Annotated in this window: 55 protein-coding genes and 1 pseudogene; 39 read left to right on the forward strand and 17 right to left on the reverse strand. The window is 73.1% G+C overall.

Going from position 1 to position 53,676, the window contains the following annotated elements; translation table 11 throughout:
* From ACFFJG_RS11040 to ACFFJG_RS11115, 16 genes are all read left to right on the forward strand, one after another.
* Window positions 1-1,086: flagellar hook-length control protein FliK (locus ACFFJG_RS11040; protein WP_378518762.1), on the forward strand; the 1,086-nt coding region annotated here is incomplete at its 5' end.
* Between the two features lie 9 nt (window positions 1,087-1,095).
* On the forward strand, window positions 1,096-1,593 hold the full coding sequence (locus ACFFJG_RS11045; RefSeq protein ID WP_378518764.1) for a flagellar hook assembly protein FlgD: 498 nt from the start codon (window positions 1,096-1,098) through the stop codon (window positions 1,591-1,593).
* 23 nt (window positions 1,594-1,616) lie between these two features.
* Window positions 1,617-2,456: a flagellar hook protein FlgE gene (locus tag ACFFJG_RS11050; protein ID WP_378518766.1), complete on the forward strand. Its 840-nt coding sequence runs from the start codon at window positions 1,617-1,619 to the stop codon at window positions 2,454-2,456.
* Window positions 2,457-2,602: 146 nt separating this feature from the next.
* A complete protein-coding gene (locus tag ACFFJG_RS11055; RefSeq protein WP_378518767.1) occupies window positions 2,603-2,884 on the forward strand; it encodes a flagellar FlbD family protein in 282 nt (93 codons plus the stop codon).
* Entirely contained in the window at window positions 2,884-3,657 is a 774-nt protein-coding gene (locus ACFFJG_RS11060) for a motility protein A (protein ID WP_378518769.1), read from the forward strand. The genes ACFFJG_RS11055 and ACFFJG_RS11060 overlap by 1 nt, the downstream gene beginning before the upstream one ends.
* A 1-nt stretch (window position 3,658) precedes the next feature.
* The gene (locus ACFFJG_RS11065; RefSeq protein ID WP_378518770.1) at window positions 3,659-4,588 is read left to right on the forward strand and encodes a flagellar motor protein MotB; all 930 of its coding nucleotides are present in this window, start codon (window positions 3,659-3,661) and stop codon (window positions 4,586-4,588) included.
* Window positions 4,585-5,022, forward strand: coding sequence for a flagellar basal body-associated FliL family protein (locus ACFFJG_RS11070; protein ID WP_378518771.1), 438 nt, complete (start codon window positions 4,585-4,587; stop codon window positions 5,020-5,022). The genes ACFFJG_RS11065 and ACFFJG_RS11070 overlap by 4 nt, the downstream gene beginning before the upstream one ends.
* 92 nt (window positions 5,023-5,114) lie before the next feature.
* On the forward strand, window positions 5,115-6,071 hold the full coding sequence (locus ACFFJG_RS11075) for a flagellar motor switch protein FliM (protein ID WP_378518773.1): 957 nt from the start codon (window positions 5,115-5,117) through the stop codon (window positions 6,069-6,071).
* The gene (gene fliN, locus ACFFJG_RS11080) at window positions 6,068-6,832 is read left to right on the forward strand and encodes a flagellar motor switch protein FliN (protein WP_378518774.1); all 765 of its coding nucleotides are present in this window, start codon (window positions 6,068-6,070) and stop codon (window positions 6,830-6,832) included. Before ACFFJG_RS11075 ends, fliN begins: the two co-directional genes overlap by 4 nt.
* A gap of 1 nt (window position 6,833) precedes the next feature.
* Window positions 6,834-7,418, forward strand: coding sequence for a FliO/MopB family protein (locus tag ACFFJG_RS11085; RefSeq protein WP_378518775.1), 585 nt, complete (start codon window positions 6,834-6,836; stop codon window positions 7,416-7,418).
* Entirely contained in the window at window positions 7,415-8,332 is a 918-nt protein-coding gene (gene fliP / locus ACFFJG_RS11090) for a flagellar type III secretion system pore protein FliP (protein WP_378518776.1), read from the forward strand. The genes ACFFJG_RS11085 and fliP overlap by 4 nt, the downstream gene beginning before the upstream one ends.
* A gap of 17 nt (window positions 8,333-8,349) precedes the next feature.
* Window positions 8,350-8,619 carry a flagellar biosynthesis protein FliQ gene (gene fliQ, locus ACFFJG_RS11095; RefSeq protein WP_378518778.1) on the forward strand — a complete coding sequence of 90 codons (270 nt, stop codon included), beginning with the start codon at window positions 8,350-8,352 and terminating at the stop codon, window positions 8,617-8,619.
* Between the two features lie 13 nt (window positions 8,620-8,632).
* On the forward strand, window positions 8,633-9,400 hold the full coding sequence (locus tag ACFFJG_RS11100) for a flagellar biosynthetic protein FliR (protein WP_378518780.1): 768 nt from the start codon (window positions 8,633-8,635) through the stop codon (window positions 9,398-9,400).
* A gap of 6 nt (window positions 9,401-9,406) precedes the next feature.
* A complete protein-coding gene (locus ACFFJG_RS11105) occupies window positions 9,407-10,609 on the forward strand; it encodes an EscU/YscU/HrcU family type III secretion system export apparatus switch protein (protein WP_378518781.1) in 1,203 nt (400 codons plus the stop codon).
* An 87-nt stretch (window positions 10,610-10,696) separates the two neighbouring features.
* Window positions 10,697-12,745 (forward strand): flagellar biosynthesis protein FlhA, encoded by a 2,049-nt coding sequence (locus ACFFJG_RS11110; protein ID WP_378518782.1) that lies wholly within the window; start codon window positions 10,697-10,699, stop codon window positions 12,743-12,745.
* A complete protein-coding gene (locus ACFFJG_RS11115; protein WP_378518784.1) occupies window positions 12,742-12,993 on the forward strand; it encodes a hypothetical protein in 252 nt (83 codons plus the stop codon). The genes ACFFJG_RS11110 and ACFFJG_RS11115 overlap by 4 nt, the downstream gene beginning before the upstream one ends.
* Here the strand turns inward: ACFFJG_RS11115 and ACFFJG_RS11120 are convergent.
* The 7 genes from ACFFJG_RS11120 to ACFFJG_RS11150 all read right to left on the reverse strand — a co-directional run bounded on the left by ACFFJG_RS11120 (window position 12,933) and on the right by ACFFJG_RS11150 (window position 24,493).
* Entirely contained in the window at window positions 12,933-14,546 is a 1,614-nt protein-coding gene (locus ACFFJG_RS11120; protein ID WP_378518785.1) for a sensor histidine kinase, read from the reverse strand. The two genes, ACFFJG_RS11115 and ACFFJG_RS11120, sit on opposite strands and share 61 nt — an antisense overlap.
* Window positions 14,547-14,873: 327 nt before the next feature.
* Window positions 14,874-15,479, reverse strand: a complete 606-nt coding sequence (locus tag ACFFJG_RS11125; RefSeq protein WP_378518787.1) for an ACT domain-containing protein — start codon at window positions 15,477-15,479, stop codon at window positions 14,874-14,876.
* Between the two features lie 64 nt (window positions 15,480-15,543).
* On the reverse strand, window positions 15,544-17,301 hold the full coding sequence (gene recD, locus ACFFJG_RS11130; RefSeq protein ID WP_378518789.1) for an exodeoxyribonuclease V subunit alpha: 1,758 nt from the start codon (window positions 17,299-17,301) through the stop codon (window positions 15,544-15,546).
* Window positions 17,298-20,645 (reverse strand): UvrD-helicase domain-containing protein, encoded by a 3,348-nt coding sequence (locus tag ACFFJG_RS11135; RefSeq protein WP_378518790.1) that lies wholly within the window; start codon window positions 20,643-20,645, stop codon window positions 17,298-17,300. The genes recD and ACFFJG_RS11135 overlap by 4 nt, the downstream gene beginning before the upstream one ends.
* A gap of 10 nt (window positions 20,646-20,655) precedes the next feature.
* The gene (gene recC / locus ACFFJG_RS11140; protein ID WP_378518791.1) at window positions 20,656-24,015 is read right to left on the reverse strand and encodes an exodeoxyribonuclease V subunit gamma; all 3,360 of its coding nucleotides are present in this window, start codon (window positions 24,013-24,015) and stop codon (window positions 20,656-20,658) included.
* A gap of 44 nt (window positions 24,016-24,059) precedes the next feature.
* Window positions 24,060-24,191, reverse strand: coding sequence for a hypothetical protein (locus ACFFJG_RS11145; RefSeq protein ID WP_378518793.1), 132 nt, complete (start codon window positions 24,189-24,191; stop codon window positions 24,060-24,062).
* Between the two features lie 113 nt (window positions 24,192-24,304).
* Window positions 24,305-24,493, reverse strand: coding sequence for a hypothetical protein (locus ACFFJG_RS11150; RefSeq protein WP_378518794.1), 189 nt, complete (start codon window positions 24,491-24,493; stop codon window positions 24,305-24,307).
* 99 nt (window positions 24,494-24,592) lie between these two features.
* Between ACFFJG_RS11150 and ACFFJG_RS11155 the strand changes: the two genes are divergently transcribed.
* Complete coding sequence (locus ACFFJG_RS11155) at window positions 24,593-25,444, forward strand: DICT sensory domain-containing protein (protein WP_378518795.1); 852 nt, start codon at window positions 24,593-24,595, stop codon at window positions 25,442-25,444.
* A gap of 111 nt (window positions 25,445-25,555) precedes the next feature.
* Here the strand turns inward: ACFFJG_RS11155 and ACFFJG_RS11160 are convergent, their stop codons facing one another.
* Complete coding sequence (locus ACFFJG_RS11160) at window positions 25,556-25,729, reverse strand: CsbD family protein (protein WP_378518796.1); 174 nt, start codon at window positions 25,727-25,729, stop codon at window positions 25,556-25,558.
* Window positions 25,730-25,776: 47 nt separating this feature from the next.
* The gene (locus ACFFJG_RS11165; protein WP_378518798.1) at window positions 25,777-26,052 is read right to left on the reverse strand and encodes a DUF7218 family protein; all 276 of its coding nucleotides are present in this window, start codon (window positions 26,050-26,052) and stop codon (window positions 25,777-25,779) included.
* A gap of 83 nt (window positions 26,053-26,135) precedes the next feature.
* On the opposite strand from ACFFJG_RS11165, the gene ACFFJG_RS11170 reads away from it, so the two are divergent.
* From ACFFJG_RS11170 to ACFFJG_RS11195, 6 genes are all read left to right on the forward strand, one after another.
* Window positions 26,136-26,651 carry a DUF6328 family protein gene (locus ACFFJG_RS11170; RefSeq protein WP_378518800.1) on the forward strand — a complete coding sequence of 172 codons (516 nt, stop codon included), beginning with the start codon at window positions 26,136-26,138 and terminating at the stop codon, window positions 26,649-26,651.
* A gap of 71 nt (window positions 26,652-26,722) precedes the next feature.
* Window positions 26,723-27,325 carry a Dps family protein gene (locus ACFFJG_RS11175; protein WP_378518801.1) on the forward strand — a complete coding sequence of 201 codons (603 nt, stop codon included), beginning with the start codon at window positions 26,723-26,725 and terminating at the stop codon, window positions 27,323-27,325.
* A gap of 372 nt (window positions 27,326-27,697) precedes the next feature.
* Window positions 27,698-28,744 carry a sugar ABC transporter substrate-binding protein gene (locus ACFFJG_RS11180; RefSeq protein WP_378518802.1) on the forward strand — a complete coding sequence of 349 codons (1,047 nt, stop codon included), beginning with the start codon at window positions 27,698-27,700 and terminating at the stop codon, window positions 28,742-28,744.
* 117 nt (window positions 28,745-28,861) lie between these two features.
* The gene (locus ACFFJG_RS11185; protein ID WP_378518804.1) at window positions 28,862-29,638 is read left to right on the forward strand and encodes an ATP-binding cassette domain-containing protein; all 777 of its coding nucleotides are present in this window, start codon (window positions 28,862-28,864) and stop codon (window positions 29,636-29,638) included.
* Between the two features lie 20 nt (window positions 29,639-29,658).
* Window positions 29,659-30,930 (forward strand): sugar ABC transporter permease, encoded by a 1,272-nt coding sequence (locus ACFFJG_RS11190; RefSeq protein WP_378518805.1) that lies wholly within the window; start codon window positions 29,659-29,661, stop codon window positions 30,928-30,930.
* Window positions 30,931-30,939: 9 nt separating this feature from the next.
* Window positions 30,940-32,172 carry an ROK family protein gene (locus ACFFJG_RS11195; RefSeq protein ID WP_378518807.1) on the forward strand — a complete coding sequence of 411 codons (1,233 nt, stop codon included), beginning with the start codon at window positions 30,940-30,942 and terminating at the stop codon, window positions 32,170-32,172.
* A gap of 29 nt (window positions 32,173-32,201) precedes the next feature.
* On the opposite strand, the gene ACFFJG_RS11200 is transcribed toward ACFFJG_RS11195, so the two are convergent.
* The 3 genes from ACFFJG_RS11200 to ACFFJG_RS11210 are packed head-to-tail and all read right to left on the reverse strand — an operon-like array spanning window position 32,202 to window position 35,994.
* Window positions 32,202-33,383, reverse strand: coding sequence for an ROK family protein (locus ACFFJG_RS11200; RefSeq protein ID WP_378519483.1), 1,182 nt, complete (start codon window positions 33,381-33,383; stop codon window positions 32,202-32,204).
* Complete coding sequence (gene xylA / locus ACFFJG_RS11205) at window positions 33,380-34,546, reverse strand: xylose isomerase (RefSeq protein WP_378518809.1); 1,167 nt, start codon at window positions 34,544-34,546, stop codon at window positions 33,380-33,382. The genes ACFFJG_RS11200 and xylA overlap by 4 nt, the downstream gene beginning before the upstream one ends.
* Before the next feature lie 47 nt (window positions 34,547-34,593).
* On the reverse strand, window positions 34,594-35,994 hold the full coding sequence (locus ACFFJG_RS11210) for an FGGY family carbohydrate kinase (protein WP_378518810.1): 1,401 nt from the start codon (window positions 35,992-35,994) through the stop codon (window positions 34,594-34,596).
* Window positions 35,995-36,164: 170 nt separating this feature from the next.
* Between ACFFJG_RS11210 and ACFFJG_RS11215 the strand changes: the two genes are divergently transcribed.
* The 5 genes from ACFFJG_RS11215 (at window position 36,165) to ACFFJG_RS11235 (ending at window position 40,900) form a co-directional block, all read left to right on the forward strand.
* Entirely contained in the window at window positions 36,165-36,740 is a 576-nt protein-coding gene (locus ACFFJG_RS11215; protein WP_378518811.1) for a TetR/AcrR family transcriptional regulator, read from the forward strand.
* Window positions 36,737-37,879, forward strand: coding sequence for an SGNH/GDSL hydrolase family protein (locus ACFFJG_RS11220; RefSeq protein WP_378518813.1), 1,143 nt, complete (start codon window positions 36,737-36,739; stop codon window positions 37,877-37,879). Before ACFFJG_RS11215 ends, ACFFJG_RS11220 begins: the two co-directional genes overlap by 4 nt.
* 16 nt (window positions 37,880-37,895) lie before the next feature.
* Window positions 37,896-39,605 (forward strand): amylo-alpha-1,6-glucosidase, encoded by a 1,710-nt coding sequence (locus ACFFJG_RS11225; protein WP_378518814.1) that lies wholly within the window; start codon window positions 37,896-37,898, stop codon window positions 39,603-39,605.
* Between the two features lie 87 nt (window positions 39,606-39,692).
* Entirely contained in the window at window positions 39,693-40,304 is a 612-nt protein-coding gene (locus ACFFJG_RS11230) for a ClpP family protease (protein ID WP_378518816.1), read from the forward strand.
* Window positions 40,301-40,900, forward strand: coding sequence for a ClpP family protease (locus ACFFJG_RS11235; RefSeq protein WP_378518818.1), 600 nt, complete (start codon window positions 40,301-40,303; stop codon window positions 40,898-40,900). The genes ACFFJG_RS11230 and ACFFJG_RS11235 overlap by 4 nt, the downstream gene beginning before the upstream one ends.
* A 12-nt stretch (window positions 40,901-40,912) precedes the next feature.
* Here the strand turns inward: ACFFJG_RS11235 and ACFFJG_RS11240 are convergent, their stop codons facing one another.
* The 3 genes from ACFFJG_RS11240 to ACFFJG_RS11250 form a co-directional block, all read right to left on the reverse strand.
* On the reverse strand, window positions 40,913-41,215 hold the full coding sequence (locus tag ACFFJG_RS11240; RefSeq protein ID WP_378518819.1) for a helix-turn-helix domain-containing protein: 303 nt from the start codon (window positions 41,213-41,215) through the stop codon (window positions 40,913-40,915).
* 77 nt (window positions 41,216-41,292) lie between these two features.
* A complete protein-coding gene (locus ACFFJG_RS11245; protein WP_378518820.1) occupies window positions 41,293-41,832 on the reverse strand; it encodes a hemerythrin domain-containing protein in 540 nt (179 codons plus the stop codon).
* 697 nt (window positions 41,833-42,529) lie between these two features.
* The gene (locus ACFFJG_RS11250; protein WP_378518821.1) at window positions 42,530-43,552 is read right to left on the reverse strand and encodes a helix-turn-helix transcriptional regulator; all 1,023 of its coding nucleotides are present in this window, start codon (window positions 43,550-43,552) and stop codon (window positions 42,530-42,532) included.
* A 346-nt stretch (window positions 43,553-43,898) separates the two neighbouring features.
* Between ACFFJG_RS11250 and ACFFJG_RS11255 the strand changes: the two genes are divergently transcribed.
* The 7 genes from ACFFJG_RS11255 (at window position 43,899) to ACFFJG_RS11285 (ending at window position 49,679) form a co-directional block, all read left to right on the forward strand.
* Window positions 43,899-44,999: a glutathione-independent formaldehyde dehydrogenase gene (locus tag ACFFJG_RS11255; protein ID WP_378518822.1), complete on the forward strand. Its 1,101-nt coding sequence runs from the start codon at window positions 43,899-43,901 to the stop codon at window positions 44,997-44,999.
* A gap of 1 nt (window position 45,000) precedes the next feature.
* Window positions 45,001-45,576 carry a type 1 glutamine amidotransferase domain-containing protein gene (locus tag ACFFJG_RS11260; RefSeq protein WP_378518823.1) on the forward strand — a complete coding sequence of 192 codons (576 nt, stop codon included), beginning with the start codon at window positions 45,001-45,003 and terminating at the stop codon, window positions 45,574-45,576.
* Window positions 45,573-46,052, forward strand: a complete 480-nt coding sequence (locus ACFFJG_RS11265; RefSeq protein ID WP_378518824.1) for a hypothetical protein — start codon at window positions 45,573-45,575, stop codon at window positions 46,050-46,052. Before ACFFJG_RS11260 ends, ACFFJG_RS11265 begins: the two co-directional genes overlap by 4 nt.
* On the forward strand, window positions 46,049-47,224 hold the full coding sequence (locus ACFFJG_RS11270) for a zinc-dependent alcohol dehydrogenase (RefSeq protein WP_378518825.1): 1,176 nt from the start codon (window positions 46,049-46,051) through the stop codon (window positions 47,222-47,224). Before ACFFJG_RS11265 ends, ACFFJG_RS11270 begins: the two co-directional genes overlap by 4 nt.
* A 187-nt stretch (window positions 47,225-47,411) precedes the next feature.
* Complete coding sequence (locus tag ACFFJG_RS11275) at window positions 47,412-48,416, forward strand: zinc-binding dehydrogenase (protein WP_378518826.1); 1,005 nt, start codon at window positions 47,412-47,414, stop codon at window positions 48,414-48,416.
* A gap of 16 nt (window positions 48,417-48,432) precedes the next feature.
* On the forward strand, window positions 48,433-49,005 hold the full coding sequence (locus ACFFJG_RS11280) for a hypothetical protein (protein WP_378518827.1): 573 nt from the start codon (window positions 48,433-48,435) through the stop codon (window positions 49,003-49,005).
* Window positions 49,002-49,679: a DUF1345 domain-containing protein gene (locus ACFFJG_RS11285; RefSeq protein ID WP_378518828.1), complete on the forward strand. Its 678-nt coding sequence runs from the start codon at window positions 49,002-49,004 to the stop codon at window positions 49,677-49,679. Before ACFFJG_RS11280 ends, ACFFJG_RS11285 begins: the two co-directional genes overlap by 4 nt.
* Here ACFFJG_RS11285 and ACFFJG_RS11290 read toward each other — a convergent pair.
* A complete protein-coding gene (locus ACFFJG_RS11290) occupies window positions 49,673-50,680 on the reverse strand; it encodes a hypothetical protein (protein ID WP_378518829.1) in 1,008 nt (335 codons plus the stop codon). The two genes, ACFFJG_RS11285 and ACFFJG_RS11290, sit on opposite strands and share 7 nt — an antisense overlap.
* Window positions 50,681-50,832: 152 nt before the next feature.
* Between ACFFJG_RS11290 and ACFFJG_RS11295 the strand changes: the two genes are divergently transcribed.
* Together ACFFJG_RS11295 and ACFFJG_RS11300 are read left to right on the forward strand one after the other, a co-directional pair.
* Complete coding sequence (locus ACFFJG_RS11295) at window positions 50,833-51,099, forward strand: hypothetical protein (protein ID WP_378518830.1); 267 nt, start codon at window positions 50,833-50,835, stop codon at window positions 51,097-51,099.
* A gap of 166 nt (window positions 51,100-51,265) precedes the next feature.
* Window positions 51,266-51,454 (forward strand): annotated as a pseudogene (locus tag ACFFJG_RS11300) (hypothetical protein); the annotation flags it as partial.
* 539 nt (window positions 51,455-51,993) lie between these two features.
* On the opposite strand, the gene ACFFJG_RS11305 reads toward ACFFJG_RS11300, so the two are convergent.
* The gene (locus ACFFJG_RS11305; protein WP_378518831.1) at window positions 51,994-52,713 is read right to left on the reverse strand and encodes a FadR/GntR family transcriptional regulator; all 720 of its coding nucleotides are present in this window, start codon (window positions 52,711-52,713) and stop codon (window positions 51,994-51,996) included.
* Window positions 52,714-52,801: 88 nt separating this feature from the next.
* On the opposite strand from ACFFJG_RS11305, the gene ACFFJG_RS11310 reads away from it, so the two are divergent.
* Both ACFFJG_RS11310 and ACFFJG_RS11315 read left to right on the forward strand, forming a co-directional pair.
* Entirely contained in the window at window positions 52,802-53,362 is a 561-nt protein-coding gene (locus ACFFJG_RS11310; protein ID WP_378518832.1) for a gluconokinase, read from the forward strand.
* A partial coding sequence (locus tag ACFFJG_RS11315; RefSeq protein WP_446686224.1) for a GntT/GntP/DsdX family permease occupies window positions 53,362-53,676 on the forward strand: 315 nt, incomplete at its 3' end. The genes ACFFJG_RS11310 and ACFFJG_RS11315, both read left to right, overlap by 1 nt.

Raw genomic sequence — 53,676 nt, forward strand, 5'->3', positions numbered from 1 at the left:
GACGTCGCCGACGGCACCGCGCCCGCCGCCGCTTCCGCTCCGGCCACCACGACGGCCGCCCCGGCCGCCCCGGTCGGCCCGGCGCCGTCCGCGGACGGTGCCGCAGCGTCCGCCCCGGCCGCCACGACGGCCCCCGCCGACGCGGCCCCGGGCGCCGGCACCGCTGCCGTCGCGTCGGGCACCGCGTCGCGGGCCTCCGCCCCCGCCGTCGCCGCAGGGGGCCGCCACGGTGCGGGTCCGGCGCGCACCGCTGCCGAGCCCGCTCCCGCCCCGACGGACGCCCCCGGCACCACGACCACCACGAGCACGACGACCGCGACGACCGCGCCGGACGCCGGGACGACGGCCACCGGCCCCGACACGTCCGGGAGCAGCACCGGCGACGCACCCCGCGACGGCTCGTCGCAGCCGGGCGCCCCGGCCGGTCCGGTCGCGACGCCCGCGCCCGACACCTCCGCCACGGCCCCGGCCCCGGCCCCGACCGGCGTCGGCCCACCCGCCGCGGCCGCACCGACCGCGCCCACCGCGCCCGTGCCCGTCGCCACGCCCGTCGCCCGCCCGGCGATGGCGCAGGTCGTGCCCGAGGTGACCCGCCTGGTCTCGCGCGGCGACGGCGTGCACCGCCTCACCATGAAGCTCCAGCCCGAGGCCCTCGGCGAGGTCCGGGTCACGCTCACGATGCGCGACGGCGCCGTCCAGGTGCAGCTCACCGGCGGCGAGCACGCCGCCCGCGCGCTCGCCGAGGGCGCGCCGGAGCTGCGACGGGTGCTCGAGCTCGTCGGTGCCGCCGACGCCCGGGTGGTCGTGCGCGACCTCGCCGGCCAGTCGACCGCGACCGCCGGGCACCAGCCCGGCCAGCACGGCGGCCACCACCCGGGTCAGCAGCCCGGCACCACCGACCAGCCGTACGGCGCCCAGGGCGCCGGCGGTGATGCCTCCGCCCCCGGACGGGACGGCGGCCAGCAGGACCAGCACGCACGGACGCGTGGTGGAGCAACAGCCAGGGACGGCCTCACCGACGGAGCGAGCACGCTCCGTCCCGACCCGGTCCGGGGCGCCCCACGGGGCGTCGACCTGACCATGTGAGGAGTGACCGTGACGATCCCCGCGACCGAAGCGGTGACCAGCACGCCTGCCTTCCCCACCGGGGCGACGACGACCCAGTCGACCTCGGAGGACAAGCAGATGTTCATGGAGCTGATGGTGGCCCAGCTGCGCTACCAGGACCCGCTCAACCCGGCCGACTCCGGGGAGTTCCTCGCTCAGTCGGCGCAGTTCACCGCGCTGGAGAAGATGCAGGACGTCTCCGACCGCGTCGGTGCGCTGCTGGGTTCCCAGATGGCCTTCGGAGCCGGCGCCATGGTCGGCCAGAAGGTCTCCTGGGTCGACCTCGACGGCACGACGACCCACAACGGCACGATCTCGGGCGTCACCTTCGGCGCCCAGGGCCCGGTCTTCGAGATCGACGGCACCCAGGTGCCGCTCGCGCAGCTCCTGTCGGTCGGCACCACCACGCCGCCGGCCACTCCCACCGACTCCACCGACACCACCGACCCGACTGCCCCGCAGGCCTCTCCGCGCACCGCGGTCTGACGCCGTCCCCGAAAGGAACCACCATGCTCCGCTCGCTCTTCTCCGGCATCAGCGGCCTCCGCGCCAACCAGACGATGCTCGACGTCACCGGCAACAACATCGCCAACGCCAACACCGTCGGCTTCAAGTCCTCGACCACCGTCTTCCAGGACACCCTCAGCCAGGTCATGCGGGGCGCCGGCGCCGCCACCGGCACCACCGGCGGCACCAACCCGCTCCAGGTGGGCCTCGGCGTGCAGGTCGCCGCCACCCGCGGCAACTTCAACCAGGGCTCGGCCCAGAGCACCGGCGGTGCCACCGACCTGATGATCCAGGGCGACGGCATGTTCGTCCTCGGCTCGGGGTCCGAGCGCACCTACACCCGCGCCGGCGCCTTCACCTGGGACGAGGGCGGCAACCTGGTCTCGCCCAGCGGCAAGAAGGTGCAGGGCTACGCCCCCGGCGACGCCGGCGGCACCCTCATCGACATCAACCTCAACTCGCTGTCGGCCTCGCTGCCCGCGGGCGTGGAGATGACGTCCTACAGCATCGGCGCCGACGGCGTCCTGCGCGGCACCTTCTCCGACGACGTCCAGCGCGACGTCGCCGTCGTCGCGGTCGCCAACTTCACCAACCCGGCCGGCCTCGAGCGGGTCGGCGAGACCGGCTTCCGCGCCTCGGCGAACTCCGGTGCCGCCGACCTGGGCGTCGCCGGCCAGGGCAGCCGCGGCCAGCTGATGGTGGGCACCCTGGAGATGTCCAACGTGGACCTCTCCGCCGAGTTCACCAACCTGATCCTCGCCCAGCGTGGCTTCCAGGCCAGCTCGCGGGTCATCACGACCTCCGACCAGGTGCTCGAGGAGCTCGTCAACATCAAGCGCTGATGCGCCCACGTCATGGCGGGCGGTCGCCCGCGCGGCCGCCCGCCATGACCTCGGTGGTTCCCCTCAGGTGGGGGCCCCACCAGCCGAACACAAGGGGGAGGCCCACGGACGGGCCTCGTGGACACGCACAGGGATGGTGCACCGACATGATTCTGCTGACCCGACTCTCGGGCTCCGCGTTCGTCCTGAACGCCGACCTGATCGAGCGACTCGACAGCACGCCGGACACGGTGGTCACGCTGGTCGACGGCAAGAAGTACGTCGTCGCCGAGGGCCTCGTGGAGGTCGTGGACCAGGTGCGCGCCTGGCGCGGCAGCATCATCGCCGCCGGCTCCGCGCCGATCACGGGCGTCGACCCGCACGCCACGCACCAGCGGGTGCACCTGGCGGCCGTGTCCTCCCACCCGACGCTGGAGGGTGAGGCCTGATGGACCCGGCAACCCTGATCGGCGTCATCGTCGGTCTCATCATCATCGTCGCCGCCAACGTGATGGAGGGCGGCAACCCGATGAGCCTCCTCCTGGTGGCTCCCATGCTCCTGGTCTTCGGCACCACGATGTGCGTGACCCTCGCCGGCGGCACGATCCCCGACGCCAAGCACGCGTTCGGCGCGCTGAAGAACGCGTTCACCGCGAAGGTGCGCCCCGCCGCCGACGTCGTCCCGATGGTCGTGGCGCTCGCCGAGCGGGCCCGTCGCGAGGGCCTGCTGGCGCTGGAGGACGAGCTGAAGAAGGTCGACGACCCGTTCCTGGTCAAGGGCGTCACGCTCGCCATCGACGGCACCGACCCCGAGGAGGTGCGCGACATCCTCGAGGCCGAGGTGCACGCGATGAAGGCGCAGGGCAAGCACTCCGCGAAGTTCTTCGCCGACGCCGGCGCCTACGCCCCGACGATCGGCATCATCGGCACCGTCATGGGCCTGGTGCACGTGCTGGAGAACCTGGCCGCTCCCGAGGAGCTCGGCCACCTCATCGCCGGCGCGTTCATCGCCACCCTGTGGGGCGTGATGTCGGCCAACGTCATCTGGCTGCCCATCGGCAACCGGCTCAAGCGGCTCACCGAGCTCGAGGCCGCGCGGATGGAGCTGATCATCGAGGGCATCGCGGCCATCCAGGCCGGCGCCAACCCGCGCATCATCGCCCAGAAGCTGACCTCCCTGCTGCCCGCCGGCGAGCAGCCCTCCGAGCAGAAGGCCGCCTGACGTGAGCGCCGGGGGCGGTGGCGGCCGCAAGCGCCGCGAGGAGCACGAGGAGCACGAGAACCACGAGCGCTGGCTGGTGACGTACGCCGACATGGTGACGCTGCTGATGGTGCTGTTCATCGTGATGTTCGCGATGAGCTCGGTCGACCAGAAGAAGTTCAACGAGCTCAAGGCCGGCCTGGCCGCGGGCTTCGGTGAGTCGACCTCGGTCATGACCGGCTCGCAGTCGACGATGGACCAGCCCGGCGTGGGCGCGGTCTCGCCCGTCGAGCCGGGCAACTTCCCCGGCGAGGCCACCCCGGCCGTGCAGCGAGCCGAGCAGGCCCTGCAGCGCCAGGACCAGGAGCGCACGGACGCCGAGCGCGAGGCGGCCCGCCTCGACGACCTCGGCAAGGAGCTCACCGAGGCGCTGGAGAAGGCCGGGCTCGGCAGCGACGTGACCCGCAAGATCACCGACGACGGCCTGGTGCTGAGCCTGACCTCGCGGCACGTCGTCTTCCAGCCCGACCGGGCCGAGCTGAGCCCCCGCGGCCAGCGGGTGCTGGACGCCGTCGGGCTCGTCCTGCGCCGGGCCACCGAGGACCTGCGCATCGACGGCCACACCAACCAGGTGCCGGTGAAGCCGCGCTACTTCGCGACCGACTGGGACCTCTCCGCCGCCCGCGCCGTCACCGTGCTGCGCTACCTCAACGAGGTGGCCGGCATCCCCGGCCCCCGGCTCAGCGCAGCGGCCTTCGGGCACGAGGTGCCGCTGGTCGACCCGTCGAAGCCCGGGTCGCAGGACGTCAACAAGCGGGTGGACATCGTCGTCCTCTCCGCGCTGCCCGCCGGCTCCCGCGCGCTGCTCGACGACGTCGCCGCCGCGGGCGCCACCGCCTCCCACCCGACCGCCCACACGACCACCCACTCGACCCAGGGGGGAACCTCATGAGCACCGCCACGCTGGACAAGGCCGCGGAGGCACCCGCGGACGCGAAGGCCAAGGGGGGGAAGAAGAAGCTGATCGTGATCGTCGTCGTCCTGCTGGTCGCCGCCGCCGCGGGCTACTGGTTCTTCCTCAAGCCGAGCGGCCCCAAGGAGCCCGTGCCCGGCGAGGTGATGACCCTCGAGCCGATCCAGGTCAACCTCGCCGACGGCCACTACCTGCGCGTGGGCATCGCGCTCCAGCTCACCGCCGACGCCCACGAGGCCGACGGCAGCAAGGCCCTCGACGCCACGATCGACCTGTTCAGCGGGGTCGGCCAGGACGAGCTGGCCAAGGCCGGCAAGCGGCAGGAGCTGAAGGAGAAGCTCGGCAAGGAGCTCGACCACGAGTACCACGGTGACGTGATGGAGGTGTACTTCACCGAGTTCGTCACGCAGTAGCAGCCGCGTCGCGCCACCTCACCGTCCGAGCCCTGCAGGCTCGTCCGCCCGGATCCCTCAGGTCCGGTCGGACCGGACCGATGAGGTTGGTCGTGACGAGCCTGCAGACGCCCCTCGGACCCGCGTACCCCGGTACCCGGGGCCGTCGGCGTGCCCGCAGCGGGGCCGTGCCGACGTCGTACGACTTCCGCCGCCCGGTCAAGCTCTCGCGCGAGCACACGCGCCTGCTCCAGGTGAGCCTCGACGGGTTCGCGCGCCAGGTGGGCACCGTGTTCACCTCCGCGCTGCGCACCGTGTGCTCCGCGCAGGTCACGGCGATCTCGCAGACGACCTACGGCGAGCACGTCGACACCCTCGGCGAGATCACCTACGGCATCAAGATCGACGCCGACCCGCTGCCCGGCCTGGTGCTGCTCGACCTGCCGCTGCCCGCGGTGATGAGCGCCCTGGACCTGATGCTCGGTGGACCCGGCACCCAGGAGCAGCCGCTGCGCCCCCTCTCGGAGATCGAGACGGCGGTCGTGCAGGGCCTGGTGACCCGCCTGCTCAGCGAGCTGGCCTACAGCCTCGCCGGGATCGTCGAGATGACCCCGACCCTCGCCGGCACCGAGTACAACCCCAAGCTCGCCCAGGCCGCGGCCGCCGGCGACGTCATGGTGGTGGCGACCCTGGAGCTCCAGGTCAAGGACGTCCCGCACCAGCTCTCGCTGTGCCTGCCGTTCACCGGCCTGCAGCCGCACCTGGTGCGCGCCGCCGCCCCGGCGCCCGCGTCGGATCGCGAGCGCCAGCAGCGCAACCGCGCCGCCGAGCTGGTCGACCGTCGCTTCCAGGACGTCCCGGTCGACGCCGTCGTCCGCTTCGCCCCGACCCGGCTCGACCCGGGCACCCTCAGCAACCTCGCCGTCGGCGACGTGGTGCGCCTCTCGCACCGCGCGACCGCCCCCCTCGACGTGATGGTCGGCGAGGCCACCTTCGCCCACGCCACCGCAGGCACCCACGGCGCCCGCCTCGCGGCGCTGGTCGTCGGCACGACCAAGGAGAACGCATGACCGCCCTGACCGACCTGACCACCGACCCGGTCTCCGACCTCGGGTCGTCCGTCCTCGCGGCCGCCGGCGCGGCGGCCGAGGTGCTGCCCGCCGCGACGCCGCTGGTCGCCGGCACCCCCGTGCCCGGCGCCCCGGGTGCCGCCGCCGGGTTCGCCGGTGCCGCGATCGCCGAGCTGCACCTGCCCGGTGCCCCCCGCATCGCCGTCCTCGTGGGCGCCGACCTGGTCGAGGCCCTCGCCGGCAGCCCGCTCGGCGGGCTCGACCTCGCCTCCGCCGCCCAGCCGGCGCTCGACGCCGCCGCGGCCGCCCTCGGCGCCGGCTGCGGTGCCGCCCGCGAGGTCGGCGTCGACCTCGTCGAGAGCGACCTGTCCGGTCCGTTCACCGTCGTGCCGCTCCTCGGCGGCGGCGTGCCGGCCGGCGCGCTGCTCGTCCCCGACGCCGCCGCCGTCGCGGTCGACGCCGCCCGCAGGTCCCCGATCCCCGCCGGTCCCGCGCCCGTCGCGCCCGTCGCCGCCCGGGGCATCGAGATGCTGCACGGCGTCGACATGGAGGTCACCGTCGAGCTCGGTCGTGCCCGGATGACCGTGCGCGACCTGCTCGCCCTGTCGCCCGGTGAGGTGCTCGAGCTCGACCGCGCCGCCGGCAGCCCCGCCGACCTGCTGGTCAACGGCCGCCTCATCGCCCGCGGCGAGGTCGTGGTGGTCGACGAGGACTTCGGCCTGCGCGTCACCGAGATCATCGACGAGACGACCGCAGGCTGACGTGCTCGAGCTGACGGTGCGACTGGTCGCCTCCCTGGCGGTCGTCGTGGGACTCATGCTGCTGCTCGCCAGGTTGGCGGGCAAGCGGTACGCCGCGCGTGCGGGCGCCCCGGTGCAGGTGCTGCACCGGCAGTCGCTGACCCGCAGCGCGTCGGTCGCGGTGATCACCGTCGGCTCGCGCGTGCTGGTGGTCGGCACCACCGACCAGCAGGTCAACCTGCTCACCGAGCTCGACCCCGACGAGCTCGACCTCGCCGACCTCGGCGCCGACGAGGAGCCGGGCGAGGTGCTCACCGTGCCCGCGGCCCTCACCGCCTCCGTCGCCGCCCCGCCGGCCACGGTCGCCCCGGTCGCCCCGGCCGCCCCGGCGGCCCCCACCGCCCCGGTCGCGGCCCGCAGCCTGACTGCCCTCGCGTCGGTCGTCACCGGCCCCACGACCGGTGGCTCGCACCGCGCCACGCCGGCCCCCCGGCGTACGACCTCCGCCCGCCGTCCGGCCGCCGACGCCGGCGCCCTCACCGGCTCCGTGCTCTCCCCCCAGACCTGGCGCCAGGCGCTCGCCGCCGCGACGGGCAAGGCCTCGTGACCCGCCGCGAGCGCGCGGGGCGCCTGGTGGCAGGCCTCCTCGCGGCGACCCTGGGCGGGTTCGTCGTGCTGCTCGGCCTCCTCGTGCCTGCGAGCGCGGCGCCTGCCGGCCCCGTCGCCGCCGGCCCCGTCGCCGCCGGCCCTGTCGCCGCCGGCCCTGTCGCCGCCGGCCCGGTGGCCGCGCTGCCGATGGAGCCGACGGGTCCGCGTGGGCCGACGCCCCCCCAGGGCCCCGACATGCCCGGCACCGACAGCTCGGTGACGATCGACCTCCAGGGCATCACCGACAAGCCCAGCACGCCGGTCACCGTCATCATCGCGATGTCGCTGCTCTCGCTGCTGCCGGCGATCCTGCTCACCTGCACCAGCTTCACCAAGATCCTCGTGGTGCTCGGCCTCACCCGCAACGCCCTCGGCCTCCAGCAGATCCCGCCGAACCAGGTGCTCGCCGGGCTGGCGCTGTTCCTCTCGCTCTTCATCATGGCTCCGGTGCTGGGCCAGATGAACGACACCGGCCTCCAGCCCTACCTCGACGGCGACAAGACCGCGTCGGCCGCCTACGACGACGGCGTGGCGCCGCTGCGCGACTTCATGCTCGACCAGACGGGCGACGACGAGCTGCGGCTGCTGACCGACGTCGCCGGCCGCGACCTGCCGAAGAACCGCGAGGAGGTCTCGATGGCCACGCTCGTGCCGTCGTTCGTGCTGAGCGAGCTCAAGCAGGCCTTCATCATCGGCTTCATCATCTTCATCCCCTTCCTCGTCATCGACATCGTGGTCAGCGGCGCCCTCATGGCGCTCGGCATGATGATGATGCCGCCGGTGATGGTGTCGCTGCCCTTCAAGCTCCTGCTCTTCGTCCTCGTCGACGGCTGGGGCCTGGTCATCACGTCCGTCGTGTCGAGCTACCAGTAGTCAGGGACCCCGCAGCCATGACCGACACCACCGTCATCAACATCGCCCTCCAGACCATGATGGTCGCGCTGAAGCTCTCGGCGCCGATCCTCGTGACGTCCCTCGTCATCGGCTTCACCATCTCGCTGTTCCAGTCGATGACCCAGATCCAGGAGTTCACCCTCGCGTTCGTGCCCAAGCTGGTCGGCGTCGGCGTGGCCCTGCTGGTCTCCGGGAGCTGGATGCTGCAGACCCTCGTCGACTTCACCCGCGACCTGTTCGCGATGATCCCCACCCTGCTCGGCTGAGCGCCGACCGACCATGACCCTCACCGTCGCCGGCGAGCCGCTGCTGGCCTACCTGCTGGCGTCGGTGCGCATCATCGCCTGGCTCTCGCTGGTGCCGCCGTTCGCCGGCCGGGCCGTGCCCGCCGCCGCCAAGGTGGTGCTGTCGCTCGGGCTCGCGTTCGCGGTGATCCCCTCGGTCGAGGGCGGCAGCATCCCCACCGGCACCGGCGAGCTGCTGGTCACGACGCTGACCCAGGTGGTCGTCGGCACGGCCCTCGGGCTCGTGACCTACATCCTGCTCGCCGCGGTCTCCGCGGCCGGCGGCATCATCGACACCTTCGGCGGCTTCCAGCTCGCGCAGGGCTTCGACCCGCTGTCGATGAACATGAACACCGTCTTCGGCAAGATGCACCAGATGCTCGCGGTGATGATCCTCTTCGCCACCGGGGGCCACCTGCTCGTGCTCGGCGGCCTGCTGCGCACCTTCGCGCTCCTGCCGGTCGGCGAGACGCCGCACGTCGACGGGGCCTCGCACGTGCTCGTCACCGCGTTCGGGATGTTCTTCGTGACGGCCGTGCAGATCGCGCTGCCGCTGGTGGCCGTGCTGTTCGTCGCCGACCTCGGCCTGGCCCTGCTCACCAAGGTCGCGCCGCACCTCAACGCGATCAACGTGATGTTCCCGGCCAAGATCGGCCTCGTCCTGCTGCTGCTCGGGATGTCGTTCCCCGTGCTGCCGGAGGCCGTGTCGCACCTCGTCGAGCTGGCCAACGAGGCGCAGGCCTCGCTGCTGGGCGGGGGGTGATCCGCGGTGTCCGACGAGAAGACAGAGAAGGCCACACCCAAGAAGCGCAAGCAGTCGCGCAAGGAGGGCCAGGTCCCCCGCACCCAGGAGCTGGGCGGCTGGGCCACCCTGCTGCTGGTCGGCATGGTGCTGCCCTCGCTGCTCGGGCGCGAGCTGACCGCGCTCGCGGAGATGATGCGCGAGTGCTTCAGCCTGCGGGGCCACGTCGAGGTCTCCGACGCGATGCTGCTGCTCGGGCGCGGTGCCCGGCACGTGGTCGTCACGCTCGTCGCGCTCGGCTCCGCCGTCATGCTCGTCGGCGTCAGCGCCGCACTCGCCCAGGGCGGTTTCTTCCTCGCCACCAAGAGCGTGAAGCCGTCGCTGAAGAAGCTCAACCTGCTCCAGGGCTTCAAGCGCGCGTTCGGCCCGCAGGCGCTGTGGGAGGGCGCCAAGATGCTCATCAAGAGCGCCGTCGTCGGGTTCGTGGTCTACGGCGCGGTGACCGCGCTGATGCCGATGATCGGGGGCCTCGTCCCGATCGCCGCCGTCCTGGAGACCGTGCGTGACGAGGTGCTCTCGCTGGTGCGCAGCGTCGCGCTCGCCGGGCTGGTGATGGGGTTCTTCGACTACGCCATGGTCCGCCGGCGGATGGGCAAGCAGACGCGGATGAGCAAGCACGAGGTCAAGCAGGAGCACAAGCAGTCCGAGGGCGACCCGCAGCTCAAGGGCGCGATCCGCTCCCGCCAGCTGGCCGCCGCACGCAACCGGATGATGGCCGACGTGCCCAGCGCGGACGTCGTGCTGGTCAACCCCACCCACGTCGCGGTCGCGCTGCGCTACGACGCCGAGCGAGGTGCTCCGAAGGTGGTGGCCCGCGGGGCCGGCGCGGTCGCGCTCAAGATCCGCGAGCAGGCCGCCGAGCACGGCGTGCCGCTGGTGCGCGACATCCCGCTGGCCCGCGCCCTGCACCGGGCGACCGTGGTCGGGCAGGAGATCCCGCCGGAGCTCTACGCCGCCGTCGCGCAGGTCCTGGCGTTCGTGATCTCGCGCCGCTCGGCCGGCGTCCGCGGCGGCGAGCACCGCAGCCCGCGCCGCGAGAGCGACCTCCCGGCCGTGCCGTCCGCGGGCCGTCGCCGGCGTACGCCCGCCAAGCCCGCCGCAGGCGCCCCGGTGAGCTCCTCGCCGAACTCCGCGCCGAACCCCTCAGGAGTGCTCGCCGCGAGCCGATGAGGACCCTGACGCCAGGACGGCGTCACCCCGGTGCCATGGAGGGCGCCCCTGACCGGCGACGCGCCGGCGACCTCCGAAAGGCACCACGTGGCCCCGAAGCGACTGCTCCAGCTGGGAGTACCGGCCGGCATCGTGCTCATCGTCGTGATGCTCGTCGTGCCGCTCCCTGCGATGGTGCTCGACCTGCTGATCGCGCTCAACATCACCAGCGCGCTGCTGGTCCTGCTGGTGGCGATGTTCGTCAACCGGCCCCTCGACTTCAACGCGTTCCCGGCCGTGGTGCTGGTGCTGACGCTGTTCCGGCTGGCGCTCAACGTCAGCGCGACCCGCCTGGTCCTGCTCGACGGCTTCGCCGGCAAGGTGATCGACACGTTCGGCCACTTCGTGGTCGGCGGCTCGCTCATCGTCGGCCTCATCGTCTTCGCGATCCTGCTCGTCATCCAGTTCGTCGTCATCACCAAGGGTGCCGAGCGCGTCGCCGAGGTCGGCGCCCGCTTCACCCTCGACGCGATGCCCGGCAAGCAGATGGCCATCGACGCCGACCTCAACTCGGGCCTGATCGACGAGGACGAGGCCCGCAAGCGTCGCCACGAGGTGCACGCCGAGGCCGACTTCTACGGCTCGATGGACGGTGCGTCGAAGTTCGTCAAGGGCGACGCGATCGCCGCCATCATCATCACGATGGTCAACCTCGTGGGCGGCTTCGCGGTCGGCATGGCGCAGAAGGGCCTCTCCTTCGGCGACGCGATCACGACCTACAGCCTGCTGTCGGTCGGTGACGGCCTGGTCTCCCAGATCCCCGCGCTGCTGCTCTCCACCGCGACCGGCCTCATCGTCACCCGCAACAGCGGCGACGGCGACATGGGCTCGGACATCCTCAAGCAGCTGACCAGCAACAAGATGCCGCTGCAGATCGCCGGCTTCGGCGCGCTGGCCATCTGCCTGATCCCGGGCCTGCCCAAGCTCCCCTTCATCACCGCGGGCGGCATCATGCTGCTCGCCTCGAGCCGCGTGCAGCAGGCCCCCGCGGAGGACCCGGCCGCGGTGGCGGTCGAGCAGGCGCTCTCCGCGCCGCCCGACACCCCCGAGCTGCTGGCCGCCGAGATCCAGGTCGACCCGCTCGGCCTCGAGCTCTCGCCCGACATCATCGACCTCGTCGACGCCGCCAGCGGCGGTGACCTGCTCGACCGGGTCAAGGCGCTGCGCCGCAAGATCGCGGGCGAGCTCGGCATCATCGTCCCGCCGGTGCGCACCCGCGACAACATCGACCTGCCGGTCAGCACGTACGCCATCAAGCTCTTCGGCATCGAGGTCGCCCGCGGCGAGGCGCCGCGCGGCACCGTCCTGGCCATCGGTGACAACCTCACCGCGATCCCCGGGCAGCCCACCCGTGAGCCCGTCTTCGGGCTCGAGGCCTCGTGGATCCCGGCCGAGCTGCGCGTGCAGGCCGAGCTCAACGGCGCGACCGTCGTGGACCGCGCCTCGGTGATCACCACCCACCTCGCCGAGGTCGTCGGCCAGCACGCCGCCCGCCTGCTCGGCCGCGAGGACGTCAAGATGCTCACCGAGCTGGTCCGCCGCAGCCACCCCGTCGTGGTGGAGGAGCTCACGCCGGCCCAGCTCAGCCTGGGCGAGGTGCAGCGCGTGCTGCAGGGCCTGCTCATGGAGGGCGTCGCCGTGCGTGACCTCGTCCGGATCTTCGAGGCGCTCTCGCTCAAGGCCCAGGTCACCAAGGACCCGGACGCGCTCGTCGAGGCGGCCCGCTCCTCGCTCGGCCCGGCCATCGTGGCCCCGCACCTCGTGGAGGGCGCCGTCCACGTGATCAGCTTCGAGCCGATGCTGGAGCAGCGGATGCTCGAGGCGGTGCGCCCCGGTGACCAGGGGCCGGTCGTCGCGCTCGACCCGCTCACCGGCCAGGGCGTCATCGGCGAGCTGGCCGACCTCCGGACCGCGGCCGAGGAGCGGGGGCTGCGCCCGGTCGTGGTGTGCGCGCCCCAGCTGCGGGCCGCCGTGCGCCGCATGGTGGCCCCGGTGCTCACGTCGACGCCGGTCCTGTCCTACTCCGAGCTCGCCGGGGCCGGGTCGGTCCGGTCCGTCGGCACGGTCAGCGGTGACCGTCTGGCGGTGACCGCATGAGGCCCGTGTCCGGCACGATGCTGGTGGTCGCCGCGCTGCTCACCTCCCCGGCCCTGGCCGGTGCCGTCATGGGGTCGGTGCCGGTGGACGTCGCGCTCGTGCGCTACCTGGTGGCCGCGGGCGTGTCGTGGGTGCTGCTGGCGCTGGCCGCCGACACGTTCTGGTCGCCCGCGGCGCCGGCGCCGGTTCAGGCGCCGGCGACCCCTTCCGCCGAGGACGAGGCGGAGGAGCGCCCCGCCTCGTCGTGAGGCGCCAGCGGCACCCGCCAGCGCAGCAGCGTGCCGCGCGGCTCGGCCGGCTCGACGACCAGCACGCCGCCGAGGTCCTCCGCACGGGTGCGGAGGTTGCGCAGCCCGTTGCCCGCCACCCGGTCCGCGGACATCCCCCGGCCGTCGTCGCTGACCTGCAGGCCGAACCAGCCCGCCTCGACCGACACGTCGACCTCGCAGCGGCCCGCGCCGGCGTGGCGGGCACAGTTCGACAGCAGCTCGCGGAGCACGACCGTGGCCTGGTCGGCGAGGTCCTGGCCGACCAGCGAGTCGACGGCGCCCCACGACCGGACGACGGGGACGAAGCCCAGGGCGGACTCGTACTCGCGGGCCAGCGCCAGCACGTCGCTGCGCAGCGAGGCGGAGCGGCCCCGCTCGAGCGCGAAGATGGCGCCGCGGATCTCGCGGATCGAGTCGCCGATCTCGCGGATCGCCTCCGTCACGTGCTCGCCGTCGCCGTGACCCTGCCGCTCGGCCCGGGCGCCGGCGCGCAGCCGGAGCGCGGTGGCGTAGAGCCGCTGGATGACGACGTCGTGGAGGTCGCGCGCGATGCGGTCGCGGTCGGCCGCGAGCACCGCGTGCTGCCGCTCCTGCTGCAGCGCCACGTGGTCCAGGACGAGCGCGCCGTGGCGCACGAACGAGGTGAGCAGGGTGCGGTCCTCGGCCGTGGCGCGGCCGCGCGACGGGTCGAACCACATCAGCACCACGCCCGAGAAGCCGTGGTCGGAGCTCAGGGGGACGCCCCAGACGCGGCGACCGCCTGAGGTCGCCACGAGCTCGTGGCCGCCGGCCTGGGCGGCCCGCACCTGGTCGGCGAGGTCGTCAACGAGGCCGCCGAGCTCGTCGCCGACCTGCCCCGCGGACGCCGAGACGTCCGCGTCGTGCGGTCCGGCGGACACCACCGCGACGCTCCGCGCCCCGGAGATCCGCAGGGCGCCGCGGGCGACCTGCGCGAGCGTGTCGGTGAGCGCGAACGGCGGTCGCACCGACTGGTCCACGGCCGCGGTCAGCTCGGCGGCCTCGCGCCGGCGCTCGTTGAGGTGGTAGCTCAGCGCGTTGCGCACCGCGACACCGGTGACCGTGCCGAGCACCGAGATGCTCTCCACGTCGGCGTCGGCGAAGCGCTCGCCGGGAGGGTCGAGCAGGAGCAGGTCGGCGAACAGCCGGCCGTCGACCACCACCGGCACCCGCAGCACCTCCGTGCCGGAGACCGGGTCGTGCAGGCGTGCCACGTCGTGGTCGGGGCGCTGGCCGGGGGAGCCGTGGAGGCCGGCGGCGCCGAGTCGCTCGCGCACCGCACGCGCGGTAGCGCGGTCGGTGCCCTGCGCGGTGATCCGAGGCGCGTCGTCCGGCTCCGCCTCCTCGCCCTCGCCCGCCGCGCGCTCGTCGACGACCGCGACCACGGCCGCCCCGGCGCCCGCCCGGGCGGCGCCGATCGTGGCCGCCCGTTCCAGCACGGTGTCCACGTCGAGCACCGAGACCACCGCGAGCAGGTCGGACCGACGCAGCTCCGGCGCGCCCGAGAAGACCATGGCGCCATTCAACCAGCCGCTACTGCCCCCTCCACCCCCTCCGCCCGCGGTGAGTGAGGCAGGTTCCGGGGGCTCAGAACGTACGTGGCTCACCGCTGGGCGGCGTACGTCGGGGGTCGCGGTGAGCGAGGCAGGTTCTGGGGGCTGAGAGCGTGCGTGGCTCACCGCCCACAGACGTACGCCAGGGGGTGGCGGTGGCTGAGCCACGTTTCGGCGGCCGGAAAGGTGGCTGGGCCACCGCTGACGCCGTACGTCGGGGGTGGCGGTGAGCGAGGCAGGTTCCGGGGGCTCAGAACGTGCGTGGCTCACCGCCCGGGCGGGCGGGGGTCAGCGGCCGCTGATGGTGACGGCCAGGCCGAGCAGGTGCTCGAGGCGGGCGAGCTCGGAGTCGAGGAACTCCGGGCCGCCGCGGCGTCCCATCAGCACGACGTCGTCGCCGAGGGGCGCGGCGCACTCGACGTAGGTGTCGTCTCCGGGCAGCCGCACCGGGGACGCGACGAGGTCGATGTCGAAGGCGTCGGGCGCCGCGTCGGTCGCGTGCATCACGCGCACGCCGTCGGCGCCGGGGCGCACGCAGGCGGCCCAGTCGACGCGGAAGGCGACCGGGAGCAGGTCGATGAGCCGGTCGCGGGCGGACGCCGGGTCCTCGGTGAGGGCCTCGACGACCTCGAGGTCGAGGAAGAGGTTGCCGCCGGCGGCGTACCGGTTGATCCACAGCACGCTGACGCCGTCGAGGGTGCTGCACGCCGAGACCACCGAGTCGGGCATCGTGCCGGGCGGGATCTCGAGCAGCACGTCGTCGACCGCGAATCCGTCGAGCTTCTCGACGATCTCGATGGCCTCGATGTCGCCGCCGGCCTCACCGATCGCGCTGGCGACGCGCCCGAGCGACCCGGGGACATCGGGCAGCTCGACGCGCATCAGGTACGGCATGGAAGGAGGCTATCGGCTCCGTGTGTCGCCGGGGTTTCGTCGTCCCGACCCGAGGACACCGTGCTCACGGCGCCTCGGCGAGGCGTACGGCGAGCCCGCTCGCACGCTGCACCCGTCGGCCGATCGCCGCCCGGACGGCCGCCTCGGACCCCACCACCCGGACGCGGGTCCGGGCCCGGGTGACGGCGGTGTAGAACAGCTCGCGCGAGAGCAGGCGGGAGTCCTCGTCGGGCAGCAGCACGGTCACGACGTCGGCCTGCGAGCCCTGCGACTTGTGGATCGTCATCGCGTGCATCGTCTCGACGTCGCCGAGGCGGGAGGGGGCGAGGTCGCGCGGGCCGTCGCTGGCCGCGATCACCGCGCGCGGTCCCGCGGCCGTGGCGACCACGACGCCGCTGTCGCCGTTGTAGACACCGAGCTGGTGGTCGTTGGCGGTGACGAGCAGCGGGCGACCGACGTAGGCGCGCTCGAAGAGCGGGTCGCCGGTCTCGGCGGTGAGCCACTGCTCGATGCGGCGGTTCCAGTGGCGTACGCCGTAGGGGCCGTCGCGGTGCGCGCACAGCAGGCGGTGGTGGTCGAGCGCGCGCAGCGCACCGGCGACGTCGCCGTGCTGGGCGGCGTCGCGGACGGCGAGGGCCGAGGCCAGGGCGGTGGAGCGGATCCGGGGCGCGGGATCGGCCTCGTCGACCCACTCGACCGCCTCGTGGCCGGCCGTGAGCACGGCCATCGCCCCGTCGGCGTCGCCGGTGCGCAGGCACTCGGCCAGCGCGCCGATGTGCTCGCCGAAGCGATGGGTGGTGCGCAGCTCGGCGACGGGGGAGTCGGCCCGACCGGCGAAGCCGCGCACCACGTCGCTGAGCACCGCGCCGGCCTCGACCGAGGACAGCTGGTGCGGGTCGCCGACCAGGACCAGGCGGGCATCGGGACGCACGGCCTCGAGGAGCCGGGCGGTCTGGGTGAGCGACATCATCGACGACTCGTCGACCACCACGACGTCGTGCGGGAGGCGGTTGCCGCGGTGGTGGCGGAAGCGCGTGGAGTTGCCCGGGTCGGGTCGCAGCAGCCGGTGGAGGGTGGAGGCGGTGACCCCGGCCAGGCGGTCCCGGTCGGTCTGGTCGAACGCCTCGGCCTCCTGGTGCACCGCCTGCTGCAGCCGCGCCGCGGCCTTGCCGGTCGGGGCGGCGAGCGCGATCCGCAGGCCGCCCGCGTGCTGGTCGAGGAGCCCGACCAGCAGGCTGGCCACGGTCGTGGTCTTGCCCGTGCCGGGCCCGCCGGTGAGGACCGTCGTCCAGCGCCCGGCCGCCGCCTCGCACGCCGCGACCTGCTCGTCGTAGGTCGTGCCGGGCCGGGCCCGCTGCATCGCGGCGACCAGGCGCTCCATCGACGCCGCCATCAGCGCGGGGTCGTGGGGCGGCGTGGACGCGGCGCGCGCGAGCAGGTCGTCGACGACCTGCGTCTCCTGCTCGTGGTAGCGGTCGAGGTAGAGCAGGTCGTTCTCCCAGCGCACCAGCCCGGTCTCGACGAGCGGGCTCGCCGCCACCGCGGCGGTCCACTCCGCGGTGTCGGGCCACGGGAGGTCGGGGGGATCGGCGACCGTGGAGAGGTCGAGGCACACCGACCCGCCGCGGACCGCCCGCACGGCCAGCGCGACGGCGAGGAGGACCCGCTCGTCGGGCTCGCGACCGAGCCGCCCGAGCGCGGTCGCGACGTGGACGTCGGCGCTGGTCAGCACCCCCGCCACGTTGAGCTCGCGGAGCAGGCCGGTGGCGCCGAGCGCGAGCCGGGCGTCGGTGGCGTCGACGGGCTCGAAGACGTCGCTCATCGCGCCACCCCCGCACCGACGCCGTCGAGCAGGTCGGACAGCGCGGTGACCAGCGTGACCGGAGGCTGCCAGGAGAAGACGCCGCACGGCCGGCCGTCGACCGTCGGGGTGTCGGGGCCGCACATGCCGCGGAGGTAGAGGTAGAGCACGCCGCCGAGGTGGGAGCCGGGGTCGTAGTCCGGCAGGCGCCAGCGGAGGTAGCGGTGGAGCACGACGGTGTAGAGGAGCGCCTGGAGGGGGTAGTCGGAGTGGCCCATCGCCTCGTCCAGCACCTCGGGGCGGTAGTCCCACGCCGTGGCCGGCAGCGCGCGGTCGCCCAGCCAGTTGGTCTTGTAGTCGATGGTCAGGAAGCGGGTGCGACCGCCCACCGGGACCCGGACGACGACGTCGATCGAGCCGGTGAGGTAGCCCAGGAGGCGCTGGCCGGCCAGGTCGGGGTCGGCCTCCAGCGTGCCGGCGAAGGCGAGCAGCGGGTCGCCGGCGGGGAGGTGGTCGCGGAGCAGCGGGGCGAGGTCGCCCAGCAGCACCTCGACCGTGTCGCTGCCCGCCAGGTCGCCGCCGGCGAGCGGCAGCTCGAAGTCGAGCTCGCGCAACCGGTCGGGGAGGCGTACGTCGCGCAGCGTCAGCCCGCCCGCGAGCGGTCCGAGCGGCGAGTCGCACACGGCGACGAGCGCGTCCGCCAGCGCCTCGGCGTCGACGTCGACCGCCCACCACGCGCGGCGCTCCTCGACCTGCGCGAGCAGCTCGGCGCGGAGGTCCGCGGCAGCGGGGTCGGTGTGCTCGAGCACCTCGTGGACCAGCGACCCGAACGCGGCGCCGACGGGGAGGTCGGCCATCGGCGAGGGGACCGCCGTCAGCGCGAGGTCGGGCTCGGGCGTCGGGAGGTCCTCGTCCCAGGCCGGCGGCTCGGTGTCGTCGAGGTCGGGGGCGTCGTCGGGCTCGGAGAGGGCCCGGTCGGGCGCCCCCGAGTGGGCCGCACCGGCGGCGGCGAGCGAGGAGTAGGAGGTGCGGCGCCACGTGGTGTCGACCGAGCGGTCGAAGGTGCGGGCCGCGAGCGGCGGCAGGTCGCGGTCGATCGGGGTGGTGTCGACGTGGCCGGGGACGGCCAGCTCGGGCTGCGGACCCCCGGCAGCCCTCCAGCGGCCCAGGATCTCGACGACCTCGTCGTCGTCGACGACGGGCTGCTCGTCGTTGACCCGGGCGTGGCCGGGCGCGCGGCCGAACAGCATCCGGTGCAGCGGGGCGGCGGCGGTGTTGTTGGCCGTCGGGCAGTACCAGGCGACGACCTGCGAGCGGGCCCGGGTGAGCGCGACGTAGAGCAGGCGCAGCGACTCGCCGGCGTCCTCGTGGCGGCTGGCCGCGACCGCGGCGTCGCGCCAGCGGCTGCGTCCGCCGACGTCGCGACAGCGCTCGCCGTCGGCGTCGTGGAACAGCGGCACGTCCTCGTCGCGCACCCAGCGGTCCCACAGGGTCGGGAGGTAGACCACGGGGTACTCCAGGCCCTTGCTGCCGTGGATCGTCACCAGCTGGACGGCGGCGGCGTCGGAGTCGAGGCGACGGGTGCGCTCGGAGGCGACCTCGACCTTGTCGTCGGCGACCTGGGTGCGCAGCCAGCCGAGCAGGCCGACCACGCCGAGGCGCTCGTCGACCGCGACCTTGTGGAGCTCCTCGCCGACGTGGCGCAGGTCGGTCAGGGTGCGCTCGCCCCCGACGCGACTCAGCACCCGCGCGGTGAGGCCGCCGAGCACGGCGCTCTCCAGCACCGCGGCGACCCCGCGCGCGGAGAGGACGTCGGCGAGGCGACGCACCTGCTCGCTGAGGGCGTCGGTGGGGTCGGGCTCGGCCTGCAGCTCCTCGGCGGTGACGCCGAGGAAGTCGGTGAGCGCGGCGGCGCGCACCCGGTCGGCGCGGTGCGGCTGCTCGAGCGCCTCGAGCAGCGTCAGCCACTGGGTGGCGGCAGCGGTGCGGAAGACGGACCCGCCCGCGTTGAGCACGGCGGGGACGCCGACCGCGGCCAGCGCCTCCTGCGCGGCGAGCAGGTCGGCACGCCGAGCGGCGAGCACGGCGACGTCGCGGGGCTCGAGCGGACGGCGAGCACCCTCGGGCCCGACCGTGGCGTCGCTGGTGAGGAGCCGCTTGACGTCGGCGGCCAGGTCGGTCAGGACGTGCTCGCGCCAGTCCGCGATGCGCGGCTTGCGGCGCCCGAGCTCCACGTGGCGCACCACCCTCAGACGGAACGGTGGCCCCGCTCCCTCGAGCCGCGGCCCGGTGTGGTGGGCGGTGACGGGGTGGACGGTGATCTGCTCGTCGCCGAGCGCGGCTCCGCCGACGAGGACGCCGAGCGCCTCGAGCAGCGGCCGGTCGGCGCGCCAGCTGACGCCGAGCGTCTGCCGGGTGGTGGCCTGCTCGGCGGCCCGGAGGTAGGTCACGACGTCGCCGCCGCGGAAGGCGTAGATCGCCTGCTTGGGGTCGCCGATCAGCACGAGCGTGGCGACGCCGTGGAAGGCGCGCTCGAAGACCTGCCACTGCACCGGGTCGGTGTCCTGGAACTCGTCGATCAGCGCGACCTTCCACCGCTGCTGCATGCGGGTGCGGGCGGGGGCGTCGACGGGGGCGAGCGCGTCGGCGAGCTGGCCGAGGAGGTCGTCGTAGGACAGGACACCGAGGCGCCGCTTGCGCCGGTCGACCTCGTCGAGGACGTCGCACGCGAACCGCACCCGTGCGGCCGGGTCGCCGTCGGGGTCGTCGCTCAGCGCCTCCTGGGGTGCGACGCGGGCACGGGGGTCGCCGACCACCGCGCGGGCGATCGTGCCGGCCTCCTCACGCGACCACGGAGCCTGCGGCAGGCGGGCGAAGGCCCGGAGGTAGAGGTCGTCGACGACCTCCTCGGTGAGCTGCTCGAGGTCCTCGACCAGCGTCGCCCCGGTGTCTGTGTCGCCGGCCACGCCGAGGCTGCGGAGCACCAGCTGGCAGAACTGGTGGATCGTGGCGATCGTCGCCGCGTCGAAGGACGTCAGCGCGACCGTGAGCCGCTCGAGCCGCAGCGCCCGGCCGGCGGGGTCGACGTCGAGCAGCCAGCCGTGAAGCTGGTCGGCCGGGTCGGCGAGCGACGGGTCGGCGAGCACCGCTGCGGCCTCGTCGAGCTGGCGGCGCACCCGGTCGCGCAGCTCCTGGCTGGCGGCGCGGGTGAAGGTGACGACGAGCAGCTCGTCGAGGGTCACCTGGCCCTCCGCGAGGTAGCGGGTGACGAGGGCGGCGATCGTCCAGGTCTTGCCGGTGCCGGCGCTCGCCTCGAGCAGGGTCGTGCCGGTGGGCAGCGGGCCGCACACGTCGAAGGTCTCCATCGGCGTCACCTCAGATCCCCCGCACCAGCTCGCGGTCGAGCAGCGGCGACCAGACCCGCAGCGCGTAGTGGCCCAGCCGGTGGGGCGCCGGGCCCTCCTCGCCGGGCAGCAGCGGCGCCGCGAGCAGGTCGTAGGGGGCGGCCTCGCCCCAGGCGCGCACGTGCCACTGGTCGACGTCCTCCTTCGGGAAGCCACCCTCGTCGAAGCGCGGCGTGACCCACTCCGCGCGCGCCTTGGCATCGGGGTCGACGTTGCCGCCGCCCGCCTGCTCGCCGATCCGGAACTCCTCGGCGAACGCCAGGCTCGTGCGGACCGGCAGCGGCAGCGGCTCGCGCTGGCCGCGCTCCATCACGTCGACGAGGTCGCGCAGGTGGGTCCGGGCCTCGTCGTCGGGCATCGGGGAGACCAGGGCCCGGCGGCCCGAGCGGCCCCACCGGCCGATCGTGTGGGCGGTCCAGTTCTCGTCGGGGTGCCCGGCCGCGAGGGCGAGCGCGTCGAGCCAGGCGGCGAGCCGGTGCTTGGCGGCGAGGGTGGAGTAGCTGACCGCGACCAGGTTGTTGCCGAAGACCCCGCCGACCGTGCCGGTGAGCCGCCGGTCGCCGAGGTCGATGTCGACGTCGAGGGTGCGGTTCGCTCCGGTGCGCAGGGGCAGGGCCGCCTCCACGAGCGGGCGCACCTTGGCGACGATGTCGGTGAGCATCGCGGTGCCGAGGTCCTCCGGCGGCAGCAGCCCGCGCAGCTGCTCGGCGAGCATCGCCGCCTGCGGGTCGCCGCCGGCCAGGACGTCGCGGACGAGCCGGTCGCCGACGTCCCAGCGCTCGAGTCCGTCGAGCGTGATCGGCACGCCGTCCTTGGTCTCCTCGATGTCGTAGGGCGTGCTCACGCGCAGGCGCTGGCGCAGGAAGCCGCGGACCGGGTGGGCGAAGAAGTCGTGGAGGTCGCCGAGCGACACCTCCGCGGACACCTCTCCCGCGGGGAGCGGCCCCGGGACGAGCGCCCGAGGCGCCGGCTCGGGGGCCCGCGCCGCCCGCGCACCCGCCAGCGCGCTGCGGTCGAAGGAGAAGGGGAGGACGGTGTCGTGGATTAGCGCGCCGGCCACGAGGTTGGCCTCGTCGAAGGGCTGGAGCGGGTGGTGGACGACCACGTCGTCGCGCACCGGCGCGCTGCTGGTGCGGTCGAGGGCGTCGAGCAGCTCGCCCAGGGGGACGGCCGGCGGCCGGTCGTCGTTGGTGTGCTCGCCGCGCCCTGCGTAGGTCACCACGAGGGTCTCCGAGGCGGCGCCGATCGCGTCGAGGAGGAGCTGGCGGTCCTCGGACCGGACGTCGCGCTCGCCGGTCATCGGCCGGCGGGCGAGCACGTCGTCGCCGTCCACCGACTCCAGGCGCGGGAAGAAGCCGTCGTCGAGGCCGACCAGGCACACGACCCGGTGGGGGACCGAGCGCATCGGCACCATCGTGCACACGGTCAGGGTGCCGGTGCGGAAGTTGCTGCGGGTGGGGCGCCCGCGGAGGCGGTGCCTGAGCAGCGCGCGCACGTCGGCGTGCCGCAGGCGCGTCTCGTGGTCGCCGACGCCGGTCGAGATGCGGGACAGCTCGCGGTCGAGCTGGGCGACCCGCCAGGCGTCGTCGGCGCTGCTGGCGGTGAGACCGTGCACGGCGGCGCCGAGGGCGCGTGTCCAGTCGTCCACGGACACCGCCTCCCCGGCGGAGCGGACGAAGGTGTGGAGCCGGTCGACCATCTCCACGAACGCGCCCACCAGCTCGAGGTGCCCGTCGCCGACGTCGTCGAGGGGCAGCGTGGAGCGCACGACGCGGTGCCCCTCGCCCGACATGGCCGCACCGAGCAGCACCCGCTGCAGGCCGACCAACCACGTGTTGGCGTCGAGGTCGAGCCCGAACGCCGCGCGGTGGTCGCGGTCGTAGCCCCAGCGGATGGCGGCCTGGTCGACCCAGCGGGTCATCCGCTCGAGGTGGTCGTCGGTGAAGCCGAAGCGCGCACGGACCGGCTCGGAGGACGCGAGGTCGAGCACCGCCGTGGCGCTCATCCGCCCGGCGGCCAGCTCGACGAGGTCGGCGGCGACCCCGAGGAGCGGGTTGGTCGCCCCCGGCGACCGGTCGGCCAGCCGGACCCGCAGGCGGTGGGCCGGGTGCCCGGCGGCCTCGTCGGCGACGTCCGCGAGGCCGAAGCCCGCCGAGATGAGGGGTGCATAGGTCTCGATGTCGGGGCACATCACGAGGATGTCGCGCGGCTCGAGCGTGGGGTCGTCCGCGAGCAGGCCCACCAGCACCTCGCGCAGCACGTCGACCTGGCGTGCCGTGCCGTGGCAGGCGTGCACCTGCACCGAGCGGTCGCCGGGGGTGCGCACCCGCGCCGCGAGGGTGTCGGCGGAGGGGGATCGGTTGGCCCGCAGATCGGACTGGAGCCAGCCCAGGAGCGTGTCGGGGGCCGGCGGTGGCGCGGGGACGTGCGCCACGTCGAGGGTGCCGAGCGTGCGCCTCAGCTCACGCGCGTCACGTCCGAGCGAGGCGAGGAGGGGGTGCTGCACGAGGGCGGCCGAGTCGTCGTCAACCCGCGGGACGGGGCCGGCGGCGGCCGTGGGCGCGAGCGCCTCCCACAGCGCGGGTGAGGGCTGCGGCAGCCAGAGGTGGACGTCGCGGTGCGCGGCCAGGGCGCGCAGCAGCTCGACCTCGGTGACCGGGAGGCGGGTGTGGCCGAACAGCGACAGGCGGTCGGGCAGGTCGAGGTCGGCCCCGCCCGTGTGCAGCCGCTCGAGGGTCGTGGCGTGGCGGAGTTCGGGTGCGGGAGCCTCCACCCGCTCCACCAGCCGGCGCCACAGCGCCGCCTGCCACCGCAGGTCGGGCGCGAGGTCGCCGCCCGCGCCGTCGGTGTCCCGGCCGTCGCGCCACTCACGCACCAGCTGCGGGCGCTGGGTGGCGTAGGAGGAGAAGAGGCCCGCGATCCGGCGCGCGACGGCGTAGCGTCGGGCGCTGCGCTCGTCACGCGGGTCCCCGTGGCCGAGGTGTCGCGACAGGTCCTCGAACCCCGGCTCGCCCAGGACGTCGTCGACGACGCCGAGCAGCGGCCAGGCGAGGCTGTCGGGGCTCCACGGGTCGTCGGCATCGCGGTCGAGCAGCATCGCGACCAGCGAGTGGGGTGAGACGAAGTCGACCCCGGCGCACACGCCGTCGCCACCGCGCTCGCCGATGCCGAGACGGTGGGACAGGCGCTGGGTGAGCCAGCGCTCCACCCCGCGGGCCGGCACCACCACGACCTCGCGCGCGAACGGGTCGGCCAGCGGCGCCGCCAGCAGCGCGGCGAGCCCCTCGGCCAGCGCGTCGGTGCGCTCGGAGGTGTGGAGGTGCAGGGTCACGGCGCCACCCTATGAGCGGCGACCGACAGCGCGGCGTGGCGTCGTCAGCGCGAGAGCACGTAGACGAGCAGCATCGCGCCGAGGACGACGAGGATCCCCAGGACCGCACCGCCCACCATCAGGCCGCGCCCGTGCTGGTCGGCGGGGTCGAGGTCGTCGGGGTCACGTGTCGGCACGTGGTGGGGTACCCGGCCGGGCGTAGTTCATGCGTCGGGCGGACGGATCGCTCACCGACCGTCGGGCCCCCGCCGCGCCAGGAGGGGGAGTCGTCGCGCGGCGGGGGACCGGATCAGCGCCCAGGGAGCTGCCGCTGGGCGGGGGCGGGCGACGCCCCCCGGTCGAGCGCCGGCCGCGGCGCGGGGGGAGCCGCGGGGCGCTCGATCTCGTCGGCGCGGAGTGCATCCATCCGCCAGATGACGGCACACCCCACGATCGCGACGATGATGGCCATGGTGCTGATGAAGATCATGCTGCCCATGAGGGCCTCCTGAGGTGAGGATCGAGGCGAAAACCTCTACACTCATGTATAAGTTATCTCCGCACCTTTGACAAGGGGTGCGGCCGAGGAGGTTCGCAGATGTCGGTGGAGGACGGCTTCAGCATCGGGGTGCTGGCAGCCCGCACGGGTGTGACGCCCACCCAGCTGCGCACCTGGGAGAACCGCTTCGGCTTTCCTGCGGGGGAGCGGTCGCCGTCGGGCCACCGGCGCTTCTCCGACAGCGACGTCGAGCTCGTGCGCCAGGTGCTGGAGGTACGCGCGTCGGGCGTGCCGCTGCAGGCCGCGATCGCCTCGGTCTCGCAGCGACGCGCCCACGTCGGCGCCGACTCGGTGCACGCGGCCCTGGTGGAGCGGTTCCCCGACCTGCGCCCGCAACGGTTCGGCCGTCGCGCGCTCGTCGCCGCGTCGTACGCCATCGAGGACGAGGCGCTGTCCCGCGCCGACCGTCCCGTGGTGCTGGGTGCCTTCCAGCGCGGGCACAACTACGCCGGCTCGCGACACCGCTGGGACGAGCTGGCGCGCACGGCCTCGTGGTCGGCGGTGCTGGCCGACTTCGACGGCCAGCCGACCGGACCGGAGGCCGACCCCGGTGCCTCACCGGCGCGGTGCCAGCTCCCGCTGGACTCGCCCATGCGCCGCGAGTGGACGGTCGTGACGCTCACGCCCGCGCGCGGCGCGGTCCTCGCGGCGTGGGAGGTGCCCTCGCGCCCGGGTGACGCCCGCACCTTCGAGTCGGTCGTCAGCACCCACCGCCCGGTGGTGCTCGCGGCCGCCCGGGTCATCGCCGACGTGGCAGCCGCCGCCGGTGCGACGGTGCCCGACCACGTGGAGCAGCTGCTCGACGAGCACCTGCCGCAGCCTGCGGCGTCCGCGGTCGACTCCGACCGGATGTGGCTGCGCGCGCTCGCGCTCATGGACCCCGAGGCCTGAGGCCTCGCACAGCCTCCGGGCACGGGAAGGGCCGGCCTGCATGTGCGTGACGTGCAGTGCCGGCCCATCCCCGACCGCGTTGCGGTCGAAGCCCCCGTGTCAGCCTCCAGGTCAGCCCTTGAAGACGTCCTTGATCTTCTCGCCGGCCTGCTTGATGTTGGCGCCGGCCTGGTCGCCCTTGCCCTCGGCCTCCATCTGCTCGTCGCCGGTGGCGGCGCCGGTGGTCTCCTTGGCCTTGCCCTTGAGCTCCTCGCCCTTGTTGCCGATCTTGTCGTCCAGACCCATCTGGTGCTCCTCGGGTTGTCGGTGCTGCTCGGTCGGTGGTGCTTCGGTCAGTGGTGGCGCAGGGCGTCGATGAGCTCGTCCTTGTTCATCGACGAGCGGCCCTCGATGTCGAGCTCGGCGGCGCGCTTGCGCAGCTCCTCGACCGTGCGGTCCTCGTAGTCGGCGGCCTCGCCGCCGCGCTCCCCGACCTTCGAGCGACCCTGGGCGGCGGAGGCGTTCGCGATGCGGGCGGCCTTCTCCTTGCTCGCACCCTCGTCGCGGAGCGCCTCGTACACCTCGGGGTCCTTGACCGAGGGCCCGGGATCCTTCCGCTTCTGCGCCATGCCCCCACCGTGCCACCGGGGTGGGGGCACCACACCACCCGTCCGGGGGTGTGGACCGCCGCCGGCGGCGATAGCGTCCCGCCATGACGGACGGATCGTCTGACGCAGCGACGAGTGGGCAGCGCGGGCCGGCGACGGACAGCCGGGACGAGTCGCCCCAGGAGCGGGCCGACCGGAACTGGCTCGAGCTGCTCCAGGAGCTGCGCGTGAGCCAGACCGGGGTGCAGCTGTTGGCCGGCTTCCTGGCCACGCTGCCGTTCCAGTCGCGCTTCAGCGCGCTCGACGGCTTCCAGCGGGCCTGGTACGTCGGCCTCCTCGCGCTGGCCTTCACCACGGTCGGCGTCACCCTGGCGCCGGTCGCCATCCACCGCCGGGTGTTCCGCGACAACGTCAAGCCCGAGCTCGTGCAGGCCGGCCACCGGCTGACCCAGGTCACCCTGTGGCTGATCGGGGGGCTGCTGGGAGGCATCACGTTCCTCGTGGTGGACGTCGTCTACGACCGGCAGGTCGCCGAGGTGGCCGCGGTGGCCGCCGTCGTGGTGCTCGTCGGCCTGCTCCTGGTGCTGCCGCTCCGGGTGGGCCGCGCGGCAGGCGACTGAGGCACGCCCGACCCCCTCCCTCCGGGCGGGCACCCGTGAGTTCGTCCAAGGTTTGTCCTATGTTGGGGGTCATGGCAGACACGAACCGCACCAGCTCCGTCACGAGCGGCTCCGACGCCCCGCTGACGGTCCCCGGACTCAGCACGACGACCGGTCACGCGGTCGCGGACGCGCTCCAGATGCGCGTCCACGCCCTCAACGACCTCCAGCTGACGCTCAAGCACGCGCACTGGAACGTCGTCGGCCCCCACTTCATCGGCGTCCACGAGATGCTCGACCCGCAGATCGACGGCGTGCGCGAGATGGTCGACACCCTCGCCGAGCGGATGTCGACGCTCGGCGTGCCCCCCAACGGCCTGCCCGGCGCCCTCGTGGCCGCGCGGACGTGGGACGACTACTCCCTCGACCGTGCCGACACCGCCGCCCACCTCGCGGCCCTCGACCTCGTCTACACGGGCGTGATCGAGGACCACCGCGCCGCGATCGAGGCCGTGGGTGACGACCCGGTGACCGAGGACATCCTGATCGGGCAGACCGCCGACCTCGAGCAGTTCCAGTGGTTCGTCCGTGCCCACCTCCAGGGCACCAGCGGCGCCCTGGTCTCCGACGGCGCCGACGACGAGGTCTCGGCCGCCGAGGCCACGTCCGGCACGGAGCACGTCTCCGCACGCTGACCCCCGGTGGGCCCGTCCCGTGGACCCACCCCCTCCCGGCGAGCCCGGGCCGGGCATCCCCTTCCCGGCCCGGGCTCCGTCGTGCCCGGACAACTCCGCGCCCGTGCCCGCCCGGCGACGGCGCGAGACGGCACTGGTCCAGTCCGCGCGGTCGTCCGGCCACGCGTGGCGACCGTCACGGTTGATAACGAACTGGCAACGGCGCGGCAGGCCCCTTTACGTGACTACGGTCACTCCATATGTTGTCCCGAACAACATATGTACGACGGCTTGGCGTCCAGGACCAGCCGACGTGCGATTCGAAATCGCTAGGAGGCGGTTCGTGTGAAGCGGAAGCACCACTTGGTCCTCGTCACCCTTCTGGGTGCGGCCATGTCCCTGTCGGCGTGCGGCAGTGACTCGGACTCCGGGGACGGCGGCAGCGGCGACAGCGGCAGCGACGCCAAGGCCGGCAAGATCGGCGTCATCCTCCCCGACACCGAGTCCTCGGTGCGCTGGGAGAGCGCGGACCGTCCCGCGCTCGAGGCGGCCTTCAAGGAGGCCGGCGTGGACTACGAGATCCAGAACGCCGAGGGCGACGCGGAGAAGATGACCACGATCGCCGACTCGATGATCGGTGACGGCGTCACGGTCCTCGCGATCGTCAACCTCGACTCCGAGTCGGGTGCGGCGATCGAGGAGAAGGCCAAGGCGCAGGGCGTGGCCACCATCGACTACGACCGGCTCACGCTGGGCGGCTCGGCCGAGTACTACGTCTCGTTCGACAACACCAAGGTCGGCGAGCTGCAGGGCCAGGGCCTCGCGGACTGCCTCGGTGACAAGGACGCGAACATCGTCTACCTCAACGGTTCGCCCACCGACAACAACGCCACCCTCTTCGCCGAGGGCGCCCACAGCGTGCTCGACGAGATGAGCAACTACAAGGTCGTCGGCGAGCAGGCCGTCCCGGACTGGGACAACGAGCAGGCCGCGACGATCTTCCAGCAGCTCTACACCGCCGCCGACGGCAAGGTCGACGGCGTGCTGGCGGCCAACGACGGTCTCGGCGGCGCCGCGATCAGCATCCTCGAGGGCGCCGGCCAGGCCGGCAAGGTCCCGGTCACCGGCCAGGACGCCACCGTCGAGGGCCTGCAGAACGTCCTCGCCGGCACCCAGTGCATGACGGTCTACAAGTCCGCCACGCAGGAGGCCGCCGCGCTCGCCAAGGTCGCCATCGCGCTGGCCAACGGCGACGAGGCCGAGACCACCGGCACCACCGTCGACTCCTCGGACAACAGCGAGGTCCCCTCGATCCTGCTCGACCCGCAGTCCATCACCAAGGACAACGTGGGCGACGTGATCGACGACGGCGGCCAGAAGGCCGAGGACGTGTGCACGGGCAAGTTCGCCGACCTCTGCAAGGACGCCGGCATCTCCTGACCTCCGACCTCGGTCGGCTGGTCGCCTGACACCAGAGTGACGCCCGGGCCGGGTCCCGGCCCGGGCGTCGCCCTTGTCCTCCCGCACAACAAATTCTTCGCGATCGGAAGTGGATCCATGGTTCAGCCCCTGCTCGAGCTCCGCGGGGTCAACAAGAGCTTCGGCGTCGTGCACGTCCTGCACGACGTGGACTTCGCCGTCTACCCCGGGCAGGTCACGGCCCTGGTCGGCGACAACGGCGCCGGCAAGTCGACGCTGGTCAAGATCGTCGCCGGCATCTACGGCCGCGACAGCGGCGAGTACCACTTCGAGGGCAAGCCGGTCGAGGTCCACGGACCGCGCGACGTGGCGGCCCTCGGCGTCGAGGTCGTCTACCAGGACCTCGCGCTCTGCGACAACCTCGACATCGTCGAGAACATGTTCCTCGGCCGCGAGGAGACCACCCGCTTCGGCCTCGACGAGGTCACCATGGAGACGCGGGCCCGCGAGACGCTCGCCTCGCTCTCGGTGCGCACCGTGAAGTCGGTGCGCCAGAGCGTGGCCAGCCTCTCCGGCGGCCAGCGCCAGACGGTCGCCATCGCCAAGGCGGTGCTGTGGAACTCCAAGGTCGTGCTCCTCGACGAGCCCACCGCCGCCCTCGGTGTCGCGCAGACGCGCCAGGTCCTCGACCTCGTGCGCCGCCTCGCCGACCGCGGCCTCGGCGTGGTGCTGATCTCGCACAACATGGGCGACGTCCTCGAGGTCGCCGACCGGATCACCGCGCTCTACCTCGGTCGCGTGGCCGCCGACGTCCCCGCGAAGGACGTCACCCACGGCCAGATCGTCGAGCTCATCACCGCCGGACGCTCCGGGGACCTCGGGATCTCCGAGAGCACCGCGAACGCGACCGTCTGAGAAGGACCGGAGACCCCACCATGACTGCTTCCACCGACACCGCGTCCGCCCCGGCGGCCGGCGGGTTCGACAACGACAACCGCCAGGCCAGCGGCCTCGGCGACGCCGCGCGCGACTACGTCAACCGCCTGCGCGGCGGCGACATGGGCTCGTTGCCCGCCATCCTCGGCCTGGTCGTCCTCGTCGTCATCTTCGCCTCGCTCAACGACCGGTTCCTGACCACCTACAACCTCGCCAACCTGGTCGTGCAGGCCAGCTCGATCATGGTGCTGGCGATGGGCATCGTGTTCGTGCTGCTGCTGGGCGAGATCGACCTCTCCGCGGGCGTCGCGGGTGGCGCGTGCGCCACGATCACCGCCCTCATGCTCATCGACCACGACTGGAACTGGCTGCTCGCCACGCTCGCGGGCGTCGCGTTCGGTGCGGTGATCGGCCTGGTCATCGGCGCGCTGGTCTCGCTGCTCGGCATCCCGTCGTTCGTGGTGACCCTGGCGTTCCTCCTCGGCCTCCAGGCCGTGCCGCTCAAGCTCATCGGCTCGGGCGGCTCGCTGCGCTTCGACGACCCGGTGCTGCGCGGGCTGTCGATCAAGAACGTGCCGGCGACCGCCGGGTGGATCGCCGCGATCGTGATCGTCCTGGGCTTCGCCGCGCTCTCGCTCTACCGCTACCGGTCGCTCGCGGCGAAGGGCCTCGTGCACCCCCCGATCGCGCTCGTCGTGATCCGCATCGTGGTGCTCGGCGTCATCGTGCTGGGTGTCACCGCCCTGCTCAACGCCAACCGCTCGCCCAACCCGATCTTCGACATCAGCGGCATCCCGTGGGCCGCCCCGGTCGTCATCGCGCTGCTGCTCTTCTGGACCTACGTGCTGACCAAGACCCGCTTCGGTCGTCACCTCTACGCCGTCGGCGGCAACGCCGAGGCGGCCCGCCGCGCCGGCATCAACGTGCGCCGGGTGCGCATCTCCGCCTTTGTCATCTGCTCCTCGATGGCGGCACTCGCCGGCCTGCTGTCCGCGTCCTACACCGGCAAGGTCTCGCCCGGCTCGGGCGGCAACAACGTCCTGCTGTACGCCGTCGCGGCCGCGGTCATCGGTGGCACCAGCCTCTTCGGTGGCCGGGGTCGCGCGATCGACGCCGTCATCGGCGGCCTGGTGATCGCGACCATCTCCAACGGCCTGGGCCTGCTCAACCAGGCGGCCTACATCAACTTCGTGGTCACCGGCGGCGTCCTGCTGCTCGCCGCGAGCGTCGATGCGATCTCGCGTCGACGCCGTTCCTCGGCCGGCGTCTAGGTCACCACCATGAGCCCGCAGCAGCGGCGCTCGGGCCTCGGGACCAACCAGGAGGCCGTCCGGCGCCACAACCTCGGGACGCTGCTCCGTCACGTCCACGGCGCCGGACAGATCTCCCGGGCCGAGCTCACCAGCCTGATGGGGCTCAACCGCAGCACCATCGCGGCCCTGGTCGGCGAGCTCGAGACGCTCGGCATCTCCGAGCGGGCGACCCCCGTCGGGGGCGTGCGGCAGGGAGCCGGACGCCCCTCGGCAGGGGTGGCGATCGCCGCCGAGGGGCCGTTCGTCATCGCGGTCGACCTCGGTGTCGACCGGGCCGTGGTGGCGCGGATCGGGCTCGGCGGCCGCATCCTCCAGCGCGCCCAGGCGCCCGTCCACAGCGACGGTGAGGCCTGGCAGGTCGGCGCCTCGGTCGCCGCGCTGATCCGCCGCGTCGTCGCGGACGCCCCCGCCGCCGCACCCCTGGTCGGCATCGGGATCAGCGTGCCCGGCCTCGTGCGGCGCAGCGACGGCCTGATCCGCCTCGCGCCCAACCTCGAGTGGCACGACGTGTCCTTCGGCGGCATCGTGCTCGCCGCGCTCGGCCTCGACGTGCCGGTCCAGCTGGCCAACGACGCCGACCTCGGCGCGCTGGCCGAGCACATCCGCGGTGCCGGCGTCGGTGTCGACGACCTCATCTACGTCTCGGGCAACGTCGGTGTCGGTGCCGGCGTCATCGCCGGCGGCCACCGGCTCGAGGGTGCGGGCGGGTACGCCGGCGAGATCGGGCACCTGCGCTTCAACCCCGAGGGCCGCCCCTGCCACTGCGGCAACCGCGGCTGCTGGGAGACCGAGGTCGGCGCGCATGCCATCGCCGAGGCGATCCACTGCCCGGCCGACAAGGTCGCCCAGCTCGACGAGGTGCTCGACGGCTTCGCCCAGCCCTCCCGCGAGCTGCGCGAGACCGGCACCGCGCTGGGCCACGGCCTGGCCAGCATCGTGAACACCTTCAACCCCAGGACCGTCGTCCTCGGGGGGTACTTCCGCTCGCTCTACCGCCTCGTCGGCGCCGAGATCTCCGCCGGCCTCGCCGACCGCGCGCTGCCCGCGCCGCTGGAGTCGGTGACCCTGGCGATGCCCGGGCTCGGCTCCGACTCACCGCTCCTCGGGGCCGCCGAGATCGCCCTCGAGCCCCTGTTCGTCGACCCCGTCGCGGCCCTCGGATCGGCGCTGGTCGACGTCCGCGGCCGCCTGGCCGGCTGAGGCGTCCGGACCGCCCCGGGGCCCCCGGGTCAGTCCAACGACAGCAGGTCGAGCTCGCCGGAGAAGACCGGACCCAGTGCGAGCTCGGCCGCCCCGAGCGCCGCGGCACCGGTGCCGAGCGTGCTCAGCCGCAGCTCGGGACGGGTCTGCACGGCCGAGGCGAGCCGTCCGTCGAGGGTGTGGCGGGCCGGCTCCAGGACCAGCTCGCCGAGCCGGGCGAAGTAGCCGCCGAGCACGACGACCTCGGGGTCCAGCACGCTGCTGAGCATCGCGATGCCGAGGCCGAGGTCGCGGCCGACCCGGGCCAGGCCGGAGCGGACCGAGAGGTCGTCGGCCGCCCGCGCGGCGACCGCCTCGGCGCTGGCGAGCGGGGTGTCGAGCTCGGGCATGTCGACCGCCGCGAGCATGGCGTGGAGGCCGACCGAGGCCTCCCAGCACCCGCGACGCCCGCACCCGCACCGGGCGGTCGAGTCGCCGATCGGCATGTGGCCGACCTCGCCCGCGAACCCGGACCCGCCGCGCATCACCTCGCCGTCCTGCACGATGCCGGCGCCGATCCCGACGGTGCCGGTGAGGTAGAGCGCGTGCCCGACGCCGGTGGCCGCGCCGTGGTGCGCCTCGGCGTACGCCGCGCAGTTGGCGTCGTTGCTGATCGCGACGCGCCCGCCGGGCACGAGGTCCTCGAGCGCCTCGGCCAGGGCGGAGCCCTCGGTGCGCAGGTTGGGCGCCCACGCGACCGTGCGGTCGTCCCCGCGCACGAGGGCCGGCACCGCGAGCCCGGCGCCGACGACCGTGCAGCCGCCGGCCGCGTCCTCGAGGGCGCCGCGCGCCAGGTCGAGCAGGCCGTCGACGTCGCTGGTGCCCCGGGCCGGCCGCGTCTCCGCGAGCCGCGGGGCGCCGGCGAGGTCGAGGACGACGGCCGACACGTAGTCGACGTTGAGCTCGAGGCCCAGCGTCACGAAGCGGTCACCGCGCAGGGCGACCGGGCGGCCGGGCCGCCCGCGCGCCCCCTGGGTCGGGTCCTCCTCCGCCACGGCGCCAGCCGCCTCGAGGTCGGCCACGATCACGCCGACCGTGGCCTTGGCCAGCCCGGTCTGCTGCGCCAGCGCGGCCCGCGACGACGGGCCCGAGCGGCGCAGGGCCCTCAGGACCGCGGCGGTGTTGGCCCGCCGCAGCCCCTCGGTCCCCGCGCCGGGTCGCTGGATGCTCAGCGGACGCCGTAGAGGTGCTCGAGCGCCAGCTGGTCGAGGTGCTCAGTGGCCGCGCCAATGGTGGCCAGGGCCTCCGGGTCGGGCAGCTGCCACTCGAGGAGCTGCTCCCAGCCCTCGCCCTCGCCCAGGGTGGTCTGCGCGAGCTCGGGCAGGCGGGCGGCCTCGAGCGCGGCCTGCACCTCGGGGTCGGCGCGGAACGCCTTCACCTTCTCGCGCAGGATGAGGTAGTTGCGCATGTTGGCCGCCGCGCTGACCCACACGCCGTCCTCGTCCTCGATCCGCGAGGGCTTGTAGTCGAAGTGCACCGGGCCGTCGTAGCCGCCGGCGAGGAGCACGTCGACGATCCAGAACGCGCCACGCACGTTGCCGGCGCCGAAGCGCAGGTCCTGGTCGTACTTCGGGCCGTTCTGGCCGTTGAGGTCGATGTGGTAGAGCTTGCCCTGCCACAGAGCCTGGGCGTAGCCGGCCGCCGCGTTCATGCCGGCCATCTCCTCGTGCCCGATCTCGGGGTTCACGCCGACCAGCTCGGGGCGCTCGAGCTGGTTGATGAAGGCGAGCGCGTGCCCGATGGTCGGGAGCAGGATGTCGCCGCGGGGCTCGTTGGGCTTGGGCTCGATGGCGAAGCGCAGGTCGTAGCCCTTCTCCGTGACGTAGTCGCCGAGGAGGTCGAAGGCCTCCTTCATCCGGTCGAGCGCGACCGCGGTGTCCTGCGAGGCGCCGTACTCCGCACCCTCGCGGCCGCCCCACGCGACGTAGACCTTGGCGCCGAGCTCGGCGGCCAGGTCGATGTTGCGCATCACCTTGCGCAGCGCGAAGCGGCGGATGTCGCGGTTGTTGTTGGTGAAGCCGCCGGCCTTGAAGACCGGGTGGCTGAAGAGGTTGGTGGTCGCGGTGGTGACGACCAGGCCGGTGTCCTCCAGGCCCTGCTTGAAGCGGGCGATGATCTTGTCGCGGGTGGCGTCGTCGCTGCCGAAGGGGATGACGTCGTCGTCGTGGAAGTTCACGCCGTAGGCGCCGAGCCCGGCCAGCTTCTCGAGCGCGTGGACGGTGTCCATGGGCGGGCGGGTGGCGCCGCCGAAGGGGTCCACGCCCTGCCAGCCGACGGTCCAGAGGCCGAAGGAGAACTTGTCCTCGGGGGTGGGGGTGGGGATGTCGATGCTCATCGGTGTGCCTTCCGTGGTGGTGCGGGAACTCGGGTGGGAGGGGAGGTTCAGGCGGACGCGTCGGGCGTCCAGGCGGCGGTGCGGGCGCGCAGGTCGGCGTAGGCCTCGCGCACCTGCGGTGTCGGGTCGGCCTCGAGGACCGTGGTGTCGCCGGGCGACCACGCCGGCGGGGCGTCGGTGCCGGCCAGCGCCCAGGCGGCCTGCCGGGCGGCGCCGAGGGCGACGTACTCACCCTCCGGCGGCAGCGTGACCGGACGGCCGAGCACGGCGGGAGCGAGGGCGCGCAGCGCGGCGCTCCTCGTCGCGCCGCCCACCATCAGCACCCGGCGCGGCTCCTCGCCGGTGGCGGCCACGAGCCGGTCGACGGCGTCGGCGAGCGAGCACAAGAGCGCCTCGTAGGCCGCGCGAGCGAGGTCCTCGCGGGTGGTGGCGGGCCGCAGCCCGGTCCAGGTGCCGACCGCCGAGGGGCGGTTCGGGCTGCGCTCGCCGCCGTAGTAGGGCAGGAAGGTGACCCCGCCCGCGCCGGGTGCGGCGGCGAGCGCGAGGTCGGCGAGGCCGGCGTGGTCGACGCCGAGCCAGCGGGCCTGGAGGTCGAGGATGCCGGCGGCGTTCATCGTGGTGACCATCGGCAGGAAGCCGCCGCTGGCGTCGGCGAAGCCGGTCACCGTGCCGGTGCCGTCGGCCACCGGGGTGCCGCTGATGGCGGAGGCCACGCCTGAGGTGCCGACCGAGACCAGCACGTCGCCGGGCTCGAGCGACATGCCGAGCGCGGCGCCCATGTTGTCGCCGGTGCCGCCGGCGACGACCGCGCCCGTGGCGGTCTGCGCTGCGACGGCGCCGGGTGCGACGACGCGCGGGAGGGCGACCTCGTGGCCGATCGCCTGCGCGGCGAGGTCGGGGCGCCACTCCCCGGTGCGGGTGGCGAAGTAGCCGGTGCCGGAGGCGTCGCCCCGGTCGGTGAACGCCTCGGTGCCCGGGGCGCTGAGGTGGCGCGAGACGTGGTCGTGGGGGAGGAGCACCGACCGGACGCGCGCGGCGAGGTCGGGCTCGTGGTCGCGGACCCAGCGCAGCTTCGCGGCGGTGAAGGAGGCGACGAGCACGCTGCCGACGGCGTCGGCGCAGGCCTGGGGCCCGCCCATCTCCTCGACCAGGTCCTGCGCGGCGCCGGCCGAGCGGGTGTCGTTCCACAGCAGCGCGTCGCGCACCGGCACGCCGTCCTCGCCGAGCGCGACCATGCCGTGCTGCTGCCCGGCCACGGCGACCGCGTCGACCCGCTCGAGCAGCCCCTCGGTCACCGCGTCGGCGGCCCGCAGCCACGCGGCCGGGTCGACCTCCGTCCCGGGCGGGTGCGGTGCGGTGCGGGAGTCGACCACGCGGCCGTCCGCGGCGTCGACGAGGACTGCCTTGGTCGACTGGGTGGAGGAGTCGAGGCCGAGCACGAGGGTCACCCGACCTATTAAGTACGAGACTCGAACTAAAGTCAACGGGCCTGGGGGATGCATTCCTCCGAGCGGTGGCTGAGGAGTCTTCCGGACGCCAGGAACCCGCCTCACGACCGCTGGTTTGGTCTCGGAAACTAATGCCCTTAGGTTGAAGCCTCATCGACGAAGGAGGAGCCGTGCCCCGAGCCGGACTGAGCAGCGACGCGGTCACCCGTGCCGCCGCCGACCTCGCCGACGAGGTCGGCCTCGACGCCGTCACCCTGGCCGCGCTCGCCCGCCGGTTCGGGGTCGCGGTGCCGAGCCTCTACGCCCACGTGCGCAGCGCCGCCGACGTCCGCACCCGCGTGGCGCTGCTCGCCCTGGCCGAGACCGCCGACCTCGCGTCGGCCGCGGTGGCCGGGGTCAGCGGCCGCGCCGCGTTGGCGGCGCTCGGTGACGTCTGGCGCTCCTACGCCCGCGAGCACCCCGGGCGCTACGCCGCCACCCGCCTCCCGCTCGACCGGGAGGCCGCGGCCGCCAGCGCCGGCCCGCGGCACGCCGAGCTGGTCCGCGCGGTCCTCCGCGCCTACGACCTCACCGACGAGGCCGCGACCCACGCCGTGCGCCTGCTCGGCGCCACCTTCCACGGCTACGCCGCGCTCGACGCGGCCGGCGCCTTCGGGCACGTCCCCGGCGCCCCCACCTCCGACGAGACCTGGCAGCGCGTGCTCGTCGGCCTCGACACCCTCATCCGATCCTGGGAGACCCCGTGACCACCTCCACCGACCTGACCACCGTCCCCGACGTCGCCGCCCTGCTGCGCGGTGCCGTCGAGCTCGAGCCCACCGCGACCGGCCTGCTGCCCCACCGGCTGCCGGGCTGGGCGCGGGCGCAGACCGACGACCCGCAGCTGCGGCTCGTGGAGGCCCAGCCCTCCGGCGTACGGCTCGCGACGCGCACGTCCGCGACGCGCCTCGAGCTCGACGTGCTGCCCACGAAGCGTCAGTACGCCGGCGCCCCGCCGCGCCCCGACGGCCGCTACGACGTCGTCGTCGACGGCGCGCTGGTCGAGCAGCTCAGCGCACCCGGCGGCCACGTGCTGACCGTCGACATGATGACCGGCGCGCACACCTTCGAGGCCGGGGCGCCGACCACGCTGTCGCTCACCCTCCCCGCCGGCGAGAAGGCGCTGGAGGTGTGGTTGCCGCACGACGAGCAGACCGAGGTCGTCGCCGTGCGCGCCGACGCCGCCCTCGCGCCGCTGGCCGACGACCGGCCCCGCTGGGTGCACCACGGCAGCTCGATCAGCCACGGCTCCAACGCCGCGCACCCGACCGGCACCTGGCCGGCGGTGGCCGCGCGGCTGGCCGGGCTCGACCTGCTCAACCTCGGGTTCGGGGGCGGCGCGATGCTCGACCCGTTCGTCGCGCGCACCATCCGTGACACCCCCGCCGAGCGGATCAGCGTCAAGCTCGGCATCAACCTCGTCAACGGCGACGTGATGCGCACCCGCGGCCTGGGTCCGGCCGTGCACGGCTGGCTCGACACCATCCGCGACGGCCACCCCGACACCCCGCTCCGGGTGGTGTCCCCGATCTTCTGCGGCATCCACGAGACCACCCCCGGGCCGTCGGCGCCCGACACGGCTGCGATGGCCGAGGGGCGTGTCGCGTTCGTCGCCGCCGGTGACCCGGCCTCCGTCGCGCGCGGGGCGCTGACCCTCGAGGTCGTGCGCGAGGTGCTCGCCGAGGTCGTCGAGCGGCGGGCCGACCCCCACCTGTCCTACGTCGACGGCCGCGACCTCTACGGCCCCGCGGACGCCGAGCGGCTGCCGCTGCCCGACCACCTGCACCCCGACGCCGAGACGCACCGGCTGATCGGAGAGCGCTTCGCGGCCCTCGCCGGCTGGTGAGCCCTAGCATCGGCCCATGACTGCCCGGGCCGTCGACCAGCCGGACGCGTTCGACCTCCAGCAGGTGCCGTTCTCGGTCTCCGGGTCGTGGCTCGACCTGTCGCCCGTCGTCGGCCTCCACACGAGCGCCGAGGACGTCCACCTCGTCTCGCACGTCAACGGGATGCACGCCGTGCTGGCGCTGCAGCCGGCGCGCGACGGTCAGCCGGTCGACGCAGCGTGGCACGCCACGCCGTCGGTGCTGACCTGGTCCGCGCCGGGAGGCGGCGTCGTCCGCGCCGTCTTCGACGGCCCGCACCGGGTCCGCCTGCGCGGCCGCGGCCTGGCGATGCGGCTGACCGAGGCCGCGGGCGAGCTCACGCCGTTCACCGGGGCGTACCTCTACCTCGACCCGGTCGACGGGGCCCACGTCCTGACGTCCTACGAGACCGGGCGGCGCTACCGCGTGCGGATGACCGAGGGGACGCTGGCCGCGACCGGCGTCGAGGCGCTCGGGCGGGCGGAGCGGTCGCTGCTCCTCGGCGACGACCGGGCCGAGTGGGAGGCCGAGCTGGTCGAGTCCACCAGCAGCGCGCCAGCCTTCGGTGGCGGGTCGTTCGACGACGTGGTGGCGGCGCGCCGTGCCGAGTTCGAGGCGTACGCCGACGGCCTCGCGCCGCGGACCGGCGCCGCGCCGGCGGCGCGGCTGGCCGCCTACGTCCTCTGGGCCTCGACGGTGGCACCCGACGGCCTGGTGACGCGCGAGTCGGTGCTGATGTCGATGCACTGGATGGACAAGGTGTGGTCGTGGGACCACTGCTTCAACGCGCTCGCCCTGGCGCCGGCTCGTCCCGACCTCGCCCTCGACCAGTGGCTCGCGCCGTTCGACCACCAGGACGAGGCCGGCGCGCTGCCCGACTCCGTCACCCACTCCGAGGTCCTGCACAACTTCGTCAAGCCGCCGGTCCACGGCTGGGCCTTCGCCGCGCTGCGGGCGAGCCTGGCGCGCGAGCCGACCCGCGCGGAGCTCGAGCTGGTCAACGACCGCCTCGCCCGGTGGACGTCGTACTGGCTGGACCACCGCCGCGTGCCCGGCCACGTCCTCCCGCACTACCAGCACGGCAACGACAGCGGCTGGGACAACTCCACCGCCTTCGACGTCGACCGGGTCGCGGAGTCACCCGACCTCGCGGCCTTCCTGGTGGTGCAGCTCGACGTGCTCGACGCGCTGGGACGCGAGCTCGGGCGGCCCGACGAGCGGTGGGCGCGGGAGTCGCGGGCGGTCCTCGACGCGCTGCTCACCACCCTGTGGACCCCCGACGGCTTCGTCGCCGTGGGCGCGGTGTCGGGCCGGGCGGGCGGCACCTCGAGCCTGCTCACGCTGATGCCGCTCCTGCTCGGCGAGCGGCTGCCCGACGACGTACGGACCCTCCTCGTCGACCGGGTCCGGCAGCACCTCACGCCCCACGGCCTGGCCACCGAGCCGGTGACCTCGCCCGACTACCAGCCGGACGGCTACTGGCGCGGGCCGATCTGGGCCCCGTCGACCGCGCTCGTGGTCGACGGACTGCGCCGCTGCGGCGAGCACGCGCTGGCCGACGAGGTGTCACGGCGGTTCCTCGCACTGTGCGAGCGGTCCGGCTTCGCGGAGAACTTCGACGCGGTGGAGGGCACCGGCCTGCGCGACCGCGCCTACACCTGGACGGCGGCGGTCTACCTCCTGCTCGCCCGCGACCTCGCGAGCTGAGCGCGACGCCGCCGGATCCGCTCGCGGCGGATCCGCCACCGGCGGAACACCCTGTGGCGCCGGGCCCCGGCGACCCACGCTGGAGGCATGACCACCCACACCACCGAACGCATCGAGGACGAGCTGGTCCGCCGGCTCATGCACCAGCGGATCATCGTGCTCGGCGAGGAGCTCGAGCAGGCCAACGGCAACCGCCTCGTGCACCAGCTGCTGCTCCTGTCCGCCGAGGACCCGCGCGCCGACATCAGCCTCTGGATCAACAGCCCCGGCGGATCCGTCTCGGCGATGCTCGCCATCCACGACGTCATGCGGCTGGTGCCCAACGACGTCAGCACCGTCGCGATGGGCATGGCCGCCAGCGCCGGGCAGTTCCTGCTGTCGGCCGGCACGCCGGGCAAGAGGTACGCCCTGCCGCACGCGCGGGTGCTGCTGCACCAGGGCTCGGCCGGCATCGGCGGCACGGCCGTCGACATCGAGATCCAGGCCGACGACCTGCGCCACACCCGCGACACCGTGCTGGCGCTCGTCGCCGAGCACACCGGCCAGGACCGCGACACCGTCGAGCGCGACTCGCGCCGCGACCGCTGGTTCTCCGCCGAGGAGGCGCTCGCCTACGGCTTCGTCGACCGGGTGATCACCGACGTCGACGACGTCACGCCCGGGCACCGGCACGCGGTCGGACTGGCGGGTGCGCGATGAGCAGCTACACGATCCCCTACGTCGTCCAGCAGACGCCGCGCGGCGAGCGCACCCTCGACCTCTACTCCCGGCTGCTCTCCGAGCGCATCGTCTACCTCGGCACCGAGATCGACGACGGGGTCGCCAACGCCGTGATCGCCCAGCTGCTGCACCTGGCCTCGGAGAACCCCGAGCTGCCGGTCAGCCTCTACATCAACTCCCCGGGCGGCTCGATCTCGGCGATGCTCGCGATCTACGACGCGATGCAGTTCGTCCGGCCCGAGGTCGAGACGGTCTGCGTGGGGCAGGCGACGTGGACCGCGGCTGTGCTGCTCGCCGGTGGCGCCCCGGGCCGGCGGGCGATCCTGCCGCACGGCCGGGTCGTGCTGCACCAGCCCGCCACCCAGGGGCGGGGCACCGTGCCCGACCTGATCCTGGAGGCCGAGGAGGTGGCGCGGGTCCGGCTCGAGCTCGAGGAGCTCCTCGCGCGGCACACCGGGCGCACGGCGGAGCAGGTGCGCCAGGACACCGACCGCACCCTCGTGCTCCCGGGCCAGGCGGCGGTCGACTACGGCGTCGTCGACACGGTGCTCCACGACCAGCCGGTGCTGGGCTGAGCCGGGGGCGGGTCAGGCGGCCAGGGCGAGCGCCTCGGGGCGCGCCGCCCGCGTGGCCAGCTCGCGGGTGCCGAGGTCGAGCGCACCGGCGATCGCCTGCAGCATCTCCGAGGAGGGGTCCTTGAGGCCGCGCTCGACCTCGGAGAGGTACTGCACCGAGACCCCGGCCCGCCCGGCGACGTCGACCAGGCGCTCGCCGCGGCGGGTGCGCTCGCGGTGCAGCTCGCGGCCGACCAGCTCGCGCCAGAGCGGCTCGGGGGCGCGGGACTCGGGGGCGGGGGAGGAGTGGTCCGGGAACGGCAGGATCTGGCCCATGGCCCGACGCTAGTCAGGGCGCGGCACGGTGCCCAGCCGTTCCGCTCAGGGCAGAACGCGGAACCTGCTGTCGGGGCTCACACGCCGAGGCCGAGCAGGCCGAGGGGCTCGGTCATCTCGACCTCCTCGTAGGCGAAGTGCGACTCGAGGTCGGCGCGGAGGTCGGACACGGCCTGCAGCAGCTCGTCGGCACGCGTGGGATCGGCGGCCACGGCGACCGCGAGGTCGTCGACGCGCTCGAGGTGGGCGTGCACCACCAGGTGCTCCTCGGCGAGCCGCGCCACGACGGGCGCGTACTCCTCCAGCACTGCGACCGCCGGGAACAGGTTCCGGTCCTCGATGCCGTGGTGCATCGTCAGGAACCGGCAGACCTGGCCGCACAGCCCGGCGACCTGCTGCGCCGAGAGGGCGGGTGCGAGGGCGTGGACCTCGGCGCGGACCGCACCGGCGTCGCCCGACCCGTCGAGCAGCGACCCGACCGCGCGGGTCAGCGCGGCGAGCTGGCCGCGGAAGTGGTCGTGGATCATCCGCAGGTGGTCACCGGCCATCCGCTGGCGGGGCGTCAGGTCGACGGATCCCGCGACGCGCGGGCGGGAGGCGTCGTCGATCGGCGGCACGGCACCAGCCTAGGGCTGTTCCTCAGCACGTTGTCGACACCTGCCACGCACTCATCGCTGCAGATCCGGACGACCTGAGTCCGAGGACGTCCTGGCAGGCGGGTGTCCCAGCGACCGCCCTCCATGACGTCATGAGAAGTGCCGGCACGAACCGTGAGAACTCATGACGCCCTGGACATCTGCCTACGTGGCGACGGCGCGCGCCTGCGCACGTGCGGCGGTTCCGGCCCGTCCGGCAGCCAGAGCGCAGCTACATCCGCCGCACATGCGTACCGAGCGGCCGATTCGGACCGCCGGAGATCCGGACATCGGCAGATCCGCACACTGGTGCGTACGAACGCGACGGCAGCACCCGGGAGTCAGATAGCCGGCCTAACGCGTTGGCCGCTCGGTCCGCGTCGGCGGCGGAGCTTCCGGCGTTGAACCGTGACACGTCTATGGACCGAGAACCCCTGCAGAAGTCGCCACATCGGGCCGAATCGGGACAAGTGCTCCAGCGCGATGCTCGCGGTGACTTGCAGCGTTTCCACAGGCCAGAAGCCCAAGCGGGCTTCTGACAGCAACGATTCGAGCAGTGCAACGGGCACCCGCTGCGGCCCCGGGCCCAGTGTGTGCTCATCGACGACGGCCGCCGACGTGTAGCCCGTCTCTCGCGCCCAGGTCGTCCACGCCTCGCGCCATCTCGCCTGCCGGCCGGTCAGATGGTCTGCGGTACGTTGTTGGGAGCCTGTGGCGGAACGTAGCAACCCTCTCGTTCGGCCCGTACGGCCGCCATGGTCCTGGTCGGAGTCTCGAGCTTGTAGAGGATGTGCTCGACGTGAGCGGCCACGGTGCGGGCGGCGACGGCGAGCTGTGTCGCGATCTGCTGGTTCGAGCGGCCGTCCATCAGGAGGCCCAGCACCTGGAGCTCGCGCGGTGTGAGGCCCCTGCACTTATCACCGGGCCCGACCAACAACGTGCCCAGCACGACAGGGGAGGCGTCGGTGGCTGCCAGCACTGTTACCCGGAGATGACGATTCGCCCCAGCGTCAGCCTCGGCCGGCCACACGAACGACTTGTACAGCTGGCCGGCCAGGAGCGCCTCTCGGGCGATCGCCACGACGGGCGACTCCGGGACCAGGATCGCGTGGTCGTCGAGTCCTGGGAGCGGGCACGTGGGGCCGTCGCGGTACAGGACAGCGCCGGCGGACGCGCCTCGGACCAGGCGAGCGGTCGCTGCCAACGATCGCATGGGCGACACACCCCGAGCGATCATGGGCGAGAGCCGCATGAGTCGGTCCCGGAGCTTGTCCGATGGCGTGTCCCTGCTGCCGAAGAGAAGCGTGAGCATCCCCAGGTAGGGACCACCTGCTTCGAACAGTGGCACGCCGAGACCCTCCCGAAAGCCTGCGGGGGTGAGGCATTCGGCCCACGTGGGTAGCTCGTCTGCAGCGAAGGGCAGTTCCGCCAAGCTCACAGGTGGACGTCTCACGTTGATGCCTGCGTCTCGGATCTCCTGCGCCACAGATGGCCGGTCTAGGTAGTCGAGGACGCCTGGTGCGAGCCCCGTGCTCCCGACGGTCGTGTAGTCGTTCGACGCCGGGTCTGAGAGGGCCATCCAGGTGGCGTCGACCGGAAGCCAGTGGTCGAGCAGCTCGAGCAGCCCCTGTGCGCGCTCCTCGATCGAGACGGTCGAGGCCGCGATCTCGCCCATCTGGGTGATTGCTGACTCGTCCCGCATGCGGCTCCCTCCAGCGATGCGAGATCACAGGCGTACGGGGACACCCGGCCACGTGTTCGCGATCGGCCGGACCGGACCGCCCCGGACTGAGGACCCCGGTTCAGTACCCAATGGGGAGTCGCATAACGCAATTGTGCGTGACTTCTCGCGGTGGATTGGAGCGGCCCCACGCAGGGCGTTGCGAGGGGCCCGACCGCCGTCGGCATTTCTGCCAATACCGCCCGGCCGGGTGCCTTCGTTCAATGGAGACCACACCGAACGTTCGGGGCGGTGGGACGGTCCGACAAGGGAGGACAGCATGAAGGCAGTGGTGTACGAGGGCCCTCGGAAGGTCAGCGTCAAGGACGTGCCGGACGCGCGGATCGAGCGGCCGACGGATGTCCTGGTCCGGATCACGTCGGCGAACATCTGCGGCTCGGACCTGCACATGTACGAGGGGCGCACCGACTTCGAGACCGGTCGCTGGTTCGGGCACGAGAACCTGGGCGAGGTGGTCGAGGTCGGCGATGGTGTCGACAAGGTAGAGGTGGGTGACTACGTGGTGCTGCCGTTCAACATTGCCTGTGGCCACTGCAAGAACTGCGAGCGCCAGCTCACGAACTACTGCCTGACCGCGCAGCCCGACCCGCAGATGGCGGGTGCTGCCTACGGTTTCGCGGACATGGGTCCATACGGTGGGGGACAGGCCGAACTGCTGCGGGTTCCGTGGGGTGACTTCAACTGCCTCCGGCTCGGCGAGGACGCGGAGGATCGCCAGACCGACTACGTGATGCTTGCCGACATCTTCCCGACCGGCTTCCATGCCACCGAGATGGCCGGGGTGAAGCCCGGCGACCAGACCGTCATCTACGGCGCCGGCCCGGTCGGGCTGATGGCCGCCCTGTCGGCGACCATCCGCGGGGCGAGCAAGGTGATGGTCGTGGACCGGCAGCCGGACCGGCTCCGCCTCGCGGAGTCCATCGGCGCGATGGCCATCGACGACTCGAAGGTCGATCCTGTGGAGGCGGTCCTCGAGCAGACCATGGGCTTGGGCGCCGACAACGGCTGCGAGTGCGTCGGCTACCAGGCCCACGAACCTGACGGTCAGGAGCGGGCCAACCTCACGATGAACCGGCTGGTCGCATCGGTGCGGTTCACTGGGACGATCGGCACCGTGGGCGTGTTCGTCCCTCAGGACCCCGGCGCAAGCGACGAGCTGGCCAAGCAGGGCAAGCTCGCCTTCGACTTCGGCATGTTCTGGTTCAAGGGGCAGCGCCTCGGCACCGGTCAGGCGCCGGTGAAGAAGTACAACCGGCAGCTGCGCGACCTGATCGCTGCGGGGAAGGCGGAGCCGTCGTTCATCGTGAGCCACGAGCTCCCCCTCGACGAAGCGCCGAAGGCCTACGAGCACTTCGACAACCGCGACGACGGGTGGACCAAGGTCGTCCTCCACCCCGCGGCGGTGTGACATGAGCACGTCACTGGAAGGACGCCGGGTCGCCATCTTGGCCGCCGACGGCGTCGAGCGGGTGGAGCTGGAAGAGCCACGACGCGCCCTCGAGGACGCGGGAGCGTTCACCGAGGTGGTCTCCGTCTCGGACGGCGAGATCCAGGCGCGTGACCACGATCTCGAGGACGCCGGCACCTTCTCGGTCGACCGGCTCGTCCAGGAGGTCTCGCCCGACGACTACGACGCGCTTCTCCTGCCCGGAGGGACGGTGAACCCTGACAAGCTACGGATGGAGCCTGCGGCGGTCCGGTTCGTCCGAGTCTTCGTCGACTCGGACAAGCCGGTCGCCTCGATCTGCCACGGTCCGTGGAGCCTCATCGAGGCTGACGTCGCCCGCGGCCGGCGGCTGACGTCGTGGCCGAGCATCCGTACGGACCTGCGCAACGCCGGGGCCGAGGTGGTCGACGAGGAGGTCGTCACCGACGGCAACATCACGACGAGCAGGTCACCCGACGACCTGCCCGCCTTCTGCGAACGCATCGTGCAGGAGTTCGCCCAGGCCGAGTCCACCGCCGCGGCAGGGGGCCGGCGATGAGCCCGCACGTGGCAGCCCGGGCCGCACGTGCCGGCGGTGCCCTCGTCGATCAGCTGCGCTCCACGCTGGGGCCATCGAGCTCCTCCCCGGCCGGCGCCAGCAGTCCCACGTCGGGGTGGCTGGCCGTGACCGTGCTCTGCCAGCCGGACGAGCTCGACCCGGCCTCGCTGCCTGCGCCCCTGGCCGAGCTCGGCGACCGCATCGAGGTCGACGTGCGCCCGGCTCCCGCCGACAAGGGCACGGAGCTGTACGCCCGCCTGATCGACCGGTCGGGACGCAGCGGTGCCGCCAGCCGGCTGAGCGGGAGCGACGCGGAGGCCGAGCTCCGCTCGGCACTGCGTCGCGCCAAACAGCTCATCGAGGTCGGGGAGGTCCTGGCGGTCGACCCGGCACCGCACGGCAAGCGCACCGCGACGCCCGGCGGCGCCCTCCTGGAGTCCTGGACCAAGGACGCTCCCGCGGCAGGTGTGCGATGAGGGCGGTGACCTGGCGCGGGGTCAACGAGATCGGCGTCGAGGACGTACCGGACCCCAGCATCCTCAACGACCACGACCTCATCCTCGAGGTCGGGCTCAGCGCCACGTGCGGCTCCGACCTGCACTTGGTCGGCGGCTACATCCCGGCCATGCGCGCGGGTGACGTCCTCGGGCACGAGTTCATGGGGACCGTCGTCGAGACGGGCTCCAGCGTGACCAAGCACCATGTCGGGGACCGCGTCGTGGTGGTCTCCTTCACCAGCTGCGGACAGTGCTGGTACTGCCGCCAGGGCCTGTTCTCGCTGTGCGACAACGGCAATCCCAACCCCGGGCTCACTGAGGCCCTCTGGGGCCAGTCCATCGGCGGGTGCTATGGGTACTCCCACGCCATGGGCGGCTGGGCGGGCAGCCACGCCCAGTACATCCGGGTGCCGTACGCCGACCAGGGCGCCTTCGCCATCCCCGACGGAGTGTCCGACCAACGTGCCCTCTTCGCCTCCGACGCTGCACCGACCGGCTGGACGGGTGCCCACCAGGCAGGCGTCCAGGCGGGCGACGTGGTCGCTGTCTGGGGAGCAGGAGGCGTCGGCCAGATGGCCGCCCGGGCCGCGATGCTGATGGGAGCCGAACGGGTGGTGGTCATCGACAGGTTGGACAACCGCCTCGAGCAGGTACGCACGCACATCGGGGCCGAGACGCTCGACTACGAGAAGACGGACATCCCCGCAGAACTGCGCGAGATGAGCGGCGGTCGTGGACCCGACGTCTGCATCGAGGCCGTGGGCATGGAGGCGCACAGCCCCGGGCCCCAGCACATCTACGACCAGGTCAAGCAGCAGATGCGGCTGCAGACCGACCGTCCCACGGCGGTCCGCGAGGCGATCTACTCCTGCCGCAAGGGTGGCACGGTCTTCACCCTCGGCGTCTTCGCGGGCGTGGTTGACAAGTTCCCCCTGGGCGCGGTCATGAACAAGGCCCTGACCCTGCGCGGCGCTCAGCAGCACGGGCACCGCTACATCCCCGAGATCCTCGACCGGATGAGTCGTGACGAGGTCAGGACCGAGCACCTGGCCACTCATGTGATGTCCCTGGAGGAGGGGGCCAAGGGCTACCAGATGTTCAAGGAGAAGGAGGACGGCTGCGTCCGCGCCGTCTTCGTGCCCGGAGCCTGACCACACAAGGATCACCAGAACCCAAGTCTGGGAAGGAAGCACATGCGAGCGATGGTCTACCGCGGGCCCTACCGGGTCCGCGTCGATGACAAGGACATCCCGGCGATCGAGCACCCCAACGACGCGATCGTCAAGGTGACGAGGGCGGCGATATGCGGGTCCGACTTTGCACCTGTACCACGGCATGATGCCTGACACCCGCGTCGGGATGACGTTCGGCCACGAGTTCATCGGCGAGGTCCACCAGGTGGGCTCCTCGGTGGAGAACGTCCGACCCGGTGACCGGGTGATGGTGCCGTTCAACGTGTTCTGCGGGACGTGCTTCTTCTGCGCCCGCGGGCTCTACTCCAACTGCCACAACGTCAACCCCAACGCCACCGCGGTCGGCGGCATCTACGGCTACTCGCACACCTGCGGTGGGTACGACGGCGGGCAGGCCGAGTTCGTCCGGGTGCCGTTCGCCGACGTCGGGCCTGGGCTGATCCCGGACTGGATGGACGACGACGACGCCCTGCTCTGCACCGATGCCCTGCCCACGGGGTACTTCGGCGCCCAGATCGGGGACATCGTCGAGGGCGACGTCGTGGTGGTGTACGGCGCGGGGCCGGTGGGCCTGTTCGCGGCGAGGTCGGCGTGGTTCATGGGTGCGGGTCGGGTGATCGTCGTGGACCACCTCGACTACCGGCTGGAGAAGGCGCGCGACTTCGCCCATGCCGAGACCATCTGCTTCACCGAGCACGGCGACGTGGTGCGCCACCTCAAGCACCTGACGGACGGCCTCGGCGCCGATGTGGTGATCGACGCGGTCGGTGCCGAGGCCGATGGCAACTTCCTGCAGCAGGTGACATCGGCCAAGCTCAAGCTCCAGGGTGGGTCGCCCGTCGCCCTGAACTGGGCGATCGACACCGTGCGGAAGGGGGGCACGGTCTCGGTCGTCGGCGCCTATGGTCCGCTCTTCAGCGCGGTCAAGTTCGGTGATGCGATGAACAAGGGGCTGACCCTGCGGATGAACCAGTGCCCGGTCAAGCGGCAATGGCCGCGGCTCTTCGAGCACATCCGCAACGGTCACTTCAAGCCCAGCGACGTGATCACACACCAGGTGCCGCTCGAGCACATCGCCGAGGGCTACCACATGTTCTCGGCCAAGCTCGACGGCTGCATCAAGCCGGTCGTCGTACCTGACGCCGCGTGACTCCAGGGAGGAGCCCATGACCTACACCCCAGAGAAGCCCCCCATCGCCGAGAGCAGCGACGAGCTGCGGCAGCGAATCCCGGGGTGGGGCGCCGACCTCGACCCCGCGGACCGCCCGTCGGTGCCACGGGAGCGGTTCGACCCGTCGTTCGCGGGCGCGCACTGGCGGCACCCCGACCGGCAGCCGGAGGCATGGCCGCGTGAACGCTCGGTGGAGCACACCCAGCTTCCGCCGGTGTTCGGCACCACGTGTCCGCCGAAGGGCTTGTCAGGCGCGATCCGCAAGCTTTCCTACGCCCACTACAGCGAGGGCCAGGCCGCGCACTGGCTGCTGCTCATCGCCGCGGACCGGGTCGACACGGTCGAGAGCACGCTGCGCTCCTTCCTGACGACCCGACCGGACAACCCGATCACCCAGACGGGGGTGCGCGCCGAGTTCACGCATCACGGCGTGCGCTCCCGCCTCGGGCACAACCGCGCGGACGTCAAGCACCACTGGATGGATCCGTTCATCGTGGGTGCTCCGTGGGTCGCCGGCGTCGTCGCGGTCGCTCGCCTGACCAGACGCCGGCGACAGAGCACGGCGTGAGGAGCGTCGGGGAGCCAATTGACGGCGACGCCATACGCACGGATCGGCTTCTCTCAGCCCGGCGTGCCCTGACCAGCCTGGCCGTGGGGCTACTCGCAGCCACGGTCGTTGGACTGGTCGCGACGCCCCGGCTCATGCCGTTGGTCAGCTGGACCGTGACCGTCTCGATCCTGCTGACCTGGGTGTGGCGGATGAGCTGGCCGCAGGATCGCGCGGGGACGGAGCGCCTCGCGGAGCAGGAGCGCACCACGAGGTCGACCGACGTCTGGCTCATCGCCGCGGCTGCGGCCAGCCTCGCCGTGGTGGTCGTCGCACTGGTGCAGTCGAGCGGGCATCGCGACGCCACCGCAGTGGCGTCGGTGATCCTGAGCGTGCTCAGCGTGGCCCTGTCGTGGGCCCTGGTGAACACCGTGTACGCCTTCAAGTACGCACGCATGTACTACGTCGACGAGCCCGATCTGGGCGGGATCGACTTCAAGCAGGACGACCCGCCGACCTACAGCGACTTCGCCTACATGGCCTTCACCATCGGCATGGCGTTCGGCGTCTCCGAGACCGAACCCACAGCAACCCACGTCAGACGCGTCGCACTGGGGCATGCGCTGCTGTCGTACGCCTTCGGCACCGGGGTCATGGCGGTCGCGATCAACTTGGTGACCAACCTGGGTCAGTGACCGGGCCTCGCCTCCTCCTCCCGTGCGAGCCGCGTGCGTCGCTCCTCCTCGCGCTTGCTGTACGCCGCGGCGCGGATCGCCTCGTCCGACTCCAGTCCGCTGCCCAGCGCCCCGCCCACGGTCGCCGCTGACGCGACGAACCAGGTGAGCACGAAGAGGTCGGCGTACCCGAACGACATGCCGAGGTAGCCCCCCATGACCGAGGGATCGAGGACGAACATCGCCCACGCGAGGTTCATGACGTAGAGCGCGGCGTAGCAGATGATGGCGCCGACAGTCAGGCTCACCACGGTGGAGGCGTTGTAGAGGCGCGACCTCTCCCGCGCTCGTTCGGAGTCGTCCTCGGGTCGGTCCCACAGCTCGCCGTCGACCACGAGCCACCCGACGACGAGGGCGATGGAGGCGAGCATCGCGACCACCAGCCGCCACGTCGGCAGCGAGCCGGCCAGCAGCCAGACGGTCGAATTGATGGTGGCGATGGCGCCCGTGGTGAGCGCCGCCACCAGGGCCGACTTCAGGCCTGGTACGAGCAGCCAGGGCCGGTTCGCCAGCACCATGCCAAGGAGGACGCGCAGCCGTCCGGTGCGGCGGGGCAGCGGGACGCGGTGGTCGGTCCCGGACGCGGAGTCAGCCATGCCGCTGATGAGGTGGCGCAGCGCGCGCCTGCTGCGTCGGTGCATGCCCAGCCCACCCAGCGCAGGCAGCGACAGCACCGCGGTGCGCTGCCGGGGATCGCTCTCGACCGTCAGGTAGCGCCCCTCGCCATCGTGCAGCGGCAGCTCCGTGACGCCGATGACGAGGTCCCAGGCGTGGTCGTGCGCGAGGTCCGAGAGTCGGCTCATGGCCGTGTCTGACTGCTCGGACGCCATGGTGAACGGTTCGCTGACCACCTCGATGTCCCACGCGGGTCGGCCGTCCCCGGCACTGAGGTCCTGGTTGCGGAGGGCGATGTCGGTGGGCTTGGCGGGATCAGCGACGAGCCCGACGCGTACGGTCTCCATGCAGGACCGGTACCCATCCGACGCGCCCCTCATCGCCGACACGGCCGAGCAAGGGCGGTAGGTGGCCGAGCCCCAAGCCCTTGTGGTGTGGTGCCGCGCTCGTCCCCGCCGGCTGCAAGGCACGACCTTCACGCACGGGGCACACTGGCGGGATGACCGTGTACGTCGCGTGGACGTCCGCCGACCTCCGAGACGTCGACTCGTCGACAGATCTGGCCGGGCCGTGGCGGGAGGTCGTGGTTGCGGCCGGCGGGCTGGCGTTCGTGGACGCCGACGAGACGCTCTCGGCGGTCTACCACGCGTTGAAGTGGTCGCTCCCGCCTGGTGTGGCCCTCGTGGTTGCACCTGTTGGCGACTTGCCGAAGGCCAAGGGCTTGGCGCCCGGCACCAACCGCTGGCTTCGCGCTCGGCTCGGATGACAGCGCGACACGGTGGCGACCCGGCCGGATGCGCCCCTGGCCTGGTCGCCGGCTACCGCCAGCGTGCCTAGTCCGGGGGTGCGTCCGACCCAGCCGAGATCGATGATCGGATCGACCGCGCGAGCGCGCGACCGTTCACGCGCCGTACCGCAACCATCCTGTCTTCCTCGCTCAGCACGCCACCGCGAGCTGCTGTCGCAACTGCCTGGGACCTGGCACGCCACCGCGAGGGACGCCGGCTGGACCGTGGCGAGCTGGCCTACGTGGTCGAGGTGGTCAGGCCCTGGATCGACCGCAAGCCGGCGAGCCCCATGAGGGTCGAGCCTCCGGGAGCTTCCTCTCGCGTCGATCGTGAAGGCTGCGCGCTCATCGCGGCAGATCCGGACGACCTGAGTCCGAGGACGTCCTGGCAGGCGGGTGTCCCAGCGACCGCCCTCCATGACGTCATGAGAAGTGCCGGCACGAACCGTGAGAACTCATGACGCCCTGGACATCTGCCTACGTGGCGACGGCGCGCGCCTGCGCACGTGCGGCGGTTCCGGCCCGTCCGGCAGCCAGAGCGCAGCTCCATCCGCCGCACATGCGTACCGAGCGGCCGATTCGGACCGCCGGAGATCCGGACATCGGCAGATCCGGATGTACCGACTCCGAGGACGTCATGGCCCATGGCCGCCCCAGCGCCCACGTTCCATGACGTCCTGCACGACCGCCGGCGTGACTGACCCGCGCACGTACACGTGCGGCGGTCCTGGCCCGTCCGGAAGCCGACGCGGGGCAACGTCCGCCGCACGTGCGTCACGCACGATCGATCCGGTCGTCAGAGATCCGCACCTCGGCAGATCCGTCCGTCGCGCGCCAACAAGGTCTTGACGTGCGACCCCTGGGGGCGGGTCCTCAGGACTGCTCGTCCTCGAGCGCCTCGGCGGCCTCGTCGATGATCGCGCGCATCGCCTGCTCGGCCGCGGTGGCGTCGCCGAGGCGCACGGCGCGCGCGACCTCGTCGTGCAGCGCGATCGCCTCCGGGTTCGGCCGGGCGGGCATCATCCCGTGGTGGGTGCGGCCGCTGAGCACCTCGGCGACCACGCCGTGCAGCGAGCGCAGCATCTCGTTGCCGCTGGCCTCGAGCAGCACGCGGTGGAAGATCGTGTCGGCCTGGAGGTAGGCCTCGAGGTCGCCGGCGCGGCCGTGGACGACCATGTCGGAGGCGGCCGCCGCGAGCACCCGGCACTGGGTGGCGTCGGCGCGCTGCGCGGCGAGCGCCGCCGCCGCCGGCTCCACGCCGCGACGCAGCTCGGAGAGGGACAGCAGCTGCTCGGTCCGGTCGCCCTCGTCGAGGCGCCAGCGGATCACGCGCGGGTCGAAGACGTTCCAGCGGGTACGGGGCTGGATGGTGATGCCCACCCGTCGCCGGGAGGCGACCAGGCCCATCGACTCCAGCACCCGGACGGCCTCGCGCGCCACGCTGCGCGAGACGGCGTACTCCGCGCAGACGGCGTCGAGGGTGAGCACCTGCCCGTGGGCGAGGGCGCCGGCGGCGATGCGGCCGCCGAGCGCGTCGAGCACGCTGGCGTGCTGCCCGGCGGGAACGGGCACGGACGACGGCGAGACGGGCACCGAATCATCATCTCTCAGTGAGATCGCGAGCGGAAGGGCGGGTGAATCTCGATCAAGCTCTTGTAATGATCAGATCATTGGTGTGAGGATGCCCGACATGGCTGCCGAATCCCTGGTCGTGGTGATGGGCGTCTCCGGCTCCGGCAAGTCCACCGTCGGCGCCGCGCTCGCCCAGCGCCTCGGCGTCCCGTTCGAGGACGCCGACGACCTGCACCCGCCCGCCAACATCGCGAAGATGTCGGCCGGCCACGCCCTCGACGACGACGACCGCCGACCGTGGCTCGAGGTCATCGGGCAGTGGCTCGCCGACCACGCCGACGGGGGCGGGGTGATGAGCTGCTCGGCGCTCAAGCGCGCCTACCGCGACCAGCTCCGTGCGCACGCCCCCGGCGTGGCCTTCGTGCACCTCGAGGGCAGCCACGCCGTGATCACCGCCCGCCAGGCCGCACGCCCCGGCCACTTCATGCCGGCCTCGTTGCTGGCCTCCCAGTTCGCCACGCTCGAGCCGCTCGAGGCCGACGAGCGCGGTGTCGTCGTCGACGTCGACCAAGGCGTCGACGCGATCGTCGCAGCGTCCGTCTCGGAGCTCTCGGAGCTGTCGGAGCTCTCCGAGCTCGAGCCGCCCACCCCCACCGAGGAGAACCCGTGATGTCCACGTCCCTGTTGCCGCTCGCGGCCACGGAGCTGGTGCAGCCCGTCGCCGACGGCTGGCAGCTCATCACCGCCGCGCTGGTAGCGATCGCCGTGATCGTCGTCCTGATCACCGTCGTGAAGGTCCACCCCTTCCTGGCCCTGGTGGCCGGCGCGTTCACCGTCGGCGCCGTCGCGGGGGTCAACATCCTCGCCGACCCCGACACCGGCACCGGGGTGCTGCCGTCCTTCTCCGCCGGCTTCGGGTCGACCGCCGCCGGTGTCGGCGTCCTGATCGTGCTGGGCGCGATGTTCGCCAAGCTGCTCGCCGAC

Source organism: Nocardioides zeicaulis, from assembly GCF_042432345.1.
In the GTDB taxonomy this organism is placed as follows: Bacteria; Actinomycetota; Actinomycetes; order Propionibacteriales; family Nocardioidaceae; genus Nocardioides; species Nocardioides zeicaulis.

Coding starts and splice junctions, on each gene's coding strand:
- ACFFJG_RS11195 (WP_378518807.1), top strand. CDS start 30,940: ATGAGCCCGCAGCAGCGGCGCTCGGGCCTCGGGACCAACCAGGAGGCC.
- ACFFJG_RS11115 (WP_378518784.1), top strand. CDS start 12,742: ATGAGGCCCGTGTCCGGCACGATGCTGGTGGTCGCCGCGCTGCTCACC.
- ACFFJG_RS11250 (WP_378518821.1), bottom strand. CDS start 43,552: ATGCGGGACGAGTCAGCAATCACCCAGATGGGCGAGATCGCGGCCTCG.
- ACFFJG_RS11060 (WP_378518769.1), top strand. CDS start 2,884: ATGGACCCGGCAACCCTGATCGGCGTCATCGTCGGTCTCATCATCATC.
- ACFFJG_RS11230 (WP_378518816.1), top strand. CDS start 39,693: ATGACCACCCACACCACCGAACGCATCGAGGACGAGCTGGTCCGCCGG.
- ACFFJG_RS11310 (WP_378518832.1), top strand. CDS start 52,802: ATGCCCGACATGGCTGCCGAATCCCTGGTCGTGGTGATGGGCGTCTCC.
- fliN (WP_378518774.1), top strand. CDS start 6,068: ATGACCGCCCTGACCGACCTGACCACCGACCCGGTCTCCGACCTCGGG.
- ACFFJG_RS11125 (WP_378518787.1), bottom strand. CDS start 15,479: ATGCCGTACCTGATGCGCGTCGAGCTGCCCGATGTCCCCGGGTCGCTC.
- recD (WP_378518789.1), bottom strand. CDS start 17,301: ATGAGCGACGTCTTCGAGCCCGTCGACGCCACCGACGCCCGGCTCGCG.
- ACFFJG_RS11225 (WP_378518814.1), top strand. CDS start 37,896: ATGACTGCCCGGGCCGTCGACCAGCCGGACGCGTTCGACCTCCAGCAG.
- ACFFJG_RS11290 (WP_378518829.1), bottom strand. CDS start 50,680: ATGGAGACCGTACGCGTCGGGCTCGTCGCTGATCCCGCCAAGCCCACC.
- fliQ (WP_378518778.1), top strand. CDS start 8,350: ATGACCGACACCACCGTCATCAACATCGCCCTCCAGACCATGATGGTC.
- xylA (WP_378518809.1), bottom strand. CDS start 34,546: ATGAGCATCGACATCCCCACCCCCACCCCCGAGGACAAGTTCTCCTTC.
- ACFFJG_RS11070 (WP_378518771.1), top strand. CDS start 4,585: ATGAGCACCGCCACGCTGGACAAGGCCGCGGAGGCACCCGCGGACGCG.
- ACFFJG_RS11100 (WP_378518780.1), top strand. CDS start 8,633: ATGACCCTCACCGTCGCCGGCGAGCCGCTGCTGGCCTACCTGCTGGCG.
- ACFFJG_RS11275 (WP_378518826.1), top strand. CDS start 47,412: ATGCCTGACACCCGCGTCGGGATGACGTTCGGCCACGAGTTCATCGGC.
- ACFFJG_RS11175 (WP_378518801.1), top strand. CDS start 26,723: ATGGCAGACACGAACCGCACCAGCTCCGTCACGAGCGGCTCCGACGCC.
- ACFFJG_RS11190 (WP_378518805.1), top strand. CDS start 29,659: ATGACTGCTTCCACCGACACCGCGTCCGCCCCGGCGGCCGGCGGGTTC.
- ACFFJG_RS11185 (WP_378518804.1), top strand. CDS start 28,862: ATGGTTCAGCCCCTGCTCGAGCTCCGCGGGGTCAACAAGAGCTTCGGC.
- ACFFJG_RS11155 (WP_378518795.1), top strand. CDS start 24,593: ATGTCGGTGGAGGACGGCTTCAGCATCGGGGTGCTGGCAGCCCGCACG.
- ACFFJG_RS11295 (WP_378518830.1), top strand. CDS start 50,833: ATGACCGTGTACGTCGCGTGGACGTCCGCCGACCTCCGAGACGTCGAC.
- ACFFJG_RS11180 (WP_378518802.1), top strand. CDS start 27,698: ATGTCCCTGTCGGCGTGCGGCAGTGACTCGGACTCCGGGGACGGCGGC.
- ACFFJG_RS11265 (WP_378518824.1), top strand. CDS start 45,573: ATGAGCCCGCACGTGGCAGCCCGGGCCGCACGTGCCGGCGGTGCCCTC.
- ACFFJG_RS11120 (WP_378518785.1), bottom strand. CDS start 14,546: ATGGTCTTCTCGGGCGCGCCGGAGCTGCGTCGGTCCGACCTGCTCGCG.
- ACFFJG_RS11240 (WP_378518819.1), bottom strand. CDS start 41,215: ATGGGCCAGATCCTGCCGTTCCCGGACCACTCCTCCCCCGCCCCCGAG.
- ACFFJG_RS11050 (WP_378518766.1), top strand. CDS start 1,617: ATGCTCCGCTCGCTCTTCTCCGGCATCAGCGGCCTCCGCGCCAACCAG.
- ACFFJG_RS11135 (WP_378518790.1), bottom strand. CDS start 20,645: ATGGAGACCTTCGACGTGTGCGGCCCGCTGCCCACCGGCACGACCCTG.
- ACFFJG_RS11150 (WP_378518794.1), bottom strand. CDS start 24,493: ATGGGCAGCATGATCTTCATCAGCACCATGGCCATCATCGTCGCGATC.
- ACFFJG_RS11165 (WP_378518798.1), bottom strand. CDS start 26,052: ATGGCGCAGAAGCGGAAGGATCCCGGGCCCTCGGTCAAGGACCCCGAG.
- ACFFJG_RS11280 (WP_378518827.1), top strand. CDS start 48,433: ATGACCTACACCCCAGAGAAGCCCCCCATCGCCGAGAGCAGCGACGAG.
- ACFFJG_RS11055 (WP_378518767.1), top strand. CDS start 2,603: ATGATTCTGCTGACCCGACTCTCGGGCTCCGCGTTCGTCCTGAACGCC.
- ACFFJG_RS11235 (WP_378518818.1), top strand. CDS start 40,301: ATGAGCAGCTACACGATCCCCTACGTCGTCCAGCAGACGCCGCGCGGC.
- ACFFJG_RS11160 (WP_378518796.1), bottom strand. CDS start 25,729: ATGGGTCTGGACGACAAGATCGGCAACAAGGGCGAGGAGCTCAAGGGC.
- ACFFJG_RS11260 (WP_378518823.1), top strand. CDS start 45,001: ATGAGCACGTCACTGGAAGGACGCCGGGTCGCCATCTTGGCCGCCGAC.
- ACFFJG_RS11270 (WP_378518825.1), top strand. CDS start 46,049: ATGAGGGCGGTGACCTGGCGCGGGGTCAACGAGATCGGCGTCGAGGAC.
- ACFFJG_RS11170 (WP_378518800.1), top strand. CDS start 26,136: ATGACGGACGGATCGTCTGACGCAGCGACGAGTGGGCAGCGCGGGCCG.